We start from the raw sequence: 56187 nt of genomic DNA, 5'->3' as shown, positions 1-56187 counted from the left end.
GTCCGCCTAGACCGCCATGAAGGTCGTATTCGTCGGGGATCCGCATGGCCGGGTCCCCGATATCATCGCCGAAATCGAAGCGCACCACGCGGATGCGGATGCCGTCTGCATGGTGGGCGACTTCGACCTCCAGGCGCCGCTCGACCGCTACATCGAGCACCTGGCGATCCCCGTGCTGTATATCCCCGGCAACCACGACTATGACAGCGTCGAGTACCACGACCGCCTGCTGACGTCGCGGATCGCCACCAACATTGATGGCCAGGTCATCCGGATCGGAGGGCTGACCATCGCCGGGCTTGGCGGTCACTTCGTCGGCCGCGTATGGCGACCACCGGAGCCACCCCGGCACCCCTCGAAGGCGAGCTACGCGGCAGCCCTGAACCCGGTCCGGAAATCCGGAACGCCGCCAAACTGGCGCAACGACATGCCCCTGCGCTCCGCGGCGGCGATCTGGCCGGAAGACCTCGAGCGCCTCGCCGGGCAAACGGCCGACGTGCTGGTCACACACGAGGCCCCCACCACCCACCACCACGGCTTTGCCGAGCTGGACCGGCTGGCGCAGCAGATGGGCGTTCGCCTGGTCGTCCACGGCCACCACCACGAGCACTACAGCAAGGCCCTCGGAGACATCCGCGTGATCGGCCTCGGTGCCGCCCGGATCCACACCGAGGTCCTGTAGCGGCCGCCAGGCGGGCACAAAAAAGGGGCTGACGAGGCAGCCCCTTTCGGGAAGACGGTGGTGGCTACGCCCTGATTCGAACAGGGGACCCCATCATTATGAGTGATGTGCTCTAACCAGCTGAGCTACGTAGCCACGCGGGTTGCGAAATCTACGGAGACGGCCGCACAAAGTCAAGTTCGGCGCGCGCCGATCAGATCTGCAGCCGCTCGACAATGCGGCCGTGCTTGAGGTGCTCTTCCAGGATCTCGTCGATGTCGCGTTCGTCGTGGTAGGTGTACCAGACACCTTCGGGGTATACGACGGCGACCGGCCCCTCGTTGCAGCGGTCGAGGCAGCCAGCGGTATTCACGCGCACCTGCCCCTTGCCGTGGATGCCCATGGCCTTCGCCTGGCTCTTGGCGTAGGCACGCATCTCGGTGGCCCCGTGATCCTCGCAGCAATTACCGTCCTCGCGACAGTTAGTGCAGAAGAAGATATGGCGCTGGTAGTAGCCCATGGAAGTCTCCAGTGATCCCTGCGGCTCATGATAACGCTGCCGCCCGCAAAACGACGGGTGGCAGCGCGTGCGGCCCGGGCATTCAACGGAAGCGGTAGACCAGGGCCACGTCCGTGATGGTGTCGGTCTTGTCCACGCCCGGCTCCACGTCGGTGTTGTGCTTCACCGTGAAACTGGTGCGCAGGGACAGGCGGCTGGAGATGTCGGCGGTCAATGCGAGGATGTTCTCGACCTCGGTGTTGTCACTGCCGGTCAGGATCAGCAGTTCGTCGGTCAGACGGGCCGTGTCGCTGATATCCCAGCGGAAGTTGCCGGCGAGGCGGCCGACCGGTTCGCTGTCCGTCTCTCCGGTGGTGCGGATACGCACCTGCCGCATACCGGCACCGATCTCGCCGTCCAGCCGCACGCGCTCGCCGTCGATCAGGCGCCGGCCGTAACCGGCCGTGGCCGAGGCCTGGTAGTCGTAGTTGCTGAAGCGATCGCGCTCGTAGCGCAGCGCGCCGAACACGTAGTCGTGCTCGCCCAGCTTGCGGTCGGCCTGGTACCCGGCGACGTAGCGTTCGCCCGTGGTCTCGTCGTCCTCTTCGTGGAAGAAGGCATCCAGACGAATCCGGTTCCGCCAGTCGACCGTGGTGTGCTCGGCGCGGAAACGGGCGCTGGCATTGGTGGACTCGGTATTCCCGGTGGTCTTGGAGGCGCCCAGCTCGATGCTGGACTGCCAGCCCTCGGCCTCCCAGGCCAGCCCCTGCGAGACTGGTATGCTCGCGAGGATGAGCGAGACCAGCGACAACCGAACAGGACGGCACGAACGCACGAGCATGGAGAACCTCCAGGAAGAAAACGGAGGCAAGACCCTAGCAAAGCCGCTGGGGACATCGGACCGACCCCTGAGATTTCAGGGCCTTTCCGAAGCCGATCAGTGCGTGCATTGCGGGCTCTGCCTGCCACACTGCCCGACCTACGGCTGGCACGGTGTCGAGGGCGATTCTCCCCGCGGGCGGCTGACCTTGATGCAGGGTCTTGCCCAGGGCCACCTGGACCCGGAGGCACCCCGCCTGCGCAGCCATCTGGAGGGCTGCCTGGGCTGCCGCTCCTGCGAGGCCGTATGCCCGGCCCGCGTCCCCTTCGGCGCCCTGATCGATCGTGCCCGCGAGATCCTCGACGAGCAGCCCGGGGCAGCCCCGCACCGGGGCCGCTGGCAACGCCGGCTGCAGCAGCGGGCACTGCGGCAACCGTTCCTGCGCACGCTTGGTGGGCTGACCGCGCGCGCCGGGGCGCGTCTGGGTGCGGAGAGGCTGCTGCCGGACGGCCCCTGGAAGCGCAGCCTTGCACACACACGGGACTCCCTCGCACCGTCACCCAGGCTCGGGCCGGCCGCGCGCGACGAGGAGGCGGACCTGCTGCTGTTCACCGGCTGCATGGACCGTTTCTTCACCGGACCGGATCTGGAGGCCGCACTGGAGGTCCTGACCGCACTGGGCGCTCGCGTCGCGATCCCCCGCGGGCAGGCCTGCTGTGGAGCGCTGGATCAGCACACCGGGCGGCTCAGCGCCGCGCAGGCACTGCGCCGGCGCAACATCGAGGCCTTTGGCGCGGCGGACACGCGGCCCGTGGTTGCGCTCGACAGCGGCTGCGAGGCCACCCTGCGCGAGTACCCGGATACCGCCCTGGCCACCCGCGCCCTCAGCCTGACGCGCTTCCTCGCCGAACGCCTGAAGACCGGCGGCGCGGACATCTGGACCGATACACCGGTACGCATAGCGCTGCACCTGCCCTGTACCCAGCGCAACGTGACCCGCGAGGCCCGCGACCTGCCCGGCCTGCTGGGGCAACTGCCCGGGGTCACTCTGGTCGCGGTCGATGCCGCCCCGAACTGTTGCGGCGCGGGCGGAACCGCCATGCTGACCCAGCCGGCGATGGCCGACGCCCTGGGCCGGGCGACCCTGGACGCCCTGACCGCGGACACCCCAGAGCTGATTATCAGTCCGAACGTCGGCTGCAGCGTGCATCTGCGTGCCCTCGGGGCGGCACAGGCGGACGGGCCGCCGATCCTGTCACCGGCGCGCTTCCTCGCCTCGCGCCTGGCGCAACGCCAATCCAGGCGCTGATCCCGACGCACGCTTGCGGTACCCTTGATACTCAAACCACCGCCCGACGGCAGGATCCCATGCGCCGACTCTCTCCGCTGGACCACCTCATCAGCCAGGCCGATGCGTTCGTGAAGGTCGTCTCCGGCCATGCCCGCGCGACCGGCCGCCCATCCCCGGGCGGGGATGACATCGGCCCGCACCTGGACGATCACGAGCGTGACCTCTCCACCCGCCTGATGCGCGTTAATCACGCCGGCGAGGTCGCGGCCCAGGGGCTTTACCAGGGACAGATGCTGACCGCCCGCAACCCCGAGATCCGCGACCATCTGGACCAAGCCTCGCGCGAGGAGGGCGACCACCTGCACTGGTGCGCGCGCCGGGTGCACGACCTCGGCGGCCGCACCAGCCTGCTGGGCCCGTTCTGGTACGTGGGGTCGTTCGGGATGGGCGCCCTCGCCGGCCTGACCGGCGACGCCTACAGCCTGGGCTTTATCGACGAGACCGAACGCCAGGTCGAGCGGCACCTGGATCGGCACCTGGACCGCCTGCCGGCGCAGGACGAGGTCTCCGCGCGCATCCTCGAGCAGATGAAGCAGGACGAGGTCGAGCACGGCGCGCATGCCATGGCGCTCGGCGGCAAGGCGCCCCCCTGGCCGGTACGCAACCTGCTGATGCCGCTGACCTCCAGCGTGATGACACGCACCGCCTACTGGATCTGACCCGGCGCCCGCGCCAGCCAGCGGCCGCGCGTCAGCCGGGACGGTTCATGTTCTTGCCGTAGAAAATCTCCATCATCTCGTGCTTGAGCAGCTTGGAGATGCGCTTGGCCTCCTTGGCCGAGTAGTCGTCCTTGCCCAGCCCGAACAGATAGCTGTCTAGGTCAAAGTCCTTCAGCACCATCTTGGTGTGGAACAGGTACTCCTGGTACACGTTCACGTCCACCATCTGGTACTTCTCCTTGGTGTCGCGCGAGAGGAAGTCCTGGATGGAGTTGATCTTGTGATCGATGAAGTGCTTCTTGCCGCGCACATCGCGGGTAAAACCGCGCACGCGGTAATCCATGATCACGATGTCCGACTCGAAGCTGTGGATCAGGTAGTTCAGCGCGCGCAGCGGCGAGATGCGGCCACAGGTGGACACATCGATATCCGCGCGGAAGGTCGCGATCCCGCCCTCCGGATGCGCCTCCGGGTAGGTGTGGACCGTGATATGGCTCTTGTCGAGATGGCCGACCACCGTCTCCGGCAGCGGGCCCGGGCCCTCGGTGTAGCCGATCATCTCGGTCGCCACCGGCTCCTCGGAGATCAGCATCGTCACCGAGGCGCCCTGCGGGTCGTAGTCCTGGCGCGAGATATCCAGGATGTTGGCCCCGATCAGGTGGGCCACGTCGGAAAGGATCTGCGTCAGACGCTGGGCGTTGTACGCCTCGTCGATATACGCAATGTATTCATCGCGATGCCGCTCACCCGAGGCATAGCAGATATCGTAGATATTGAAGCTCAGGCTCTTGGTCAGGTTATTGAAACCGTGGAGCTTGATCTGCTTCTTGTGACGAGGCATGGCGTGTCCTCTTGCCCGGGCCGCAGCGAGCGGCGAATTGTAGACGTCCCGGGCCCACTAGGGAAACACCAGGCAAAGACCGCGCCGGGCCGGTGCACGACGCAGCCACGCTCGGGCCCCTTCAGCGCGGGGCCGGGCCCTCGATAATCTCGAAGTCGTGAGTCACCTTTGCAGATGCCCCCAGCATCAGCGATGCCGAGCAGTACTTCTCGGCGGAAAGCCCCACCGCGCGCCCCACCTGCTTCTCCGACAGCCCGTGGCCGTACACCCGGAAATGCACATGGATATCGGTAAACACCTTGGGGACCGTTTCCGCCCGCGTGCCGTCCACCGTCACCACGCAGTCCAGCACCTCCTGACGCGCCTTCTTGAGCATCGCGATCACATCGAAGCTGGTGCAGCCGCCCATGCCCAGCAGCAGCATCTCCATCGGCCGGGCGCCCAGATTGCGCCCGCCGGCATCCGGTGCGCCATCCATCACGACCGCGTGCCCGCTGTCGGTCTCGCCGACGAATGCCACCTGGTCCAGCCATCTCACTTTCACCTGCATCGGGCTCGTCCTTTCCTGCTGTTGGATGGAAACATCCACGCCTATACTCTGGGGCGACTGTACTGAGGCCGGACCTGCTGCACAAAATCGGAGGCCTGGAACCGGAATTTGTGACCCGCGCCAACCCGCCCCGTCTAGTGGGCGCGAATGCTGCATTACACTGGCGCCCATCCTCACCGACCTGCAACCGGACGTGAACATGGAAGCCATGCACAACCCGTTCGTCTACCGCCCGTCCCAGCCCTCGCCGGCACTGGAGCGTTTCCTTGGCTACTGCCACCGCCGCCAGTACCGCAAGCGCACCACCATCATCCATTCCGGCACAGTCCCGGACACGCTGTACTACGTGGTGAGCGGTTCGGTATCGGTGCTGGGCGAGAACAACGGTCATGAACTCGTCCTGGCCTATCTGAACAAGGGCGAATTCTTCGGCGAGCTTGGCATGTTCGAGGACGATCCGCGTTCGGCCACGGTCGTCACTCGCGAGGATACCGAGACCGCCGAGATCCCCTACACCCAGTTCCGCGAGATTGCGCAGCGCGACCCGGAGATCCTGATGCTGCTGACCAGCCAGATCGCCACCCGCCTGCGCCAGACCTCGCGCAAGGTAATGGACCTGGCCTTTGTCGACGTCACCGGCCGCATTGCCCATACCCTGCTGGACCTGGCACGCCAGCCCGACGCCATGACCCACCCGGACGGCATGCAGCTGCGCATCACCCGCCAGGAGATCGCGCGCATCGTCGGCTGCTCGCGCGAGATGGCCGGGCGCGTGCTGAAGGATCTGGAGGAACGCGGGCTGATCACCGCCCACGGCAAGACCATCGTCGTGTTCGGCACCCGCTAAGGGCATCCTGGCAAGGGCCTGCCCACCGCGATCGCGGGCAAACCGCGGACGACGGGCCCCGGGTTCAGTCCTCGCCGCGGAACAGCCGGCCCAGCGCCAGCCCCGGATCCTCGGTCCGCATGAAGGCCTCGCCCACGAGGAAGGCATTCACCCCCGCCTCCTGCATGCGCGCCACATCCTCGCGGGTATGGATGCCGCTCTCCGTGACCAGTAGCGCCGAGTCCGGCACCTGGTCCTTCAGCTCCAGCGTGGTCTCCAGGCGCGTCTCGAAGGTACGCAGGTCGCGGTTATTGATGCCGATCAGGTCCGCACCGATCTTCTTCGCGCGCTCGAGTTCCTCGGCATCGTGCACCTCGACCAGGGCATCCATGCCCAGCTCACGGGTCAGGAAATACAGTTCGTGCAGCGCGGTGTCATCCAGCGCGGCGGCGATCAACAGCACGCAGTCCGCCCCCAGCACCCGCGCCTCGTAGACCTGGTAGAGGTCGATCACGAAGTCCTTGCGCAGGATCGGCAGCTGGCAGGCCACACGCGCATCGCGCAGGTCCCCGTCACGCCCCTTGAAGAAATCCACGTCGGTCAGCACCGACAGGCAGGTGGCCCCGTGTTCCTCGTAGCTGCGGGCAAAGGCCTCGGGGTTGAAGTTCGGGCTGATCTGGCCCTGGCTGGGGCTGGCCTTCTTGATCTCCGCGATCACGGCCGCACGGCCGGCATCGATATCACGCTGCAGCGCCGCCCGGAACCCGCGCGGCTCCGGGGCCGAGCCCATCCAGCCACGCAGCTCGCGCAGGGGCCAGTAGGCCTCGCGTTCCTTCAGCTCCTCGCGCTTGCGCTCGAGGATCCGCTTGAGGATGTCCGGGACGTCGTTCATCAGGTTCCTGCTCCTTGATTGGTCAATCGTGCACTGGTCGCCTGCAGCCGCTCCAGGCGCTCGCGGGCCGCGCCAGAGTCAATGGCCTCGGCCGCGCGGCCGACGCCCGCGGCCAGCGACTCGGCGCCGCCCCCGGCGTAGATCGCGGCCCCGGCGTTCAGCAGGACGATATCGCGGGCGGCGCCGGCCTGCCCTTCCAGCACCCCGCGCAGCATCGCGGCCGAGGCCTCCACGCTGTCGACCCGGATCGCGTCGAGCCCGCTCCGTGCCAGACCGAAGTCCTCCGGCACCACGGTGTACTCCTCGATCGCGCCGTCCTTCAGCTCGGCCACACGGGTCGGGGCACCGATGCTGATCTCGTCCAGCCCGTCTTCGGCGTGCACCACCAGCACGTGCTCGCTGCCGAGGCCCTTCAGGGCCTCGGCCAGCGGCCGCACCCAGGCATCGGAGAACACGCCCAGCACCTGATTCGGCGCCCCGGCGGGGTTGGTCAGCGGGCCCAGCACATTGAACAGCGTGCGCACACCCAGCTCCTTGCGCGGGCCAATCGCGTGTTTCATCGCGCCATGATGGGCCGGGGCAAACAGGAAGCCGACGCCGACCTCCTCGATGCAGGTACCGACCGCCTCTGGCGACAGCCCGAGATGGATCCCCAGGTGCTCCAGCACATCCGCGGAGCCGGACTTCGACGACACCGAACGGTTGCCGTGCTTGGCCACCCGCACGCCCCCGGCCGCCGCGACCAGCGCCGAGGCGGTGGAGATATTGAAGGTGCCGGAGGCATCACCGCCGGTGCCGCAGGTATCGACCAGCCCGGTCCGCGGGACATCCACGCGTGTGGCCAGCTCGCGCATTACACCGGCCGCCGCGCGGATCTCCTCGATAGTCTCGCCCTTCATGCGCAGGGCCACCAGCAGCCCGCCAATCTGGGCATCGGTGGCCTCGCCGGTCATCACTGCCTGCATCACGGCGGTCATGGCCGCCGCGTCCAGGTTCTGGCGTTCGATCAGGGCCGCTATGGCTTGCTGCACGGTCACAGGGCTGCTCCTGTCGGGGAATGGGGAGCGCTAGTGTAACGCCCGCGCCGGGGTGCGACGACCGCGCACCTCCGGCCCGCTCCACCACAACAGCGCGGCGGCGACCCAGATCACCAGCGCGGCGCCGACCAGCCACGCCAGATGGTCGTCCAGGCGATCGACCAGGAACAGCGCCAGCAGCGCGCTGAAGCCCAGCTGGATAAACGCCTGCATCGCGGCGGCCATGCCCCGCGCGGCCGGATAGCAATCCAGCGCCAGCAGGGTCAGCGACGGCATCGCGGTCGCAAGGGCAAAGCTGTACAGCGCAAAGGGCAGTGTGATCGCCGCCACCGGGCCGTCACTGATCGTGGCCAGCCCCACTAACGCCAGCGCCAACCCGGACAGGCCAAGCCCGGTGACGATGGCCTGCGGCGGCCGGACCACCCCGGCCACCCGGCCGGCGACGAAACCGCCCACGACCAGCCCGGCCACCAGCGGCAGAAACAGCCACCAGAAATCGCGCTCGTCCCCGCCCAGATGTTCGTAGATCACGGTGGGCGAAGCCGCGATAAACAGGAACATGGCACCGAACATCCCGGCATGCACCCCCGCCGGCCGCAGGAAGGCCGGGTTGCGCAGGGTGCCGAGATAGCCACGGATCACCGGCGGCAGGCGTGCCGGGACACGCCCGACCGGTGGCAGGGTCTCCGGCAGCCAGGCACGAATCGCCAGCAGCAGCACCACCCCGTAAAGCGTCAGGAAGGCAAACACCGACCGCCAGCCGAATGCGGCCTGCAGCCAGCCACCGATGATCGGGGCCGCGGCCGGGCCGAGCGCGAACATCATGGTCACCAGGGCGAAGACCCGGCGCGCTTCGGTGGCATCGAAACGATCGCGGATCAGGGCGCGCCCGACCACAACCCCGGCCGCCGCAGCCAGGCCCTGCCCCATACGCAGCGCGAGCACCTGCCAGTACTCCACCGCGACCACCAGCAGGGCCGAGGTCAGGACATAGACCAGCAGGGCCCACAGCACCACCGGGCGGCGCCCGAAGGCATCCGACAAAGGCCCGGCGATCAGGGTCGCGACCGCAAACGCCACCAGATAGGCCGACAGGGTGGCCTGCATCGCGGCCCCGTCGACCGCCAGCGCCGCGGCCATCGCCGGAAACGAGGGCAGGTAGGTATCCAGCGAGAACGGCGCCAGCATCGCCAGCGGCGCGACCAGCAAGGCGAAGCGCAGCCGCGTGCGCCTCACGCCGGTTGCGGCAGCCGGCGCAGGAAGTTGCCGAGGAGCTCGTGCCCCTGTCGGGTCAGGATGGATTCGGGATGGAACTGCACACCCTCGACGTCCAGCTCGCGGTGGCGCAGGCCCATAATCTCGTCGCGGGTGCCGTCCTCGCGCTGGGTCCAGGCGGTCACCTCCAGGCAGTCCGGCAGGCTGGTCGCCTCCACCACCAGCGAGTGGTAACGCGTGGCCTCAAGCGGGTTTTCCAGACCAGTGAACACCCCCACCCCGGTGTGGTGAACGGGCGAAGTCTTGCCGTGCATGATCTCGCGCGCCCGCACCACACGACCGCCGAAGACCTGGCCAATCGCCTGATGCCCGAGGCAGACCCCGAGGATCGGGATCTCGCCCGCGAAGCGCCGGATCACCTCCAGCGACACCCCCGCCTCGTTCGGCGTGCAGGGGCCGGGCGAGATCACGATACCCTCCGGCGCCAGCTCCGCGATCTGATCCGGGGTGATGCAGTCGTTGCGGTGCACCACCACCTCGGCCCCCAGCTCGCCCAGGTACTGGACCAGGTTGAAGGTGAACGAGTCATAGTTGTCGAGCATCAGGATCATGGCGGACATTCCTGCAGGCCGGAGAAGACAGAAGGAGCGGCGGCACCTGCCACAACCACCAGGGGCGGGCACACGAACAGCATAACCCGGGCCCGGCCCGGTTGCCGCGCAACCGGAAGGGCGCTGGCGGATCGTGGCACGATCAGTGCGGCAGCAGCAACGCCGCCAGCAGCGTGCCGTCCGCGGCCTCCAGCCGGTGTCCGCCGGGGCTCGGCAGGGTCTGCGCACGCCCGCTCAGGGCCGGCAGGCGGTTCATGTCCTGGCTCGCGGCATCCACCCAGGGATCCGCCAGCCGTACGACCGACACGTAGCGTATGGGCGGGTGCTCGCGCGTGTTCAGCCACTCGAGATAGGCGCGGTCCGGCGATGCGCCGTCCGGGCCCCACAGGCCCTCGCGCCGGTGCAGGCCCTCCATCCCGATAAAGGGCGCATACAGGCCCAGCGGGGAATCGGCCAATGCGTCCGTCACCGAACGCGCCAGGGCGGACCAGCCGCCCCCCGCATGCGGAGCGGAAAACGTCACCAGGGTGGAGATTGCCGGGTGCGGCTGGCGCACCAGCAACTCACGCGCCACGACGCCGCCACTGGAATGCCCGACCAGCACCAGTTCCTGCCCCGGATGGCGCCGTGCCAGGGCCTCGACGACCAGACCGAGCGCACGCGCGCGTTGGGCCGGCACGCCTCCCGCCGGCAGGTCCACGGTGTAAAACTGGCGCGGCGCCGGATCCGGAGCACGATCAAACCAGGGGGCCTCCAGTCGGGCCCGGGCCCGACCGCCATCGGCATACCCGGCGGCGTTCAGGGCCGCGGTGACTCCGGCATGGCGAAAGCTGTCGCCGCGATCCCAGCCCCCGGGTACCAGCACCACGATCTGCGCCGCCGCGAGTGTCGGCAGCAGCCACAGGGCGAGCATCAGAAGCAGGAGCCAGGAACCCCGCCAGCGCCCGCCATCGCCGCCGGTCAACCACCGTGCCATGCCCCCGCACCATCGCACCCGAGCCATGAGCGTGTGCACGGTTCCGGGCTCCCTCAGCCCTTGTGGCGCCGGGGCCCGAGGCCGCCCAGGGCGGTCTCGGCCGCACGCACTACGGCACGCCCCTTGTTCAGGGTCTCCTGCCACTCGCTTTCGGGCACCGAGTCATGCACCACGCCGGCCCCGGCCTGGATATGCAGCTCGCCGTCGTGCAGTACGGCCGTGCGGATCGCGATCGCGGTATCCATGTTGCCGGACCAGGAGAGGTAGCCGACCGCCCCGGAATACGGCCCGCGCTTGACCGGCTCCAGCTCGTCGATGATTTCCAGCGCGCGGATCTTCGGGGCGCCGGAGACCGTGCCAGCCGGGAAGGTCGCGCGCAGCACGTCCATCGGCGAATGGCCGGGGGCCAGGCGGCCTTCCACGTTGGAGACGATGTGCATCACATGCGAGTAGCGCTCGATGGTCATGGTGTCGGTCACCTCCACCGAACCGATCTCGCAGACCCGGCCGACGTCGTTGCGGCCCAGGTCGATCAGCATCAGGTGTTCGGCGCGCTCCTTCGGGTCCGCCAGCAGCTCGGCCTCCAGCGCGCGGTCCTCCTCCTCGGTACGCCCGCGCGGGCGGGTGCCGGCGATCGGACGCACGGTCACGCGGTCGTCCTCGAGCCGCACCAGGATCTCCGGCGAGGCCCCGACCACGTGATGGTCGTCCAGGTCCAGGTAGTACATGTAGGGCGACGGGTTCAGCGCCCGCAGCGCGCGGTAGAGGTTCAGCGGGGGCGCCGAGAATGGCACGCTCATGCGCTGCGCCAGCACCACCTGCATCACGTCGCCGTCCATGATGTATTCCTGCGCCCGCGCCACGGCCGCCTGGAAGCCCTTGGCCGACCAGCCCGGCACGTACTCCGGCACCGCATGCGGATGCGGTGGATCCTCCGGGGGCACCAACGGCTCGCCGAGACGGGTCTCCAGCTCATCCAGACGCGTGGCCGCCACGGCCTGGCCATCGGCCTGGGTCGCATCGGCGTGCACCACCAGGTACAGCCGCCCGGAGAGGTTGTCGTAGACCACGACCTCCTCCGAGACCATCAGCAGGATGTCCGGCAGTCCCAGGGCATCGGGCTTTTCCGGGCCCTCCAGGCGCGGCTCGATCAGGCGCACGGTCTCGAAGCCGAAGTAGCCGACCAGACCACCGGTGAAGCGCGGCAGGCCCGGCAGTTCGGCGACCTTGAAACGCGCCTGGTAGGCCTCGATCCAGGCCAGCGGATCGGTCTCGGTGGTCTGCTCGACCACCGCGCCGCCGGTCTCCACCGTGATGTCGTGACCGTGCACCCGCACGCGGGTCCGCGCCGGCAGACCGATAAAGGAATACCGGCCCCACCGTTCCCCGCCCTGCACCGACTCGAACAGGTAGGAATACGGCCGGTTGGCCAGCTTCAGGAAGATGGACAGCGGAGTCTCGAGATCCGCCAGGACCTCGCGTACCAGCGGGATGCGGTTATAGCCCTCGCGGGCGAGCTGATCGAACTGTTCGGGGGTCATCACAACGGTTCCTGACGGGAGGAGTGGGCAGCAAACGCATCAGTCGCCGCTTCGCCATCGCCCCGCTGCCTGGCCCATTCGCTGGCCGATTGGGCGACCCGTTGCGATCATCGACTTATGCCGCCCGGGCGGGCAGCAGGCCCGGCAGCTCGTCCAGGCGATCGAGCACCGCGTCCGGCTGCTCGTCGCGGATATCGTTGCCGTGGTTGTAGCCGTAGGTCATGCAGACGATCTGGAAGCCGGCCGCGCGCGCCGCCTTCACGTCGCTCTTCGAGTCCCCGACCATCAGCGACTCGGAGGGGTCAACACCCAACTCGTTCGCCGCGTGCAGCAGCGGAGCCGGGTCGGGCTTTTTCTGCGGGAGGGCATCGCCGGCGACCACGATCTCGAAGTCGTCGAGGATGCCCTTTTCGCGCAGCAGCGGCACGGTGAAGCGCTCGGCCTTGTTGGTCACGCAGCCCAGGCGGTAACCGGCGGCCTTCAGCTGGTCCAGCCCCTCGCGCACCCCCGGGTACAGCGGAGAGCGCCCGGCGGTGTTCTCCTGGTAGATGCGCATGAATACGGGCAGTGCGCGTTCGAAGGCGTCCGGGTCCGGCTCGCCGTCGAGCGCATTGATCAGTGCCCGCTTGACCAGCCGCTCCACGCCGTTGCCGACCCAGTTGCGCACGGCCGCCTCGCCACGCTCGGGCAGACCCAGCTCCCGCATCATGGCATCCACGCTGTAGGCGAGGTCCGGCACGCTGTCGATCAGCGTGCCGTCCAGGTCGATCAGGATCATGCGGGGGCGCTTCAGGGACATCCCGGTCTCCGTTGGACGTGGCGAATCAGGCCTTGGCCAGTTCGTCGCGCATCTGCTGGATGATGCTGTTGTAGCGGTTCGCGTCGGAGTCGCTGGACGCGCCGAAGATCGCGGAACCGGCGACGAAGGTATCGGCACCCGCGGCCTTGATCTCGCGGATGTTGTCGGCCTTCACGCCACCGTCGATCTCGAGGCGGATGTCACGCCCGGAGGCATCGATCATCTTGCGTGCGGCACGCAGCTTGTCGAGCGTGGCCGGGATGAACTTCTGGCCGCCAAAGCCCGGGTTCACCGACATCAGCAGGATCATGTCGACCTTGTCCATCACATATTCCAGGTAGGACAGCGGGGTCGCCGGGTTGAACACCAGACCGGCCTTGCAGCCCTCGGCATGGATCAGCTGCAGGGTGCGGTCGATATGATCGGAGGCCTCCGGGTGGAAGGTAATGTAGCTGGCACCGGCCTGGGCAAAGTCCGGGATGATACGGTCCACCGGCTTGACCATCAGGTGCACATCGATCGGCGCGGTCACGCCATGCTTGCGCAGGGCATCGCAGACCAGCGGGCCGATGGTCAGGTTCGGCACGTAGTGGTTGTCCATCACGTCGAAGTGGACGATGTCCGCGCCGGAGGCCAGGACGTTGTCGACTTCCTCGCCCAGACGGGCAAAGTCGGCGGAGAGGATGGACGGGGCAATGAAATCGGGTTGTGCCATGGGAAGCCTCGCAGGAATCTCTGGGATAGCGGGACCGACCATCGGTCACGCTCTCGGAACCGCGGAACTTTACCGGATGCCGCCATGCCAGGCAAAAGACGGGGCCCGCGCCGGGCCCTGCAACGCAAACGGGCCGGGGAAACCCCGGCCCGTTTGCCACCTTGCCTGCCGCTGGCAGGGCGACGGGTTCAGTTGAACTCGGTCGCGATAAAGGCGGAGATGTTGGCGATATCGTCGTCGCTCAGGCCCTGTGCCTGAGGGCGCATCAGCGCGGTGTGGTCACCGACCTCCTCGCCAGCGCGGTAGCGCTCGAGCTTGTCGATCAGGTAGTCCGCATCCTTGCCCACCAACGCCGGGAAGATCGCCTGCCCCTTGCCCTCGGCGCCGTGGCAGCTCGCGCAGGAGGTCTGGTACTTGGACTGACCGGCCTGAATATCGGCGGCCTGGGCCGCGGTGGACAGCATCAGGATGCTCCCTGCAATCCCGGCCAGAACGAACAGCTTGGTTTTCATTCTTGTGGTCTCCTCGATTCTCGATACCGGACGGGTCTGCCCCGTCTTGAGGCGAACGTTAGCAGGGGCTTCCTGAATGGTGCATTAACATAGAAGGTAATGGGGGAAATGCCCGCATGACGCCAATATCGGGTCCTGCGCAGGTCAGCGACCGTGGATGTAGCGCTCGTCCGACCAGGTCGCCAGCCACTCCGGACGCACCATGACCAGGCCGGTGATCACGATCCCGTTGACCACCGCCTCCGGCAGCACCAGCAGGGCCAGGTAACGCAGGTAATCGCGGTAGATATCCTGCCAGGCGAGTTCGGTGAACAGCCCGTAGATCAGCGCCGAACCCAGTACGGCCGCCACCACCGACAGCGCCCCGCCCAGAAAACCGACCGCATACAGGTAAATGAACATGTGCGCAGGGAGGTAGACCTGGGACAGCCGCAGCAGCGCCCAGGTGACCGCAACCGGCAGGATGCCGGCCAGCAGGACCGTCAACGGAACGGCCATCAGCGGCAGCAGGCCGAACAGACCCAGGGCCACCACCACCAGAAACACCATCAGGATGGCCAGTTGCCAGCCGAACATCAGGGTCACGACGGTCATGCCGAGGAAATGCAGGGCGAGGCCATCGAGGGTCTGCGCCCGCAGGCTCCAGATCAGGAGCAGGCACAGCGTGGCAATCACGAACAGCTGGGCGCGCCCGGGTACGAAGAAGGCCTCCCAGGGCATGCGCCGCAGCATCACCAGCATGCCGATACCCAGCAGCACGGCGGAGAGCACCCGGAGCGCGACCGGCAGTTCGCCCGCCCCCTCGACCATGCTCAGTCGGGCTCGCGCACGGCGGCCGCGACGGTGTATTCGCGACCCTGCTTGACCTTGTCGTAGTTGTCGAACACGTCCTTGAACCCCTTCTCGATAAAACGCCGCAAACCGGTAATGGTTACGACATAGATGCGGCCACCGGGGTTCATCTGTTCGTGGGCGTCCAGCAGGTAGGTCTGCAGCATCTCGCGCCCCACCTTGGCCGGCAGGTTGGAGGTCACCAGGTCAAAGCGCCGGTCGCGGATGCGCGAGAAGCCGTTGCTGGTCAAACACTCCACGTTACGGATGCCGTTCGCCTCGGCATTGCGCTGGCTGTATTCCACGGCCAGGTAATTGGTATCCACGAGCGTAGTCAGGCCCTGCGGGGCCTTGCGCGCCAGGGTCAGGCCGATCGGACCATAACCGCAGCCCAGGTCCAGGCAATCGTCGTCCGCGTGCACCTCCATGCGTTCCAGCAGCATGCGGGTGCCATCGTCGATGCGACGCGGCGAGAACAGCCCCCAGGTGGTGCGAAAACGCAGGTGCTCGCCGGCCAGGGTGTCCTCGAATTCCAGGTCACGCTTGAGCTCCGCCTGGCGGGCACGGCGGGTATGGACGTCGGGAAAGGCCGCGCTCATGCCTCGGCCTCCGCGGACGGCCGAGCCGCGGCATCCGCCAGCGCCTGCCACAGCCCCTCGGCGCTGGAGGCCACGGCCGTGGCATCGCCCTCGCCGGGCAGGCCGAGGACGTTTACATGCCCCATCTTGCGCCCGCGCCGCGCGACCGCCTTGCCATACAGGTGCAGCCGGGCGCGGCCGGCCTCCAGCACCGGACTCCAGTCCGGGCAGGCGCCGTCCGGCCACAGATCACCGAGGAGGTTCACCATCGCGACCGGAGTGGTCAGCAGCGCCGGCGCCAGCGTCAGGTCACAGACGGCCCGCACCTGCTGCTGGAACTGGCTGACGGTGCAGGCATCGAGGCTGTAATGCCCCGAATTGTGGGGACGCGGCGCGATCTCGTTGACCAGCAGTTCGCCGGCCACGGTCAGGAAGAACTCGACCGCCAGCACACCCTGGTACTCCAGACGCTCGACGATCATGCGGGCGATGGCCGTCGCCCGCTCGCGCACGGCCGCGTCGACCCGGGCCGGGACCCGGCTGAGATGGAGGATGCCGTCGCAGTGGCTGTTTTCGGCCAGCGGGAAGGCCTCGACATGGCCCGCGGCTCCCCGCGCCACGATTACCGAGACCTCGCGCTCCAGCTCCACCTGCTGTTCGAGCACACAGTCCACCGACCCGAGTTCGGTGTGCGCCGCGGCCAGATCCTCGGCCCGTGCCAGACGTACCTGGCCCTTGCCGTCATAACCCATGCGCGCGGTCTTCAGGATCGCCGGGAAGGCCGGGGTAGCGCCTCCCGACGGCGTCACCGGGGTCGCGGCGCCCGCGCGCAGGGCCTGCCACGGCGCGACCGCGATGCCGATCTCGCCAAGGAAATCCTTCTCCGCCAGCCGGTCCTGCGCAATCGCGAGGGCGCGGGAGCCGGGACACAACCGTACGCGCGCCTCCAGCCAGTCGATGCTGGCGCGCGGGATGTTCTCGAATTCGGTGGTGATGACCGCGCATTCGCCAGCCAGCGCCTCCAGCGCAGCCGGGTCGTCAAACCCCTGGCACAGGTGCCGGGTCGCGATGCGGCCGGCCGGGCTGTCGGGGTCGGGGTCGAGGACCCATACGCCATAGCCCATGCTCAACGCGGCCTGCACGAAATAGCGGCCGAGCTGCCCGCCACCGAGCAGCCCGAGAGTCGCGGAGGGCTGGATCATGACGGTTCCGGCGGCAGGGTCTGTCCGAGTACGGCCTGGCTCTGGGAGTGGCGAAACGCATCCAGGCGTTCGCGCAGCGCGGCGTCGTGATTGGCCAGCATCGCGGCGGCAAACAGCGCCGCGTTGGCGGCCCCGGCCTCCCCGATCGCGAACGTCGCCACCGGGATGCCGCGCGGCATCTGCACGATGGACAGCAGCGAGTCCTGCCCCTTCAGGTGGCGCGATGCGACCGGGACGCCGAGCACCGGGACCGAGGTCTTGGAGGCGAGCATGCCCGGCAGGTGCGCGGCGCCGCCGGCACCGGCAATGATCGCCTGCAGCCCGCGGCCACGCGCCTGTTCGGCATACTCGAACAGCAGGTCTGGCGTGCGATGAGCGGAGACCACGCGCGCCTCGAACGGGACCCCGAGTTCCTCCAGCACATCCACCGCGCGCTCCATGGTCGCCCAGTCGGAGGTGCTCCCCATCACCACGCCCACGCGCGGCGCGATATTGCCTGCCGTCTCAGTCATGGCCCGAACGATAGCGACCCCGGCCCCAACCGACAAGCCACACCCCCTCCGAAGCCCCGACTCAAGTGCGAAAGGCATTCAACAGGAAGAAGGGAAGAATGGAAGAAATGATGGGTCGAGGACGCCACTTCGGACCCTGTTTTCGATCCCAAATAAAACCTTCCATTCTTCCAGTCTTCCTGTCGATCGCCTCTGACCGGGCTCTTCCCGGCGCCGTGGTGTACAGGGGCCGCGCCCGGTAGAATCGCGGCATGACCGATACCCTGCTTGAAAGCCACATCCCCGACCTGGAACTCGTCCATCGCGGCAAGGTGCGCGATCTCTACGCGGTGGATGCCGATCACTGGCTGATGGTCACCACCGACCGTCTGTCCGCGTTCGACGTGATCCTGCCCACCGCGATCCCCGACAAGGGGCGGGTGCTGACCGAGATCACCCAGTTCTGGATGCACAAGGTGGAACGCGAACTGGGGATCCCCAACCAGCTGACCGACATCCCGCTGGAACAGGTGATCCCCGACCCGGCGACGCGGGCGCCGCTGGAAGGACGCAGCCTGGTGATCCGCCGCCTGGAGGCCCTGCCGGTGGAGGCGGTCGTGCGCGGCTACCTGATCGGCTCGGGCTGGAAGGACTACCAGGCGACCGGCGCGGTATGCGGGATCCCGCTGCCGGGCGGCCTGGAGCTGGCATCGCGTCTGCCCGAGGCCATCTTCACCCCGAGCACCAAGGCCGCGGTGGGTGAGCACGACGCCAACATCGACTTCGACGCGGTAGTCGCCACCATCGGCCAGCAGCGCGCCGAACAGGTACGCAGCGCGGCCCTGGAGATCTACGCCATGGCGCGCGCGTATGCCGCCGAGCGCGGGATCATCATCGCCGATACCAAGTTCGAGTTCGGGGTGGATGCCGGTGGCCGCCTGCACCTGATCGACGAAGTGCTGACCCCCGACTCGTCGCGCTTCTGGCCGGCCGACCAGTACGCGCCGGGGCGCAGCCCCGAGTCCTTCGACAAGCAGTACGTGCGCGACTACCTGGAGACCCTGGACTGGGACAAGCAGGCGCCCGGCCCCGAGTTGCCGGCGGCGGTGGTGGAGCAGACCGCCGCGCGGTACCGCGAGGCCCTGGAGCGCCTGACCCGGGACGTATGAACGGCGCGGCACGAGGCCTGTTCGTCACCGGCACCGATACCGGCGTCGGCAAGACCTTCGTCGGCTGCGCCCTGCTGCAGTACTGGCACGAGCGGGGCCTGGCGCCGCTGCCCCGCAAGCCGGTGGAATCCGGCTGCCCGGAACGCGCGGGGGCGCTGTTCCCCGAGGATGGCGCGGCCCTGACCCGCGCCGCCGGGCTGCCCGACACGGCCCTGGCGCAGGTGACCCCCTGGCGCTTCCCCGACGCCATTGCCCCGGATCAGGCCGCGGCAAACCAGGGCGTACGCCTGACCCTGGCGGAGCTGGTCGCGGCCTGTGTCGGGGACGGGATCGCGGCGGATATCGGACCACTGCTGGTGGAGGGCGCCGGGGGCTTCTACTCGCCGCTGTGCGCGGACGGCCTGAACGCCGATCTGGCCACCCACCTGGGGCTGCCGGTGCTGCTGGTGGCCGAGGATCGCCTGGGCACGCTGAACACCTGCCTGCTGACGCTGGAGGCGCTGGAACGCCGCGGCCTGGAACTGGCCGGGATCGTACTGAACCGGCGCCGGGCGGACACGGACCCGCGTCTGGACAACCGAACCGCTCTGCGCAGGTTCACCTCGGCGCCGATCATCGAGGCCGCGGAAGGGATCTCCCGCGGATCAATGGTTCAGAAGCTCTCGACCTCGAAATTGTCCGGCCGAATCGACTCCACCGGGGCCATGTCACGCCCCTGATCGCGGGCCGGCGCCTCGCTGCCGGACGCGGCATCACTGCGAAAAGCGGCCAGGGTCTCGCGCAGCTCGCGGGTCCCCTCGCGGTCCACCCGGCGGGTCTCGATGATGTGGACCGGACGCACCGATTCCCCGTAATAGGCCTCATTAAAGTCGTCGCGCACGCTCATGCGCGAGCCCGACAGGCTCATGCCCAGATAGGCCCCTCGCGCACGCGAGTACGACAGGAAGTCGGCCGTGGGCGTGGCACTGCGCCCCGCACCCACCGGACCGGCCGCGACCGAGGCATCCCCGCCCAGGCGGATCGCGGAACCGAACATCGAGTCCACCGCGTCCTGGGTGCGCGCGACCATCACGACCTCGGCGGCATCGCCACCGAACTGCATGCCGAAGCTCACCGAGCCGAGCGAATAAAAGCCCACCGGAGAATAGTCGCCGCGCTCGTCATCCCAGGCGAGAAACACGCCGATGCCACCGGAGCCGCCGATCAGGAAGGCCCCGCGCGCGACCCGTGGAAAGATCACCACGCCACGGGCATCGCGCAGGTCCGCCTTCAGGGCCTCGTACTCGGGGTGGGTGGCCATGTTCTGGACCGTGGCCTGGGCGCGATCGATGATGTCCTGCGGATCGATCTCGCGGCTGAACGGATTGGCCTGGGCCGCGCCGGCGAACGCCAGGAACAGCATGAGGGCAAGAAGCTGGGGCATCCTGCGGTGCATCGAGGAATCCTCCATAACGGGGTTCTGATGGCGGCATCATGGCACAAAAAAAGGGGGCCGAAGCCCCCTTTTTCGTGCTGCCTTCCGCAAGATCAGTTGACCTTGGGATCCAGCTCGCCAGACAGGTAACGCTTGACCATGTCGTCCAGGGAGATCGGCTTGATCTTGGACGCCATGCCAGCGCAACCGAAGGCCTCGTAACGGGCCTGGCAGATGTCCTTCATGGCCGCGGTGGAGGCCTTCAGGAACTTGCGCGGGTCGAATTCCTTCGGGTTTTCCGCGAGGAACTTGCGCACCGCACCGGTGGAGGCCATGCGCAGGTCGGTGTCGATGTTGACCTTGCGTACGCCGTGCTTGATGCCTTCCTGGATCTCTTCAACCGGCACGCCATAGGTCTCGCCCATGTCGCCGCCGTACTTGTTGATGATTTCCAGCCACTCCTGCGGCACCGAGGAGGAACCGTGCATCACCAGATGGGTATCCGGGATGCGGTTGTGGATTTCCTTGATGCGCTGGATGGCGAGGATGTCACCGGTCGGCGGACGGGTGAACTTGTAGGCGCCGTGAGAGGTACCAATGGCGATCGCCAGGGCGTCGCACTTGGTGTTCTTCACGAAGTCGGCGGCCTCGTCCGGGTCGGTCAGCAGCTGGTCGTGGGACAGCTTGCCTTCGGCGCCGGAGCCGTCTTCTTCGCCGGCCATGCCGGTTTCCAGGGAACCCAGGCAGCCCAGCTCGCCTTCCACGGACACGCCGCAGGCGTGCGCGATCTCGGAGACCTTGGCGGTCACGTCACGGTTGTAGTCGTAGGTGGCCGGGGTCTTCATGTCGGGCATCAGGGAGCCGTCCATCATCACCGAGCTGAAGCCGGACTGGATGGAGCGCAGGCAGACCGCCGGCTCGGAACCATGATCCTGGTGCAGCACGACCGGGATGTCCGGGTACTGCTCGATCGCGGCGATGATGTTGTGGCGCAGGAAGGGCTCGCCGGCGTACTTGCGGGCGCCGGCCGAGGCCTGAATGATCACCGGGGAGTCGACCGCGGCGGCCGCTTCCATGATCGCGTGGACCTGTTCCATGTTGTTGGCGTTGTAGGCCGGCATGCCATAGCCATGCTCGGCGGCATGGTCCAGAAGCTGGCGAAGTGAGATCAGTGCCATGGATTCCTCCTTAACGGGATTCGGACTGAGGTAGAAGAAAGTCTGTAAGTGGTTGCGTGCCGGGCGCGCGCTGCGCGATCAGGCCATCTCGCCGACGCGCACGATCTTCATGGCATTGGTGCCGCCATGTTCGCCCTGCAGATCACCCTTGGTAATGATAACCAGCCCGCCATCCTGCACGACGCCCTCGGCCTCGAGCAAGTTCACCGCCTCACGGTTCAGGCTCTCGTGACTTTCGGGGATGGGGCTGATGATCACCGGATAGACCCCGCGGTACAGCGTCATGCGACGACTGGTGGACTCGTGCTGGGTCAGCGCGTAGATCGGGATGCCGGAGCTGATCCGCGACATCCACAGGGCAGTGGCGCCGGATTCGGTCAGCGCGGCGATCGCGGCCACATCCAGGTGGTTGGCGGTATACATCGTGGCCATCGCGATGGCCTCGTCCACCCGCCCGAAGGTCGAATCCATGCGGTGATCCGACTGGCGCGCTGCGCGCTGGCGTTCCGCCGCCTCGCAGATCCGGTCCATGCTGGTGACCACCCGCGCCGGATAGCGACCCGTCGCGGTCTCGCCGGAGAGCATCACCGCGTCGGTGCCGTCGAGCACCGCGTTGGCGACGTCAAAGACCTCGGCCCGCGTCGGGATCGGATTCTGGATCATGGTCTCCATCATCTGGGTCGCGGTGATGACCAGACGATTGAGCGTGCGCGCCCGGGTGATCAGGGTCTTCTGCACGCCCGGCAGCTCGGCATCGCCGATCTCCACGCCGAGGTCGCCGCGGGCGATCATGATCACCTCCGAGGCCGAAATGATCTCGTCGATCACCTCCAGTGCCTCGGAACGCTCGATCTTCGCGCAGATCCCGGCCTCCCAGCCGGCATCCTTCAGCAGGCTGCGCGCGAGGTGCAAATCCTGCGCGGAGCGCGGGAAGGAGACGGCCAGGTAGTCCACCTGCAGCTCGGCGGCCAGGCGGATGTCCTCGCGGTCCTTGTCCGTGATCGCCGGGGCGGACAGACCGCCGCCCTGACGGTTGATGCCCTTGTTGTTGGACAGCTCGCCACCGACCTCCACCGTGGTCTCGATCCGGCTGCCGTTGACCGCCGTGACCTTGAGCACGATCCGGCCGTCATCCAGCAGGAGAATGTCTTCCGGATGCACGTCGGCCGGCAGCTCCTTGTAGGTCAGGCCGACCTGGGTCTGGTCGCCGGCGTCGCGGTCGAGCTCGGCGTCCAGCGCGAACGGCGCACCCTCTTCCAGATGCACCTTGCCCTGCTGGAAGCGGTCAATGCGAATCTTCGGGCCCTGGAGGTCACCGAGGACCCCGACGCAGCGGCCCACACGCCCAGCGGCGGCACGCAGGCGCGCGAGCCGCTGGCGATGGTCATCCGGGTCGCCGTGCGAAAAGTTCAGCCGGACCACATCCACGCCGGCGCGGATGATGGCCTCCATGCCCTCGTCGGTATCCGTGGCCGGCCCGAGGGTGGCAACGATCTTGGTACGTCTCATCCGCGCGTCTCTCCGTAAGGGGCGCGGGCAGCAGGCATTAGCCCTTTGCCCGTTCTTCCAGCATGGCCACGGCCGGCAGGGTCTTGCCTTCGAGGAACTCGAGGAAGGCGCCACCGCCGGTGGAGATGTAGCTGATGCGATCGGCCAGATTGTACTTGTCGATCGCGGCCAGGGTATCGCCGCCACCGGCGATGGAGAACGCATTGCTCTCGGCAATGGCCTCGCCCAGGGCCTTGGTGCCGCCGGCGAACTGATCGAACTCGAACACGCCGACCGGGCCGTTCCAGACGATGGTGCCGGCATTGCGCAGGGCCTCGGCATAGGTGGCGGCGGTCTCGGGGCCGACATCGAAGATCATGTCGTCATCGGCCACGGCATCCACCGACTTGGTCTCGGCCGGGGTGGACTCGGAGAATTCCTTGCCCACGGTCACATCGGTCGGCACCGGGATCTCGCCGCCCTTGGCGCGGGCCGCCTCCATCAGGCGCTTGGACTCGTCGACCAGATCGGCCTCGTACAGCGACTTGCCGACACCGTGGCCCTGGGCCGCGATGAAGGTGTTGGCGATGCCACCACCGACGATCAGCTGATCGACGACCTGGGACAGCGACTCCAGCACGGTCAGCTTGGTCGAGACCTTGGAACCACCCACGATGGCCACCAGCGGGCGCTTCGGGGTCTCCAGGGCCTTGCCGAGGGCCTCGAGTTCCTTGGCCAGCAGCGGGCCGGCGCAGGCCTGCGGGGCAAACTTCGCCACACCGTGGGTCGAGGCCTGAGCGCGGTGGGCGGTGCCGAAGGCATCCATCACGAACACGTCGCAGAGGGCGGCGTACTTCTTCGCCAGCGCCTCGTCGTCCTTCTTCTCGCCCGCGTTGAAGCGGACGTTCTCGAGCAGGATGACTTCACCCGGCTTGGCGTCCACGCCATCGAGGTAATCCCGCACCAGGCGCACCTCGCGGCCCAGCAGGCCACCCATGTGCTCGGCGACCGGGGCCAGCGAGTTCTCTTCGGAGAACTCGCCCTCGGTCGGGCGGCCCAGGTGCGACATCAGCATCACCGCGGCACCGGCGTCCAGCGCCTTCTGCACGGTCTCGAGGCTCGCACGGATGCGGGCATCGGACGTGACCTTGCCGTCCTTGACGGGGACGTTCAGATCCTGACGCACCAGCACGCGGCGACCCTGCAGGTCGAGATCGGTCATCTTGATGACGGACATGGGAGTACCTCTCGAAATACGTTTGGAAAGAAAAAGGCTTCGGGCCAGCCCCGTTCGGGGCTCGCCCCAGGCCTCTGCCCGGGAAGGGAAACGGCCGGGCCCCGCAAGGGACCCGGCCGTTCGGCCTTACTTGGCGACGTGCTCCACCATGCGCAGCATGTTGCAGGTGTAGCCGTACTCGTTGTCATACCAGGCAACGATCTTCACGAAGGTCGGGTCCAGCTGGATGCCGGCGCCGGCATCGAACACGGACGGGGCGGTGTAGCCACGGAAGTCCGTGGAAACGACCAGCTCGTCGGTGTAACCCAGCACGCCCTTCAGCTCGCCTTCGGAGGCCTTCTTCATGGCCGCGCAGACGTCGTCGTACTTGGCGTCGCCGTTCAGCTCCACGGTCAGATCGACCACGGAGACGTCGGAGGTCGGCACACGGAAGGCCATACCGGTCAGCTTGCCGTTCAGTTCCGGCAGCACCTTGCCCACGGCCTTGGCCGCACCGGTGGAGGACGGGATGATGTTCTCCAGGATGCCGCGGCCGCCGCGCCAGTCCTTCATGGACGGCCCGTCAACGGTCTTCTGGGTCGCGGTGGCGGCGTGCACGGTGGTCATCAGGCCACGCTTGATGCCCCAGGTGTCGTTCAGCACCTTGGCCACCGGGGCCAGGGCGTTGGTGGTGCAGGAGGCGGCGGAGACCATGTTCTGGCCGGCGTAGGTGGCGTGGTTCACGCCGTAGACGAACATCGGGGTGTCGTCCTTGGACGGCGCGGACATCACCACCTTCTTGGCGCCGGCGTCCAGGTGCTTCTGGGCGGTCTCGGCGGTCAGGAACAGGCCGGTGGACTCGATCACGATGTCGGCATCGATGTCGCCCCACTTCAGTGCGGCCGGGTCTTTCTCGGCGGTCAGGCGGATGCGGTTGCCGTTCACCACCAGGTGGTCACCGTCGACGCTGATATCGCCTTCGAAGCGACCGTGCACGGAATCGTAGCGCAGCATATAAGCCAGGTATTCCGGATCCAGCAGATCGTTGATGCCGACCACCTGCAGGTTCGGGAAGTCCTTGGCGATGGCACGGAAGGCCATGCGACCGATACGACCGAAGCCGTTAATACCAACCTTGATAGACATGGAAGTCTCCTCTCTATTGCTTAAGCGAAATCGTTGCGGACTCAGCCCTTCAGCACGTCACGCGCAACCTGGGCGACGTTCTCCGGCTTGAAGCCGAAGTAGTCGAGCAGGGCGCCACCCGGGGCGGACTCGCCGAAGCGATCCAGACCGAACACCGCGCCGTCGAGGCCGGTGTACTTGTGCCAGGTGGTCGTCGCGCCGGCCTCTATGGCCACGCGGGCACGCACGGCACCGGGCAGCACGGCCTCGCGGTAGGCCGGGTCCTGCTTGTCGAACAGCTCGACACAGGGCATGGAGACGACGCGCGCCTTTTTGCCTTCGCCGTTCAGCACGTCGGCGGCCTGCACGGCCAGCTCGACCTCGGAACCGGTGGCGATGAAGATCACGTCCGGGGTGCCATCGCAGTCCTTCAGCACGTAGCCACCGCGGGCGATGTTGGCCAGCTGCTCGCCGTCACGCTCCATGTGCGGCAGGCCCTGGCGCGACAGAATGAACGCGGACGGGCCGTCGGTGCGCTCGATGCCGGCCTTCCAGGCCACGGCGGTCTCGACCGCGTCACAGGGACGCCAGACATCCAGGTTCGGGATCAGGCGCAGGCTCGGGGTCTGCTCGATCGGCTGGTGGGTCGGGCCGTCTTCACCCAAACCGATGGAGTCATGGGTCAGCACGTACATCACCCGCTGCTTCATCAGCGCGGACATGCGGATGCCGTTACGGGCGTAGTCGGAGAAGATCAGGAAGGTGCCGCCATACGGGATGAAGCCGCCGTGCAGCGCGATGCCGTTCATGATCGCGGCCATGCCGAACTCGCGCACGCCGTAGTAGACGTAGTTACCGGCGGCATCGTCCTTGCTGACACCCTTGGAGCCGGAATACATCGTCAGGTTGGAACCGGCCAGGTCGGCGGAGCCGCCCAGCAGCTCCGGCAGGGCCGGGGCGTAGCCGCCGATCGCGTTCTGCGAAGCCTTGCGCGAGGCGACTTTCTCGGCCTTCTCGATGGTCTGCTTGATGTAGGCGTTGGCCTTTTCGGTCCAGTCGGCGGGCAGTTCGCCGGACAGGCGGCGCTCGAACTCGGCGGCCAGTTCCGGATGCGCCTTCTGGTAGGCGGCAAAGCGCTCCTTCCACTCAGCCTCGGCCTTGGCACCCTTGTCCTTCGCGCTCCAGCCGGCGTAGATGTCGTTCGGGATCTCGAACGGGGCGTGCTCCCAGCCCAGCTCCTTGCGGGTCAGCGCGATTTCGTCGTCACCCAGGGCGGCACCGTGGCACTCTTCCTTGCCGGACTTGTTCGGGGAGCCGAAGCCGATCACGGTCTTGCAGCAGATCAGGCTCGGCTTGCCGGTTTCCTTGCGCGCCTCTTCGATTGCGGCCTTGACCGCATCGGCGTCGTGGCCGTCCACGCCGCGCACCACGTGCCAGCCGTAGGCCTCGAAGCGACCCGGGGTGTCGTCGGTGAACCAGCCCTCGACCTCGCCATCGATGGAGATGCCGTTGTCATCCCAGAAGGCGACCAGCTTGCCCAGACCCAGGGTCCCGGCCAGCGCGCAGGTCTCGTGGGAGATCCCTTCCATCATGCAGCCGTCGCCAAGGAAGGCGTAGGTGTTGTGGTCGACGATGTTGTGCCCGGGCTGGTTGAAGTGCGCGGCCATCATCTTCTCGGCCAGCGCCATGCCGACCGCATTGGAGATCCCCTGACCCAGCGGGCCGGTGGTGGTCTCGACACCAGCGGTGTAGCCGTATTCCGGGTGACCCGGGGTCTTGGAATGCAGCTGACGGAACTGCTTGATCTCGTCCATCGGCAGGTCGTAGCCGGTCAGGTGCAGCAGCGAATAGACCAGCATGGAACCGTGGCCGTTGGACATCACGAAGCGGTCGCGATCCGGCCAGTGCGGGTTCGCCGGGTTGTGCTGCATGTAATCGTTCCACAGCACCTCGGCGATGTCTGCCATGCCCATGGGCGCCCCCGGATGACCGGAATTGGCCTTCTGGACCGCGTCCATCGACAGGGCGCGGATGGCGTTGGCAAGCTCTCTACGGGTCGGCATGCTGATCTCCTGCTCTAAGTAGTATTGGGTTCGGCTGATGGCGGGCAGCGGCGCGAGGCGCCAGCGGCGGCCGACCCGGACGAGTCGGCCGATCGAGGTTTACCGGTACCGGCCGGCGCTCCGAGGGCACAACATGGCCCGAGCAGCCTGCGGGAGCGTCGCCCCTTTTCCGGCCACGCGAACGCGCGGCGGACGGCGCTCCCCATCAAAGGCGGTGCATTTTGGCCACTTTCGCGCGGCGGGGCAAGTCGCCCGCAGACCGCGTCACGCCGCGCCCTGGCCGCCCGCCGGCACGCGGATCGCCCGTCCACTGGCGGGTAGGGGCTTAGAAAAATCCGGCGAGTTGCGTTACAGTACTGGTCGTTTTGCGCAAAACTAAATCGAAACGACCCACAAAGGAACGCCTAATGTCCAACGATTACATCTTCACCTCGGAATCCGTTTCCGCGGGCCATCCCGACAAGATGGCCGACCTGGTCTCCGACACCATCGTCGACGCCATCATCGCGCAGGACCCGCATGCCCGTATCGCCTGCGAGACCGCCACCAAGACCGGCATGGTCATGCTGCTGGGCGAGATCACCACCGGCGCGCAGATCGACTACGAGCGCCTGGTGCGCGAGACGGTCTGCGAGATCGGCTACAACGATTCCGACGTCGGCTTCGACGGCAAGACCTGCGCCGTGCTGAACGTGCTGGGTGAACAGTCCCAGGACATCGCCATGGGTGTGGACCGCGACGTCTCCGACCGCGCCACCCAGGGTGCCGGTGACCAGGGCCTGATGTTCGGCTACGCCGCGCGCGAAACCGATACGCTGATGCCCGCCCCGATCTTCTACGCCCACAAGATGGTGCGTATCCAGTCCGAACTGATGAAGAGCGGCAAGCTGCCGTGGCTGCGCCCGGACGCCAAGTCCCAGGTCTCGCTGCGCTACGAAGACGGCAAGCCGGCCGGCCTGGATGCGGTGGTCCTGTCCACCCAGCACAGCCCGGACATCTCGCAGAAGGACCTGAAGGAAGCGATCTACGAAGAGATCTTCAAGCAGGTGCTGCCGAACGAGTGGCTCAGCCAGGTCTCCGATGACAAGATCCACATCAACCCGACCGGCAAGTTCGAGATCGGTGGCCCCGTGGGCGACGCCGGCCTGACCGGCCGCAAGATCATCGTCGACACCTACGGCGGCATGGCCCGTCACGGTGGTGGCGCGTTCTCCGGCAAGGACCCGTCCAAGGTGGACCGTTCCGCTGCCTACGCCGGCCGCTACGTGGCCAAGAACATCGTCGCCGCCGGCCTGGCCGACAAGTGCGAGATCCAGGTCTCCTACGCCATCGGCGTGGCCGAGCCGACCTCGATCACCGTCGATACCTTTGGCACCGGCAAGGTCGACGACCGCAAGATCGAAGGCTTCGTCCGCGAAGTGTTTGATCTGCGCCCGTGGGGCCTGATCCAGATGATGGACCTGCTGCGCCCGATCTACAAGGCGACCGCCGCCTACGGTCACTTCGGCCGCGAAGACGTCGACCTCCCCTGGGAGCGCACCGACAAGGCCGAGGAACTTAAGAAGATGGCGGGCCTCTAAGAGCGCCCGACATTTTGTAAGCGAAATACCCATCCGGCTGAGGAGCGCTGCAGCGGTTTTACCGTCAGGCTCAGCCGGATGCCCCCTGAAATATGAACACGGCGCTCATCCAGATAAACGGAGAAGTTAATCCATGAATGCTGTGATGAACGACAAGAAAACGACCGATTACGTCGTCAAGGACATCAACCTTGCCGAGTTCGGCCGCAAGGAAATTGCGATCGCCGAGACCGAGATGCCCGGTCTGATCCAGACCCGCGAAGAGTTCGCGGCCTCCAAGCCGCTGAAGGGCGCCAAGATTGCCGGCTCCCTGCACATGACCATCCAGACCGCGGTGCTGATCCAGACCCTGGAAGCCCTGGGTGCCGACGTGCGCTGGGCCTCCTGCAACATCTACTCCACCCAGGACCACGCCGCGGCCGCGATTGCCGACAACGGCACCCCGGTCTTCGCCGTGAAGGGCGAGACCCTGGAAGAGTACTGGGACTACTGCCACCGCATCTTCGAATTCGACGGCGGCGCCAACATGATCCTGGACGACGGCGGTGACGCCACGCTGCTCCTGCACATCGGCGCCAAGGCCGAGAAGGACCCGTCCGTCATCTCCAACCCGGAGAACGAAGAAGAAGTCGCCCTGTTCGCCTCGATCAAGGATCGTCTGGCCAAGCAGCCGACCTGGTACTCCGAGCAGCTCGCCAAGATCAAGGGCGTGACCGAAGAGACCACCACCGGTGTCCATCGCCTGTACCAGATGGCGAAGGACGGCGAGCTGGCCTTCCCGGCGATCAACGTCAACGACTCGGTCACCAAGTCCAAGTTCGACAACCTGTACGGCTGCCGCGAGTCCACCGTGGACTCCATCAAGCGCGCCACCGACGTGATGATCGCGGGCAAGATCGCCGTGGTCGCCGGTTACGGTGACGTCGGCAAGGGTGCCGCCCAGTCGCTGGCCGGCCTCGGTGCCACCGTGTGGATCACCGAGATCGACCCGATCTGCGCCCTGCAGGCCTCCATGGAAGGCTTCCGCGTGGTTACGATGGACGAGGCCGCCGACAAGGCCGAGATCTTCGTTACCGCCACCGGTAACAAGGACGTGATCACCGAAGATCACATGACCCGCATGAAGGACCAGGCCATCGTCTGCAACATCGGTCACTTCGACTCCGAGATTGCCGTGGCCGCGATGCGCAAGTACGAGTGGGAGAACATCAAGCCGCAGGTTGACCACATCATCCTGCCGAACGGCAACCGGATCATCATGCTGGCCGAAGGCCGTCTGGTGAACCTGGGCTGCGGCACCGGTCATCCGAGCTTCGTGATGTCCAACTCCTTCACCAACCAGACCCTGGCCCAAATCGAGCTGTGGACGAAGGGTGACCAGTACGACAAGAACGTCTTCGTGCTGCCGAAGCACCTGGACGAGAAGGTCGCGCAGCTGCACCTGAAGAAGCTGGGTGCCAACCTGACCCGCCTGACTGACGAACAGGCCAAGTACCTGGGTCTGCCGGTGGATGGCCCGTTCAAGCCGGAACACTACCGCTACTGATCGGCCAGCCTCACATTTCAATTCGTTGTTAATGTGAACGCCGGGGCGGGCCGCATGTTCGTGCGGTCCGCCTTCTTTTTGTCTGGAGGACAAACATGCCTGCACAAGAACGCGTCTACAGCGTTGAATTCTTCCCGCCCAAGGACGAGGCCGGGGCCGAACGACTGGCCAAGGCCCGCAAGCGTCTGGGCGCCCTGAATCCCGAGTTCTATTCGGTCACATTCGGGGCCGGCGGCTCCACCCGCGACCGCACTCTCGAGACGGTTCGGGACATCATCAACAAGGACGGCATCCCGGCCGCTCCGCACGTCTCCTGCATCTCCTCGACCAAGGGCGAGCTGCACGAGCTGCTGTCGAGCTACCGCGACATCGGAGTGAACCGCATCGTCGCGCTGCGCGGTGACCTGCCGTCCGGCACCCGAAACTCCGGCGGCGACTTCCGCTACGCCTCCGAACTCGTCGAGTTCGTGCGCGCCGAGTTCGGCGACCAGTTCAAGATCGAGGTCGCGGCCTATCCGGAGTTCCATCCGCAGGCTCCGAACGCCGAGAAGGACCTGCAGAACTTCAAGACCAAGGTGGATGCCGGCGCCGACGCCGCGATCACCCAGTACTTCTACAACGTGGACGCCTACGAGGCCTTCATGGAGCGGGTGGAAAAGATGGGCATCACCATCCCGATCATCGTCGGGATCATGCCGATCACCAACTACACCCAGATCGTACGCTTCTCCGAGATGTGCGGCGCCGAAATCCCGCGCTACATCCGCAAGCGGATGGAGGCCTACGGCGACGACAAGGAGTCGATCCGCAAATTCGGCATCGAGGTTGCCACGCGTCTGACCGATGACGTGCTGAACAAGGGCGCTCCCGGGATCCACTTCTATTCGATGAACCAGGCCGGTCCGACCGAACAGATCTGGAAGGCCCTGGACCTCGCCAACCGGAAATAACGCCGCATGCGCTGCCCCCGGCTACTGCTGGATTCCGAGCCACTGGCCGCGGGGCAGTCCCTCCCCGCCCCGCAGGATCGCCTGCATTACGCGACCACGGTCCTGCGGCTCAAGAGCGGCGCCTCCTGCCGCGTGTTCGACGGCTGCGGCAACGAATTCCACGCCACCCTCGAACTCACTGATCGCCGCCACGGCAGCTTTCATCTGGGCGAGCGGGCCGCCGCGCCGACCTGGCCCGCATTCCCGATCCACCTCCTCCAGGGAGTCGCCCGTGGCGACCACATGGACCTGGCGGTCCAGAAGGCCGTGGAACTGGGTGTGGCCTCCATCCGGCCGGTACTCTGCGAACGCTCGCGCTCGGCGGCGGCGCACAAGGGCCTGGAAAAGCGCCAGCGCCACTGGCAGGGCATCCTGCAGGCGGCCGCGGAGCAGTGCGGGCGCAATGAACTGCCCGCATTGCACGACGCCCTGCCCCCGGACCAGGTCCTGAGCGACCTCCCCGAGGGACTGCGACTGCTGGCAGATGGCGACGGTTCCGGGCTGGATCAATGCCTGCAGGCCCAGCCAGGCCCGCTGCCGGCCGTCGTGCTCTATGTCGGCCCCGAGGGTGGGCTGACGCCCGAGGAGAGGGATCAGGCGCATGCCAGCGGGTTTACCGGCATCCGCATGGGGCCACGCACCTTGCGCACGGAAACCGCGACGATTGCCCTGCTGACCCTGCTGCAGGCGCGCCTTGGCGACCTGCGCGGCTAACTGCCGCAGCAGTAGCCAGCCGGGCGGAGCCAGCCGTGTCGGCCTCAGGCCGAGGCGCTGGCCTCCGCGATCTCCAGCAACCGGCGCTCAATCGAGTCCAGCCGCAGCAGGTGGGTCGTCACCCCGGAGGCCTTCACGCGCCACGACCACGGCGTCGCCTCCGCATCCTCCAGGGCGTAGATGTTTTGTGGCGTGATCTGCACCGGGTGCGGAGTCCCGCGGACCTCGAGGGCGTAGAACGGCAGGTGTTCCGGCTTCATGACTGCCTGCATCACCAGCAGGCGGCGGAAACGACGCCGGTCCTGGCCACTGTCCCGACTCGGATCCAGCAACTGGCTGACGTTGATGACCGGGACCTGGACGTCCTGCCAGATCAGGCTCGGTTCCAGCCACGGGACCTCCGGATGCTCCGAATCCTGCTCCACCGCCCCGGCCCGTGTCGTGACCTCCAGAAAGGCGCTGCGCGGCAGCAGGATCGAGCCCTGGTCCAGCTGCACGATCACGGCCTCGAGGGCGGTATCCGTTGCCTGTTCGCTCATGCCGGCACCTCCTGCAACTGCTCGCGGATGGCAGCCAGCAGGTCATTCTCCAGATAGGGCTTGCCGAGATAGGCGTTGACCCCAAGACGGTCGGCTCGTTCGCGGTGCTTGGTACCGCTGCGCGAGGTAATCATGATGATCGGCACCTGGGCAAAGTCCGGGTGATCGCGCACGTGGGCGGCGAACTCGAAGCCGTCCATGCGCGGCATCTCCACATCCAGCAGGATCAGCTGCGGGCGCCGCTCGTCGAGCAGACCCACCGCATCCAGGCCGTCGCGGGCCGTAACCACATCGTAGCCGTGGCGCGCGAGCAGGCGCGCAGTGACCTTGCGGATGGTGATCGAGTCGTCCACCACCATAATGCGGCGCGCAGTTGCCGGCTCGTGCGCCGGCTGGACCGCATCCGGCAGCGCCGCCGCGGCTGCGGCGAAACGGACCAGCATGCTCAGGTCGAGAATCAGCATCACCGAGCCGTCGCCCTGCAGGGTGGCGCCAGCCACGCCCGGGATACGGCTCAGGACCGGGCCCACCGATTTCACGACCACTTCCTGGCTGCCGAGCAGACCGTCGATGCGCAACGCGACGCGCTGATCGTCGGCGCGCACCAGCAACAGCGGGAACGGGTGCTCCGGGAAGTGATCCACCCCAGCCTGGCTCTCGACGCCCATCAGGTCGCCCAGACCACGAACCTGATAGTCCTGACCGATGTAGTTGTAGAAGGCCGCATCGTCGCGCGCGTCGATCTCCTCGGCGCGTGCCCGAACCACCCCCTCCACCGAGGCCATCGGCACGGCGAAGGTCTCCTCGCCCACCTGCACCAGCAGGGCCTGGGAGATCGCAAGGGTAAACGGCAAACGCATGGTGAAGCGCGAGCCGCGACCCGGTGTGGACTGGATGTCCAGGGTGCCACCCAGCTGCTTCACGTCACTGTTCACCACATCCAGCCCAACCCCGCGCCCCGCAACCTGCGAGACCTCCGAGGCGGTGGAGAACCCGGACTGCAGGATGAGCTGCAGGGCCTGGGCATCGCTGACCTCGGCGTCCGCGGCGATCAGGCCGCGCTCGACGGCGCGGGCACGGATCGCCTCTGCATCGATGCCCTTGCCATCGTCGGTCACCTGCAGGCGGATCTCGCTGCCGGACTGTTCGAGGCTGACATCGATCTGGCCCTGCGCCGGCTTGCGCGCCCGCTCGCGCTCTTCCGGGCTCTCGATACCGTGCGCGATCGCGTTGCGCAGCAGGTGCTCCAGTGGCGCGACCAGGCGCTCGAGCAAGGCCCGGTCGAGCTCGGCACCCTGGCCGGTGAACTCCACGCGCACCGGCTTGCCAAGGTCCTCGCCCGCCTGGCGCACGACCCGGCGCAGACGCGGGGCCATTCGCGCGAAGCGCACCATGCGCTGCCGCATCAGCTGGTCCTGCAGGTCCGTCCCGACGCGGCGCTGCTGCAGCAGAATGCCGCCGGCATTCTGCAGCTCGTCGTAGACCTCCTGTTTCAGAGCTTCAAGGTCACTGACACTCTCCGCGAGCGCGCGCGAGAGCTGCTGGATACCGGAATAGCGGTCCATCTCCAGCGGGTCGAAGTCGAGGGCCTCCTCGCCACTCTCCTCCTCGACCCGGAACAGGATCTGGGCCTCGGTCTCGATCTCCAGCTTGCGCAGCTGGTCGCGCAGACGCGAGATGGTACGTTCGAGTTCGTCAACCTGACCCTCGACGCGCCCGACCGTCTGTTCGAAGCGGCGATGGAAGGTCGCCAGTTCGCCCGCGTTGTTGACCAGGCTGTCCAGAACATCGGCATCCATACGGACCTGGTCCTGAATGCGACGCCCTTCGGATTCCGGCGGTTCGTGGCTGCGCTGGTCTGCCTCCGGGGCTGCCGGCGCCGTCTCTTCGGGACCGGACCCCGGTGCGTCCCCCGCCTCTTCGGCATCGACCGCAAGCAACGGCTCGTCCGCCGCGGGCGACTCGTCACTGTCGCCCGCAGCCCAGTTGCGCAGGGCCGGCAACGATTCGCTGGCCGATTCGTCCATCTGCCAGGCGCCCACACCGCGCTCGACCAGGCGCTGAACGTCGGTGAGCGCGCGCTCGGCAAGCTGGAAAAACCCATCGCGCGGCTCGAGCCCGGTCTCGGTCTCCACGCTCAGCGCACTCTCCAGCGCATGTGCGATGGCACCGACCACCGTGAAGCCGGCCATGCGCGCACTGCCTTTCAACGTGTGCAGCTCGCGCTGGAAAGTGTTCTGGTCAGGCCCCGGCCGCCCCCCGGCTTCGCGCCAGCCATGCAGCGCGGCGAATGCCGCTTCGAGGATGTCCCGCGCCTCTTCGATGAAGACCTCGGCAAACTCCCAGTCGATTTCGTCCGTCGCCGCTTCCGCGGGTTCGGGCTCCACCGGTGCCTCGACCACCGCGGCAGGCGCGGCCGGTTCTTCGGCATCCGGAAATTCCGGCTCCGCGGCTTCCTCCTCGTGCTGATCTTCCGCGGCACGCAGCAACTGCTCGGCGGTGGCCTGATCCAGCAGCGCATACACCTCGGGGGCCCAGGGCGGCGGGTCCAGCAGCTTGGCTGGATCCGGCTCGTCATCGCCTACAGCACTCGCGACGTAGACCTCGATCTGCCGCAGCAACGCCACGGCCTCCGCCGGCAGCGCCCACTCCATGTCGCGATGAATCCGGATCAGACGCTCGAACGGGCCGCAGACCGAGTAAATTCCGCGAATATCGGCCGTTCGCGCACTCCCGTTCAGGGTGTGCAGAGCGCGTTCCAGGTCGTGGTTCGGGATCCGGTCCGGACGCCACTGGGACTCCTCCAGCCAGCCGCGCAACGTCAGCAGATGCACCTGCGCCTCGGCGGCGAATACCTGCCAAAGCTGCGGGTCGATCTCCATGCGGGCGGCCGCCGCGGGCTCTACCTCCTCCGCTGCCTCGGGCAGGTCGGATTCCACCTCCTCGGCTTCCTCCGGTAGCGCAAGGTCGGCGTTGATCTCCGCGAAATCCGGAACCTGCTCGAACTCGGTGACCTCGGGCGGCTCGTCGGCCTTGGGGGCGTCTTCCTCTGCGGCCGGTTCCAGCGCCGTCTCCGCCACCTCCAGGGCATCGGCGGGCAGCTCCAGGGCATCCAGATCCAGCGGCTCCGGCTCATCCGGCGCCGTCCCGGGCTCCAGCGCCGCAGCCGGCGGGGGAGTGCCCCCCGCGTCCGCGGTGAATTCCAGCCCGGACTCGGGCTCGCCCGGTTCCGGCACTGCATCCGGCTCCATGGCCTCGGGGGGCAGGTCCGGAACGAAGGCGCCGGGCTCCTGCAGCATCTCGCCGGTCAGGTCCTCGTGATCCGCGGAGACCGGCTCGTCTTCCGGCGCCGCGACATCGTCCACCACGTCGAGTTCGTCCAGGGTGCGCGCCAGGGCCTCGAGTTCTTCCGTGGCACCCTCCGGCACCTCGGCTTCCTCTTCGGGTTCTGGCTCGGCCTCGCCTCCGGCGAGGGCGCGCAGGCGCAGGGCGATATCCAGCACCGGCGTCTCGGCGGCGGTGTCGTCGCGCACCTCGGCCACCAGCCCCGGGAGCACCGCAATGGCGTCCTCGATCACCTGCAGCGTGGCGTGATCGGCCTCGTAGCCCGAATCCAGCAGACCATTGAGGAAGGATTCCACGGCCCAGGAAAACTCGCCCAGGCGCAGGGCACCGGCCAGTCGCCCGGAACCCTTCAGGGTGTGGAAGGAGCGGCGGATGACCGTCAGGGTATCCAGATCGCCCGGATTGGCCTGCCAGCGCGGGAAATGCTCGCCCAGACTGGCGACCTCCTCGTCGGCCTCCTCCAGGAAGATCTCCAGGATCTCCGGATCGACGTCCGGCCCGCGTACCTGCTCCGCCAGCACCTGGTCGTCGAAGGGCAGGGAATCGCGGCCGCGCGCGGGCAGCGGGCCCGCCGCACGAGCAGGCGTCACTGGCGTGCCCGCGGGTGCATCCGACTCGGGCTCCGGCACGTACGCGGCACCCGGCTCAGCGTCTGTGGTGGCGTGCGCCAACTCGGGCAGGTCCGGCTCGGCCTCGGGTTCGGCCCTGTCGGCTGCGGCGCCCGCGTCGACGTCGTCACGCTCGCCACCCGAGATTGCGCCGATGCGCTGCAGCGCGGCAATCCCGCGCTCGTGCACGCTGTCGAGCTCGCGCCACGGCTGACCGGAGGACTCGAGAGCGACCTCGATACTGCTGAGGACCTCGGCCAGGGCCTCGACCTCGCCCTCGTCGAGCTCGCCGGCCTGCATGCCGGCACGGGAATCGAGATGCCGGATCAGCGGGCCCAGCAACGCATGCAGGGCCTCGAACCCGGACATCGCCATCGCACCCTCGATGCGGCGCAGCCCGGCACGGGCCTCGTCCATGCCGTCACCGGTCGCCTCGGCGGAGGGGTCGAGAAAGCCAAGGAAGGTATCGCGGACCCGGCGCACATCGACCAGGGCCTCCTTGTAGACCGCAGCCGCCAGAGCGCGGTCGAACTCGGCCTGCGGTGTCGGGCTGCTGCTGCGACGGCGCAGCCCGGATTCCAGCAGCGACTCCAGGGCCAGCAGGTGTTCGGCCAGCACCATGTCAACCTGCTCGTCCGCGGCGCCCGCACGCTCCGGGGTCAGCGAGGCGGCGAGCGCGTCGGTATGGTCCTGCCCGGCGTCCAGCCCGAGCAGGCTGAGCGTGGAACCGATGCGCTCGACCTGCTCGCGCAGCGTGGCGAGCCCCTCGGGGTCGCGCACGGGCGATCGCATGATCACATCCAGGCGCTCGCGCACCTCCGCAAGATCGTCCTCCAGGGCCTGGCGCAGGTTGTCGTAGACCGAGCGCCCCACGCTGCCGCTGTCATCCTCGAGATTCAGACGGTCGAGCCCGAACACCTCGCGTACGGCCCGGGTCTGTTCACCCTCGGAGGTCGCGCAGGCGACGTGGAACAGCAGGGTCTTGACCAGTTCTTCCGGTGCCGCGTACTCGGGCTCGGAGCCATCCCCGGCGGTCTCGACGTGGGCGGCCAGCAGATTCAGGTATCGCCCCAGCTCGCGGTCGACGCGGCCAATCAGGCGGCGCACGTCGGTATCCGCCTCGACCCCGCCCTCGGCAACCGCCTCGAGCACGGCACCGGCCACCCAGAACAGCCGCCGCGCATCACCCGCCGGCACCGCCTCGCCGACTGTGCGTGCGGTGGCCTGCATGCGGGCGGCCGCGGTCGCCGGGTCATCGCTGCGGACCAGCTCCAGCAGGTCGCGCTGGAAGCCCCTGCGCGCCTGTTGCAGCGCGGCAACCCGTGCCGCCGGCTCCAGGACCTCGCCGCCGGAACCGACGCGCGCATCGTCCACATCCTGCGGGTCGGGCATCAGCGCCGCCACATCCAGCAGCAGAGAGGCACCGCGACTGCTGCGCAGCTCGTTCAGCAGCGGCACCAGGATCATCGGCGACGGCAGCTCGCCGTCCCCTTCGTTTTCGAGATAGTCGGGTAGCTGCAGCGCGGCGCGCAGCAGCGGCTCCGCGGCGGACGGGCTAGGATCCTCGGCCTGTTCAAGCTGCCCGAGGACCTGGAGCATTTCGTCCAGGATCAGGACCACGCTCTCGACCTGCACCATGACCAGCGTATTGCGGATCTGTTGGATCCGGCTGCGGGCCTCGGCCAGGCAGTCGTGGCAGGACGAATCTTCCGAATACCGTCGCAATGCGTCCTGGACCTCGACAAAGAGCTTGTCGAGTTCGTCGCGGACCCAGTTCAGTGCGCTGGATGCCATCGGCCGCGTCCGCCGTCAGGCCCGCTGTTCGTCGGAAGGCGTCGTTTCGGATTCGGGGTCCGTGCCGCCCTCTTCGGAAACCGTGCCCAGGGCATCGGTCGCGGCACCAGGATCCGGGAGCTTGAAGTCCGACACCGAGGACTGCAGCTGCGCAGACAGCTGTGCCAGATCGCCGATCGCGGCCGCGGTGGACTGCGTGCCCTGTGTCGTCTCGGAGGTGATGTCGCGGATCTGCGCCATGATGGAGGTCACGTCCTGCGCCATCTCGGACTGCTTGCGAGCGGAGGAGGAGATCCCGTCGATCAGGTCGGCCAGGTCCGCGGAGACCTGCTCGATCTCGGACAGCGCCTCGCCCGCGGCCTGGGCCAGCTCGGCCCCCTGAACCACGTTGGCGGTACTCTGCTCCATCGAGCTGACGGCCTCGCTGGTATCCGCCTGGATCGCCTTGACCAGGCCCTCGACCTGACGGGTCGCGGAGGACGAACGTTCCGCGAGGCGCTGGACTTCGTCGGCCACGACCGCGAAGCCACGTCCCGCCTCGCCTGCGGCGGATGCCTGGATCGCCGCGTTCAGAGCGAGCACGTTGGTCTGTTCGGCGATGTCGTTGATCAGGCCGATGATGTCGCCGATCTCCTGCGAGGACTCGCCCAGGCGCTTGATCCGCTTCGCGGTCTCCTGGATCTGCTCGCGGATGCTGTCCATGCCCTCGATCGAGCGGCGCACGGTGCCGGCCCCGCGGGACGCGATCTCCACCGAGTTACGTGCCACGGAGGCCGACTGTTCGGCGTCCCTGGCGACCGTATCCACCGAGCGCGACACTTCGTCGATCGCGTCGTCCGCACGCTGGATCTCGCGCGCCTGCTCCTCGGATTTCTCGGCCAGGCCCAGCACCTGCGAGCGGGTGGTAGCCGAGGATTCGCTGATGTCGGCAGACACCGTGTTGATAGTGGCGACCAGGGTGCGCAGGTTCTCGATCGCGTAGTTCATGGAGTCCGCGATCGCGCCGGTGAAGTCCTCGGTCACGGTCGCGTTCACGGTGAGGTCCCCGTCGGCGAGATTCATCATCTCGTCGAGCAGGCGCAGGATCGCTTGCTGGTTACGCTCGTTCTGGGCCTCGGTCTCCGCCAGTTCGCGCTTGGTATCGCGGTAGAGGAACAGACCCATCGCGAACAGCAGCAGCAGGGCCAGACCGGCAAAGCCGAAGCCAATCAGCGCGATGGCGCCGGCACGCTCGGCCTTCTGGGTGATCGCGTTCTCGAATTCGCTGGTGGTATCGAGCATCGCACCACTGCTGGCCTCGACACTGGCGGCCGCCGCGTTCACCTCGAACACCTGCGTGGAGGTATCCAGCACGCCCTCGACCGCCTCGCTGAATGCCACGAACAAGGTGGCGATCTCCTGCAGCAGGGCCCGGGCCTGGGGATCATCCACTGGCTCGATACCCAGCGGCGCAAAGCCCTCGATCAGGCCATCCAGCACCCGGCCGTAGAGAGTCGCATCGCGCTCGAACCGTTCGATGGCGGCGGCCGCCTCGGCACCGCCCTGCAGCACGCGCCCGAGGTTGTTGGCGATCCGCTGGATCAGCATGGTCTGCCGTGCCGCCACGTAGATCTGCTCGGCCGGTTCGCCGGTCTGGGTCATGCGCCGTACGACATCATCGGACAGCCGCGACAGCTCCGGCGAGAACGCCGCCACCGCATCCGAGAACTCGGTAATCAGCTGGATATCCGAGCGCCCGAGGATGACGGTGTTCACGTGATCGCGGTAGGCCGACCACTCGCGATCGACCTCGGCGATATCGTCCTGCAGACCCTCCGGCAGCGGCTGCAGCCCGTCGCCCCCGTCACGGATACGATCCAGGCGGGTCTCGAAGTCATCACGCAGGGCCTGCAGGTTGCGGAATGCCTGCTCGGACCCGGCAGCCGCCTCGAGCGAACTGGTTGCGATCCGCTGCGACAGCAGTCGCAGGTCATTGGCGAGGGCGATACGGTCACGGTACTGGCCCTGCTCGTACTCATGATAGGTGAAGGCCCCGCCGGTCGCGATCAGGGCGAGCACGAGCAGGCCCCCGAGGACGAAATTACGTGCGCGACGACTCGATCCCATCAGTTAATACCCCCTGTTACAGGCCCGCGCCCCGCACTATCCGGCGGCGGCTGCGGTCTGTTCGCTATTGGTTGCCCCGGCCAAGCCTGTGCCGGTGAAGCGATTGTTGTCATTCAGCAGCAGATCCAGATCCAGCACCGGGTGCAACCGGTGGCCAAGATCGAACCCGCCAGTAATAAATGGTCGCACCGTCTCCGGGACCGAGACCTCGAGCCGCCGCTGTGACGGGATGCAGCGACGCATGCCCTCGACCTGGCTGACCAGCAGCCCAGCGACGCCCTGGCCCTGGGCCGCGACCACGACCCGCTGACCGGTGGCCTCGTCGGCCAGCGGCCGGTCCAGCAGCAGCTTGCCCATGTCGAACACCGGCAGCACCAGTCCGCGCAGGTTGCCAACGCCCAGCACTGCGGAATCGGCCAGCGGCACCCGGGTCAGCGCCATGGGATCGGTGACCTCGGCGATCGAGTCCATGTCGACCAAAAAGCGGAAATCCCCGACCCGGAGCAGCACCCCGCGCCAGCCGGTGCCGATGTCCCGCCGCAGTTCGCGATTGACGCGTCGCCCTTCGCGATCAAGGCTCGCGAGCAGGGCATACGGCGAGGACAGATCGGTGTTCATGCCGACAGGTATTTTCCGATGGTTTCCAGCAGGTTCTTCTCCGCCACGGGCTTGGTGATGTAGTCCCGCGCGCCCTGACGCATCGCCCAGACGCGGTCCGTGGCCTGATCCTTGGTGCTGACCACCACCACCGGCACGTGCGAGGTCTCCTCCGCCTGCGACAGCTGGCGGGTGGCCTGGAATCCGTTCAGCCCGGGCATCACGACGTCCATCAGGATCAGGTCCGGGACCTGCGACTTCGCGGCCGCCACACCGTCCTCGCCGCTCTCCGCGGTCGTCACCGAATGCCCGTGCTTCTCGAGCATCGTTCGCAGGACGTGGATCTCGGTCGGCGAATCGTCAACGATCAGAATGCGGGCCATGGGCTTGGTCTTTCCTTGGTAGTAGTCACTTGGCGCGTCATGCCGACGGGTGGGCGTACTGACGCATGGCACCCAGGAGGTCGTCCCTGGTGAAAGGCTTGGTGAGGTAATCCTCCGACCCTACGACGCGTCCCTTCGCCTTGTCGAACACGCTGTCCTTGCTCGACAGCATGATGATCGGGGTGGCGCGGAACTGCTTGTTGTTCTTGATCAGCGCACAGGTCTGGTAACCATCCAGGCGCGGCATCATGACGTCAATGAAGATAATGTCCGGACGCGACTCGGCGACCTTGGACAGCGCCTCGAAGCCGTCCACGGCGGTGATGACCTCGGCCCCGTGCTTTTGCAGCAAGGACTCGGCCGTGCGCCGAATCGTCTTGCTGTCATCGATCACCATGACCTTGAGCCCCTGAAACTCGGTGGCCGAGTCCGCTTCGGCAAGCGCGTTAGACACGTTCTCCCCCTGAGGTCATTTCGCACCGAATCTAGCGGAAGCGGGCCCGCGTGACAAACAGCGCCCCATGATATTGCAGGCCGGCAGCGGCAACACGCGGTGCCCGGGGGTGCCGCCCCGAGGCCGCGCCACCCCCGGGCGGCGTGGCATACTCGCGGCACACCCTGCTTGGACGAGGCAACGTGACCCGCAACATTGCCATCCTGATGGACCCGATCCAGGGCATCAAACCGGCGAAGGACACCACCTTCGCGATGATGCTGGCGGCCCAGGCCCGCGGCCACCGGCTGCACTATCTCGAACCCGGCGACCTGTGGATCGAGGAGGGTCGCGCCATGGCCCGCAGCCGCCCGGTCAGCGTGCTCGACGACAGCGGCGACTTCTACCGCCTGGGCGAGCCCGAGGCCGGGCCCGCGCAGCGCTTCGACCTGCTGCTGATGCGCAAGGACCCGCCGTTCGACCTGGAATACATCTACGCGACATACGCCCTCGACCTGGCCGAGCGCGACGGCGTGCGCGTCTCGAACCGTCCGGGCGCGCTGCGCGACGTGAATGAAAAGGCCTTCACCGCGCATTTCCCGCAATGCTGCCCGCCGACCCTGATCACGCGCGATCGCCAGCGCATTCGCGGCTTTCTGGAGGCGCAGGGCGACATCGTCGTGAAACCCCTGGACGGCATGGGCGGCGCCTCGGTCTTTCGCGTCCGCCAGGGCGACCCGAATACCTCGGTGATCCTCGAGACCATCACCGAATTCGACTGCCGCAGCGTAGTCGCGCAGCGCTTTCTGCCGGAGTTTACCGCTGGCGACAAGCGCATCATCCTGATCGGCGGCGAGCCCTACGGCCACGCCCTGGCGCGCATTCCGGCAGCCGGTGAAAGCCGCGCCAACCTCGCCGCCGGGGGCCGCGGCGAGGCGGTAATGCTGACCGCGCGCGATCGCTGGATCTGCGAGCAGATCGCCCCGGAGCTGCAGGCCCGCGGGCTGGATTTCGTCGGTATCGACGTGATCGGGGACTTCCTCACCGAGATCAACGTGACCAGCCCGACTGGCGTGCGCGAACTGGACGCGGCCGGCGGGCAGGACCTGGCCGGGCAGTACATCGACTACCTCACTGGCCCCAGCGCACCGAACCCGAGATGAGCACCGAGTCCCGCATGCTGATACGCGCCCTGACCCTGCTGCTCGCCGCCAGCCTGCTGACGGCCTGCGGCCGAGACGAGCCCGACACCGAGCAGCTGAGTTTCTACGCCTTCGGCACCCTGGTGGAACTCACCTTGCACCCCCCGGGGGCCTATGACATCGAACAGATCGAGTCCGCGGTACAGGATGAGCTCGAGGTCCTGCACCGCTCCTGGCACGCCTGGGAGCCGGGCTCCCTTGGCCGGACCAACGAACTGCTCGCCCTGCAGGGCGAGTTCAGCGCCCCGCCGTCGGTACTGCCGCTGATCGAGCGGGGCCGCGAGATGGAAGACCTCAGCGGCGGCCTGTTCAACCCGGCGCTGGGCAAGCTGGTGGCGGCCTGGGGCTTCCACCAGGACGAACCCGCCGGACCGCCACCGGACGCCGCGACCCTGGACGCACTGCTGGACAACCCGCCCGGCATGGGGGACATCGAACGCAACGGCGTGCGGCTGCGCGGCACCCACCCGGACCTGCAGCTCGACTTCGGCGGCCTCGCCAAGGGACTGGCCGTGGAACGCGTGCTGGAGCTGCTGGGCGAACTCGGGGTCGAGGCGGCCATCTTCAACGCGGGCGGCGACCTGATGACCCTGGGGCGACCACAGGAGCGCGCGTGGCGCGTCCGCATCCGCCACCCGCGGGGCGGAACGCTCGGCAGCATCGAACTGGGGGCGGGCGAGGCGCTGTTCACCTCGGGCGATTACGAACGCGGCTACGACTGGGAAGGGGAATACATCCATCACGTCATCGACCCGCGCAGCGGGCGCCCGAGCCAGGGGGTGGCGAGCGCCACCGTACTGCACCACGACCCGGCCCTGGCCGACGGCGCCGCCACGACACTGATGATCGCCGGCCCCGAAGCCTGGCCCGAATACGCCCGCAGGATGGGGGTCGAGTACGCCCTGCTGGTACTGGATGACCGCATCGAAGCAACCGCCGGCCTGGCCGAACGCGTCGCGCTCGACCCCGACCACGAGCCCCTCGTGGTACGCGAACTGCCGTGAATCCGATCGGCCTGCGGTGGGGCGACGCCGTGATCGGCGCCCTGGCCTCCGCGCTCGTCATCGCGGCCTTCGCGCTGGCCTATTTCCCGGCCGGCGGGGCCCGGGTGCTGGTGATCAGCCAGGCCGGGGCCGCCCCCCAGCACGAACCCCTGGACCGGCGCCGGACACTGGAAGTGACCGGTCCCGCCGGTATCACCCGGATCGAGATCGAACCCGGCCGGGCACGCTGCGCCGAGTCGCCCGGATATCGCAACATCTGCGAGGGCAGTGGCTGGCTGCAGGCGCACGGCGACATCGCCGTAAGCCTGCCCAATCGCCTGACGCTGCAAGTCCTGGGGTCGGAACCCGGCTTCGACAGCCTGCACTACTGATCCGCCCCGATGCCCGGGAATCCACCCCCCGACCCCGCACAGCGCGACCGCGCCATCGCCGCCCTGGCCGCCATCGCCATCGGGATCCAGATCCTCGAGGCCGCGATCCCCAGCCCCGTCCCCGGCATCAAGCCGGGCCTTGCCAATATCGTCACGCTGGTGGCGCTGCTCGTGCTTGGCTGGCGCGCCGCTGCCGCCGTCACCCTGATCCGGGTGCTCGGCAGCAGCCTGCTGCTGGGCACGCTTCTCAGCCCCGCGTTCTGGCTGTCGCTCGCGGGCGCAATCGCCAGCCTCGCCATGCTCGCCGTCCTGCGGCCGCTGGCGCCGCGCCACCTGGGCCCGGTCGGACTGGCCATCGCCGCCGCCCTGGCACACACCAGCGGCCAGTTCCTGCTGGCCTGGGCGGTCATCATCCCGCACCCCAACCTGCCGCTGCTGCTGCCCCCGCTGCTGCTGGCCGCGCTGATCACCGGCGGCCTGACCGGTATACTGGCAGCCCATGTCCTCGGCGATCCGCGAATCCAGCGCCATGTCCGCACCCGCAAATCCGACCCCTAGGGAAACACGGACCCGTGCACGCGCTCGCGTGCACGGCGCTGCGGCGTGCGTCCGGGGCCGGCGGGTGCCGGCGTGAACGCGAACCCCGCCGCCAGCGTGCCCGGCTCGCCCCCGCCGGGGCCGCCCCGCGCACAGGACCACCTGGGGACGATGATCTTCCTCGCGGTGATGGCCCATGCCCTGATCATCCTGGGGATCGGTTTTGCCGTGGATGCGATCGACCCGCCCGCGCGCGAGCCGCTGGACATCACCTGGGTCACCGATCCCGACGCCCCGCCCCCGGAACTCGACGACAGCGTGGAACACATTGCTACCCAGGATCAGGCCGCCAGCGGTGAGGGCGACGAGGCCCGCGAGGCGCAGGCCCCGGATGCCGACGACGCCGGGGTAGGCGAGCCCGAGCCCGAAGGCCTCGAAGCCCCGCTACCGGAAGCCGCCCAGCCGCTCCTGGAGCCGACCCCGGCGGCACCCGAACCGGAGCCGGAACAGGTCACCGCCGAGACCCGGGACGAGGCCGCGGTCGCCCCCGAGCTCGCCGAACCCGAACCACTGGAGGCCCCCGAGGCCGAGGACGCGCCTTCCGCCGCGGCCCTGATGAACCGTGGCCTGGAGAGTGCCCGCGCGGCCCCGGCCGAGGAACGCCAGACCTTCTCCACCCGCGCCACCCGCACCCGCTACCTGGACAGCCTGGCCGCGCGCAGCGCCCCCGAGGCCGCCTATCTGCAGGCCTGGATCAACAAGGTGGAACGGCTGGGCAACCTCAATTACCCGGACGAGGCACGCCGGCGCGGGCTGTCCGGCACCCTGGTGCTGTCGGTACGCCTGAACCCCGAGGGCGAACTGATCGATATCCAGGTCGCGCGCAGCTCCGGGGAACCGGTGCTCGATCAGGCCGCGATCCGCATCGTGGAGCTGGCCGCCCCGTATGCCCCTTTCACCGACGCGATGCGGGAGCAGTACGACGAACTGGTGATCACCCGCACCTGGGCCTTCCGCCGCGACCAGATGGAACAGGTCCGGTAACGAGACGCGGATGCGTGCGAACCGTTTCTTGCGGCCCGCCGGGACAGGGTCGATACTGAGGGCATGATGTCCAGCGGCGCCCGCCATGAACCCGACAGCCTGCGCGATCACTTCCTGATCGCCATGCCCAGTCTCAACGATGGCTATTTCGGCCATGCGGTCACCTATGTCTGCGACCATGACGAGGAGGGCGCGCTGGGCCTGGTCATCAACCAGCCCACGGAATTCTCCCTGCGCGAACTCCTGCAGCACGTGGAACTGGAGCCCGGCGAAGACCTGCCGGAGATCCCCGTCTTCCGCGGTGGCCCGGTACAGCCGGAACACGGCTTCGTGCTGCACTCCGCGGAACAGACCTGGCGCGGCAGCCAGCCCATCACCGACTCCATCGTGCTGACCACGTCGCGCGACGTCCTCGAGGCCATCAACGCCGGGCAGGGCCCGCGCCGGGTCCTGATCGCGCTGGGCCATGCCGGCTGGGGCCCCGGCCAGCTGGAAAGCGAGCTGGCCGAGAACGCCTGGCTCACGACCCGCGCCGACCCCGACATCCTGTTCGACCGCCCGAGTGCCGAACGCTGGCGCGCCGCCGCCGAACTGATCGGCATCGACGTCAACCTGATCAGCCCGGCCTCCGGCCACGCCTGAGCGTGGGACTGCTGGCGTTCGACTACGGCCGGCGCCGCATCGGCATCGCGGTCGGCGAAGAGCTGACCGGCGCGGCGCGCGGACTGCGCACCCTGGCCACCGACGCACCCGACCTGTGGCCGACCCTGGACCGCCTGATCGCCGAGTGGGGCCCCGAGGGCTTCGTGGTCGGCTGGCCGACCCAGGCGGACGGCAAGCCGACCCCGCTGGCGCGACGCATCCGGGCCTTTGCCCGCGCGCTCGAAGAGCGCTACCGCCTGCCGGTATACTGGTGCGACGAGCATCTGACATCCCACCTGGCCCGCGAGCGCAGCCGGCCGGGGCGCAACGACCCGGGGCTGGATGCCCACGCCGCCGCGGTCATCCTCGAAGGCTGGTTTCTGGAGAACGCATCATGACGCCGGACGTCCCGACCCTGCTCGACGACATGGCCGAACAGGCCCGCCACTACTTCAAGGTCCGCGGGATCGAGAACCCCGTTGTAGTGGGCATCCACTCCGGCGGGGTATGGATCGCCGAACACCTGCGCAATCGCCTGGGCGTGGAGCGCCCGCTGGGGCGGCTGGACATCAGCTTCTACCGCGACGACTTTTCGCGCATCGGCATGCACCCCCAGGTGCGGCCCTCGGAGCTCCCGGAGGATCTCGACGGCGAACATGTCCTGCTGGTCGACGATGTGCTGTTTACCGGACGCACGATCCGCGCGGCGCTGAACGAGCTGTTCGACTACGGCCGGCCGGCATCGGTGGCCCTGGCCGTGCTGGTGGAGCGCGACGGCCGCGAACTGCCCATCGAGGCCGCGATCGTGGGGGCCCACATGGAGCTCGGCGGCAGCGAACAGATCAAGCTGCGCGGCCCCGAACCGCTGCGCCTGGAGCGGGTGGCCATCGACCCCGAGGAGCCGGAAGCCTGAGCGGCCGGACACAGCAGGATGAATGACTCCCAGATCGCCCACCCGGGCGCGCGGCTCCCGCAGCCGGGCCCGCTGCCGAATCGCCTGCAGCTGACCGACGACGGTCAGCTGCGCCACATGCTGACCATCGAAGGGCTGAACCGCGACCTCCTGAACGAGATCCTGGACACCGCCGAGTCGTTCGCGAATATGAACGAGAAGGCGGTGAAGAAGGTTCCGCTGCTGCGCGGCAAGACCATCGTCAACCTGTTCTTCGAGGCCAGCACCCGTACCCGCACCACCTTCGAGCTGGCCGCGAAGCGCCTGTCCGCCGACGTGCTGAACGTGAACATCAGCACCTCCTCCGCGGTGAAGGGCGAAAGCCTGCTGGATACCCTGCGCAACATCGAGGCCATGAACGTCGACATGTTCGTCGTTCGCCACGAAGAGAGCGGAGCCGCACATTTCATCGCCCGCCACGTGGCCCCCGGGATCAGCGTGCTGAATGCCGGCGACGGCCGCCACGCGCACCCCACCCAGGCCCTGCTGGACATGTTCACTATCCGCCGCCACAAGGGCGACTTCACCAAGCTGAAGGTCGCGATCGTCGGCGACATCCTGCATTCGCGCGTCGCGCGCTCGCAGATCCACGCGCTCAACATCCTGCAGACCGGCGAGGTGCGCGTGGTCGCGCCCTGTTCGCTGCTGCCGGCGGATGTCGACCAGCTCGGCGTGCACGTCTACAACGACCTCGACGCGGGGCTCAAGGACGTCGACGTGATCATCATGCTGCGCCTGCAGCGCGAGCGCATGGAGCATGCTCACCTGCCCTCCGAACACGAGTACTACCAGCTGTTCGGCCTGACCTCGCGCCGCCTGCAGCTGGCCCATCCCACCTGCCTGGTGATGCACCCGGGCCCGGCCAACCGCGGCGTGGAGATCGAATCCGCCGTGGCCGATGGACCCCACTCGGTGATCCTGGAACAGGTCACCTACGGGATCTCCGTACGCATGGCCGTGATGTCCATGGTCATGGGGGCGCATCAGGCATGAGCGTACTGATCGAGAACGCCCGCATCCTCGACCCGGTGGACGGTTTCGACACCATCGGCTCCCTCTGCGTGCAGGGCAGCGAGATCCTCGCGCGCGGCCAGATCCCCGAAGGCTTCGAGCCCCGCCGGCGGATCGACGCGCGCGGGCTCTGGCTGATGCCCGGCCTGATCGATCTCGCGGCACGCCTGCGCGAACCAGGCCAGGAGCACAAGGCCACCATCGCCAGCGAGACCCTTGCGGCCGCCCGCGGCGGCATCACCAGCGTGGTCGTGCCGCCGGATACCGAGCCACCCATCGATTCGCCCGCCGAGGTGGAACTGATCAACCGGCGGGCGCGCCAGGCCTGCGGCGTCCGCGTGTACGTACTCGGCGCGCTGACCCACCAGCTCGAAGGGCAGCAGCTTGCGGAGATGGCCGCCCTGGTACAGGCCGGGGCACGTGGCGTCAGCAACGCCAGCCGACCCTTGGCCAGCCTGCTGGTCCTGCGGCGCGCCCTGGAGTACGCGAACACCTTTGGTCTGACCACCGTGCTCGCGGCCCAGGACCCGTCACTGACCGGTTCCGGGTGCATGCACGAGGGTGCGGTATCCACCCGTCTCGGCCTGGCCGGCATCCCCGAGGCCGCCGAGACTGCCGCACTGGGCGCGATCCTGGCACTGGTGGAACAGACCGGCGCGCGGGTCCACGTGGCACGGCTGTCGACCCGGCGCGGCGCGGAGATGATCGCCAAGGCCCGCGCCGAAGGCCTGCCCGTCAGCGCGGACGTGGCCGCCCACCAGCTGTTCCTGACCGAGGTCGATGTCGCCGAATACGACCCGAACGGTCACGTGATCCCGCCGCTGCGCGGCCAGCGCGACCGCGACGGGCTGCGTGCCGCGGTCGCGCGCGGCGACATCAGCGCGATCTGCTCCGATCACCAGCCACACGAGCCGGACAGCAAGCTGGGCCCGTTCGCCAGCACCGAACCCGGCATCTCCGCCCTGGAGACCTTGCTCCCGCTGACCCTGCGCCTGGTCGAGGACGGCCTGATGGGCCTGCACGAGGCCCTGGCCCGGGTGACCACCGGACCGGCGGACATCCTAGGTTTCGCCCAGGGCCGGCTGACCCCCGGGGCGCGCGCCGACTTCGTGCTCTGGGACCCGGAAGCGATGCACGAGGTACGCCACGCGGACTGGCTCAGCGCAGGCCACAACTCCCCCTTCTTCGACTGGACCTTCGCCGGCCAGGTCCGCGAGACCTGGGTGGCCGGTCGGCCGGTCTGGACCCTGCCCACCGAGGACACCGCATGACTGTGCCCGAGACCGCCTCACGCCCCCACCGCGGCACGATCTTCCAGGAAAACGGCCGTATCCTGGACCATCACGACGCCGGCGCCGACCAGTGGATCCTGCGCGTGCATGCGCCCGAATGCGCCCGGGCGGCGCAGCCCGGACAGTTCGCCCACCTCCAGTGCGCGCCACGCCTGCTGATGCGACGCCCGCTGTCGATCCAGCGCGTGGACCGCGAGGCCGGCTGGGTGGAGTTTCTCTACAAGGTGGTCGGCGACGGCACCCTCGCGCTGTCACAGCAGGCGCAGGGCGACACCCTGAGCGTGCTCGGCCCGATCGGGCAGCCGTTCCGGCTGCACCCGGAGCGTCCGAAACGGCTGCTGCTGGGCGGTGGCGTCGGCATCCCGCCGATGATCTTTCTGGCCCACCACCTGCACCTGCGGGGCGAGGCCGGCCAGACCCACGCGGTCCTCGGCTCGGAAGTGCCATTTCCGTTTCATCCGCGCCCGTCCGAGATCCTCTGGCCCGGCCTGCCGCACGGCGCGATCGCGACCCTGCCGCTGCTGGAGGACTGGGGTGTCGCCTGCCGCCTGACCTCGAAGGCCGGCATCCCCGGCGCCCACGACGGCTTCGTGACCGATCTCGCCCGGGCCTGGCTCAAGACGCTCGCACCGGCAGAACGGGATCAGGTCGAGCTCTTTGCCTGCGGCCCGCATCCGATGCTCGCGGCCTGCGCGGAGCTGGCGGCGGAGTTCGACCTGCCCTGCCAGGTCTCGCTGGAGGAGTTCATGGCCTGCGCAGTGGGCGGCTGTGCCGGCTGCACGGTACCGGTTCGAACCCCCGAGGGCGTGGCCATGAAACGGGTCTGCGTGGACGGGCCGGTGTTTGCGGCCGCCGACGTCTTTCCGGAGCCGGAACGCGCCTAGGCCCGACATTGGCAGGGGCTTCGCCGGCCAGCCGGCGCCTACTTGTCCGGAAGCTTCAGCTCCTCCTCGGTCTCGTCGGCGGTGGACACACCGCCGCCGAAATTCAGGCGCCATTCGAGATCGGCGCGCGAGTCGGCCTTGTTCAGGGCCTCGTCCAGCATCACGTCCCCGGCCTTGAACAGCTTCACGATTGCCTGGTCGAAAGTCTGCATGCCCACGGATGCACCCTTCGCCATGACTTCCTTGATCTCGTTGACCTTTTCGTCTCGGATCAGCTCGCTGATATAGGGCGTATTGATCAGGATCTCCAGCGCGGCGACGCGCCGTCCGTCCTTGGTCTGTAGAAGGCGCTGGGCGACGATGGCCCGCAGGTTCAGCGACAGGTCCGACAGGATCTGCGGGCGGTTGTCCTCGGGGAACAGGTTGATTACCCGATCCAGCGCCTGGGTGGCGTTGGTCGCGTGCAGGGTCGTCAGCACCAGGTGGCCGGTGTCGGCATAGGTCAGGGCCGCGCGCATGGTCTCGCGTGAACGCACCTCGCCGACCATGATCACGTCCGGCGCCTCGCGCATGCCCTCCTGCAGGGCATGGTCGTAGCTGGGGGTATCAATCCCCACCTCGCGCTGGCCCACGATGGAGCGCTTGTGGCTGAACAGGAACTCGATCGGGTCCTCGACCGTAAGGATATGCCCGCTCTTGTTCGTGCTGCGGTAGTCGATCATCGACGCCAGGGTGGTCGATTTCCCGGTGCCCGTCGCCCCGACGATCAGCACCAGCCCGTCGTTATACGAGACAAGATCCTTCAGCACGGGGGGCAGACCCAGCTGCTCGATAGTCGGGATCGCCACGCGGATGAAGCGGATGACCATCGCCACCTCGCCACGCTGACGATAGACGTTCACACGGAAGCGCCCCAGCCCTTCGCGCGACAGACCGAAGTTCACCGCCGTCTCGCGCTCGAAAATCTCCGCCTGACGCTCCGTCATCATCTCGCGGGCGATGGTCTCCGCCTGGCCCGGAGTCAGTGCCTTGCGCGAGATGGGCTGGAGCTGGCCGTCGACCTTGATGCTGGCCGGCGCGCCGGTCAGGAAGAACAGGTCCGACGCGGCCTTCTGCGCCATCAGTTTCAGGTAGGGCTCGATCTGCAACTGGCTCATATGTCTGCTTCCCTGACCCGACGCGCTAGCGCAGGTTGAAGTCCTCGGGGTGCTCGTCCACCGCCAGGCCCTTGCCTTCATCCTTCACCGCCGGCGCCCCGTCGTCCTGGGCACGCTGGCTGTCGAGCTTGATGCGCAGGCGCAGATCGTTCACCGAGTCGGCGTTGCGCAGCGCCTCGTCGTAGCTGATCTGGCGCTTCTCGTAGAGATCGAACAGGGCCTGGTCGAAGGTCTGCATCCCCTGCTCGCGGGAACGCGACATCAGCTCCTTCATCTCGTGCACCTCGCCCTTCAGGATCAGGTCCGACATCAGCGGGGTGTTGATCATGATCTCCACCGCCGGCACCCGGCCTTCGCCACTTTCCTTGCGCACCAGGCGCTGCGAGATCACCGCCTTCAGGTTCAGCGACAGGTCCATCAGCAGCTGTTCGCGCCGGTCCTCGGGGAAGAAGTTGATGATGCGATCCAGCGCCTGATTGGTGCTGTTGGCGTGCAGCGTGGACAGACACAGGTGCCCGGTCTCGGCAAAGGCAATCCCGTAATCCATGGTCTCGCGGTCGCGGATCTCGCCGATCAGGATCACGTCCGGCGCCTGGCGCAGGGTGTTCTTCAGCGCGATCTCGTAGCCCTCGGTGTCCACCCCGACCTCGCGCTGGGTGATGATGCTCTTGTCGTGCTCGTGCACAAACTCGATCGGGTCCTCGATGGTGACGATGTGATCGGCCGCAGTGCGGTTACGGTAGCCGATCATCGCTGCCAGCGAGGTGGACTTGCCCGACCCGGTGCCACCGACAAAGATCACCAGCCCGCGCCGCTCCTGGGTGATCTTCTCCAGCTGCGGCGGCATCTGGATATCCTCGAATCTCGGGATCACCGAATTGATGGTGCGCAGCACCATGCCCGGGCTGCCACGCTGGGTGAAGACGTTCACGCGAAAGCGCGAGACCCCGGTCAACCCGATCGCGAAGTTGCACTCCTGGTGGCGCTCGAACTCCGCCGACTGCTTGTCGTTCATCAGCGAGCGCACCAGCGCCTGGGTGTGCGAAGGCGTCAGCTTCTGCTCGGTCATCGGCACCACGCGGCCGTCGATCTTGGCCGCCGGCGGCATCCCCACGGTAATGAACAGATCCGACCCGCCCCGGTCCACCAGGGCCCGCAGCAGGTCATGCATGTACTTGATCGCCTTGTCACGATCCATGGCGCTCTCCCCTGATACCCGGTGCGGCGTTCACGCCAAGCGGGCCGTATCGATCAAATGGAATCCGGGTTGGCCGCCTTGCGGCGGGCATCCTCGCGACTGATCACGCCCTGCGCCAGCATGTCCTTCAGGCACTGGTCGAGCGTCTGCATGCCGGTGCCGGCACTGGTCTGGATGGTCGAGTACATCTGCGCGATCTTGTTCTCGCGGATCAGGTTCCGGATCGCCGGCGTGCCGAGCATGATCTCGTGCGCCGCGATGCGCCCGCCACCGATCTTCTTCATCAGGGTCTGCGCGATGACCGCGCGCAGCGATTCGGACAACATCGCGCGGACCATGTCCTTCTCCGCCGCCGGGAAGACATCGACGATACGGTCGATGGTCTTGGCCGCCGAACTGGTATGCAGGGTGCCGAAGACCAGGTGGCCGGTCTCAGCCGCGGTCAGCGCCAGGCGGATCGTCTCGAGGTCACGCAGCTCGCCGACCAGGATGGTGTCCGGGTCCTCGCGCAGGGCCGAGCGCAGGGCCTCGGAAAAGCCGTGGGTATCGCGGTGCACCTCGCGCTGGTTGACCAGCGACTTCTTCGATTCGTGCACGAACTCGATCGGGTCCTCGATGGTGAGGATATGGCCGTAGTCATTCTCGTTGCGGTGGTTGACCATGCCCGCCAGCGTGGTGGACTTGCCCGAGCCGGTGGGGCCGGTGACCAGTACGATGCCGCGCGGGTAGTTCGAGATCTCCTCGAAGATGCGCGGGGCGCCCAGCTCCTCCAGCGTCAGGACCTTGGAGGGGATGGTCCGGAACACCGCGGCCGCGCCACGGTCCTGGTTGAAGGCATTGACACGGAAACGCGCCAGCCCCGAGACCTCGAACGAGAAGTCCGTCTCCAGGAACTCCTCGTAGTCCTTGCGCTGGCGGTCGTTCATGATGTCGTAGATCAGGCCCTGGACCTCCTTGTGGTCCATGACCGGCACATTCACCCGGCGCATATCGCCGTCGATGCGCACCATCGGCGGCATCCCCGCGGAGATGTGCAGGTCGGAGGCCCCGTTCTTGACCGAAAACGCCAGCAGCTGCGTGATATCCATGCATCCCCCTGTGGTCGGGCTTGGCGCCCGGCCGCGCCGAACACCCGGCGGCAGCCGCAACCGCTACCCCCTGTCGCCTGGCAGCCCCGTGAAAACCACGGTGCCGTTGAGTTCTTCCGGACTATATCATAGGGAAATGACCGCACCAGACCATGCCCTGAAGGCCGTTCGCGGCCGCATCAAGAGCGCCTGCCGCGAGGCCGGGCGCGACCCTGCCTCGGTCCGCCTGCTGGCCGTCAGCAAGACGCGCGACAGCGACGAGATCCGTGCCCTGCACGCACTGGGCCAGACGGCCTTCGGCGAGAACTACGTGCCGGAACTGGTCGCCAAGTACGATGGCCTCGAGGCACCCCCGGAGCCGCTCGGACTGGAATGGCATTTCGTCGGGGCCCTGCAGGGGAACAAGACCCGCGCGGTGGCCGAACGCGCGGCCTGGGTACACACCATCGACCGCGAACGCATCGCCCGGCGACTGTCCGAACAGCGCCCGGCCGACATGCCGCCGCTGCAGGTGTGCCTGCAGGTCAACATCAGCGAGGAACCGCAGAAGGCCGGTGTCACTCCGGAGGCATGCGCGGCCCTCGCCGCCTGCGTCGCCGAACTGCCGCGGCTGCAACTGCGCGGCCTGATGACGCTGCCGGCCGCGGAGGAAGACCGGCAGCGCCAGCGCGAACCGTTTGCACGCCTGCGCGCCCTGCGCGATACCCTGAACGAACGTGGCCATACGCTGGACACCCTGTCGATGGGGATGTCCGGCGATCTTGAGGCCGCCATCCTCGAGGGCGCCACTCTGATCCGCATCGGCACGGCCCTGTTCGGCCCCCGCCCGGGACACAAGGAGTCCAAATGACCGAGCATCGATACGAGGTCGGCTTCATCGGAGCCGGCAACATGGGCGAGGCCCTGATCCAGGGGCTGATCCAGTCCGGCCATGCCGCCAGCGGCATCGCCATCGCGGACAAGAACGCAGAGCGCGTACGTGACCTGCAGGGGCGCTATCCGGGCCTGGCCAGCGCCGAGGCCGAGGACCTTGCCGCCGACTGCGCCACCCTGGTGCTGGCGGTCAAGCCGCAGACGCTGCCCGACCTGGCCCCTGCGCTGCGTGCCGCGACCGACCGCGGGCAGCCGCTGGTGATCTCGGTGGCGGCGGGCATCACCACGGGCCAGCTGTCCGGCTGGCTCGGCGCGTCCACGCGGCTGGTACGCGCGATGCCGAACACCCCCGCGCTGGTGGGCGCCGGGGTTACCGGCCTGTATGCCGCCGCCACGGCCAGCCACGAGGATCGGGCCACGGCCACCCGGCTGCTGGAAGCTGCCGGGCGCGCCATCTGGGTGGACGACGAGGAGCAGATGCACGCAGTCACCGCGACCTCCGGCAGCGGCCCCGCCTACGTGTTCCTGATGATCGAGGCCATGCAGGAGGCGGCGCAGGCGCTGGGCCTGCCGGCAGACACCGCCCTGGAGCTGACCCTCGGCACCCTGGCCGGCGCCACCCGACTGGCGGCGGAAAGCGATGAGAGCGCCGCCGAGTTGCGCCACCGCGTAACGTCCCCCGGAGGCACCACCGAACGCGCCGTGCAGGTGCTGGAGGAAGGCGACCTGCGTGGGCTGATGCGCCGCGCGATGGCCGCCGCCGCCGAGCGCTCGCGCGAACTCGGCCGCTGAAACCCTGATTCACCACGAAGCCCGCGAAGAAGCGCCAGGTCAAAAGCGATTCACAGGAAGGTTGGAAGATCGGAAGGAGAAAATGGGCTGGAGGGCTAGGGCCGCCGCCAGCCGCAACCGCACGCAAAGACGACAGCACGGGGCCGCACCCCGCAGCCGCACCACAAGACCGCTTCCTGACTTCCCTTCTTCCTGTAAAACCGCCCTTGACCTTCTTCGTGAGCCTCGGGCCAAGCAATCAGCGCA

General features: G+C 67.7%; 57 protein-coding genes, 1 tRNA gene and 1 riboswitch (2 of these 59 only partly in view). Of the genes, 24 read left to right on the top strand and 34 right to left on the bottom strand.

All coding sequences use genetic code 11. The annotated features are described in order from the left end of the window. Together D000_RS0101695 and D000_RS0101690 are read left to right on the top strand one after the other, a co-directional pair. Nucleotides 1-10: the 3' end of an SPFH domain-containing protein gene (locus D000_RS0101695; protein WP_018871821.1), read on the top strand. 977 nt of this gene lie to the left of the window's left edge; the window shows 10 of its 987 coding nt (coding positions 978-987); its start codon lies off the left edge, out of view; the stop codon is at nt 8-10. Nucleotides 11-16: 6 nt separating this feature from the next. Continuing rightward, nucleotides 17-682 carry a metallophosphoesterase gene (locus D000_RS0101690; RefSeq protein WP_018871820.1) on the top strand — a complete coding sequence of 222 codons (666 nt, stop codon included), beginning with the start codon at nt 17-19 and terminating at the stop codon, nt 680-682. A 58-nt stretch (nt 683-740) separates the two neighbouring features. On the opposite strand, the gene D000_RS0101685 is transcribed toward D000_RS0101690, so the two are convergent. From D000_RS0101685 to D000_RS0101675, 3 genes are all read right to left on the bottom strand, one after another. Beyond that, nucleotides 741-817: transfer RNA gene (locus D000_RS0101685), tRNA-Met, on the bottom strand. Nucleotides 818-875: 58 nt separating this feature from the next. Continuing rightward, complete coding sequence (locus D000_RS0101680) at nt 876-1181, bottom strand: ferredoxin (protein WP_018871819.1); 306 nt, start codon at nt 1179-1181, stop codon at nt 876-878. 82 nt (nt 1182-1263) lie between these two features. Next, complete coding sequence (locus tag D000_RS0101675) at nt 1264-2001, bottom strand: YdiY family protein (RefSeq protein WP_026279681.1); 738 nt, start codon at nt 1999-2001, stop codon at nt 1264-1266. Between D000_RS0101675 and D000_RS0101670 the strand changes: the two genes are divergently transcribed. Further along, nucleotides 2000-3289 carry a (Fe-S)-binding protein gene (locus tag D000_RS0101670; protein ID WP_081616620.1) on the top strand — a complete coding sequence of 430 codons (1290 nt, stop codon included), beginning with the start codon at nt 2000-2002 and terminating at the stop codon, nt 3287-3289. The genes D000_RS0101675 and D000_RS0101670 overlap by 2 nt on opposite strands. A 59-nt stretch (nt 3290-3348) precedes the next feature. Continuing rightward, complete coding sequence (gene coq7 / locus D000_RS0101665; RefSeq protein WP_018871816.1) at nt 3349-3990, top strand: 2-polyprenyl-3-methyl-6-methoxy-1,4-benzoquinone monooxygenase; 642 nt, start codon at nt 3349-3351, stop codon at nt 3988-3990. 31 nt (nt 3991-4021) lie between these two features. Here the strand turns inward: coq7 and speD are convergent, their stop codons facing one another. Both speD and D000_RS0101655 read right to left on the bottom strand, forming a co-directional pair. Continuing rightward, nucleotides 4022-4831 (bottom strand): adenosylmethionine decarboxylase, encoded by an 810-nt coding sequence (gene speD / locus D000_RS0101660; protein WP_018871815.1) that lies wholly within the window; start codon nt 4829-4831, stop codon nt 4022-4024. A gap of 121 nt (nt 4832-4952) precedes the next feature. Then, nucleotides 4953-5381: an OsmC family protein gene (locus D000_RS0101655; RefSeq protein ID WP_018871814.1), complete on the bottom strand. Its 429-nt coding sequence runs from the start codon at nt 5379-5381 to the stop codon at nt 4953-4955. Nucleotides 5382-5580: 199 nt separating this feature from the next. On the opposite strand from D000_RS0101655, the gene crp reads away from it, so the two are divergent. Beyond that, a complete protein-coding gene (crp, locus tag D000_RS0101650; protein WP_018871813.1) occupies nt 5581-6228 on the top strand; it encodes a cAMP-activated global transcriptional regulator CRP in 648 nt (215 codons plus the stop codon). 64 nt (nt 6229-6292) lie between these two features. Here crp and trpC read toward each other — a convergent pair whose 3' ends face one another. The 13 genes from trpC to purE form a co-directional block, all read right to left on the bottom strand. After that, a complete protein-coding gene (gene trpC / locus D000_RS0101645) occupies nt 6293-7099 on the bottom strand; it encodes an indole-3-glycerol phosphate synthase TrpC (protein ID WP_018871812.1) in 807 nt (268 codons plus the stop codon). After that, entirely contained in the window at nt 7099-8136 is a 1038-nt protein-coding gene (gene trpD / locus D000_RS0101640) for an anthranilate phosphoribosyltransferase (protein ID WP_018871811.1), read from the bottom strand. Before trpD ends, trpC begins: the two co-directional genes overlap by 1 nt. A 30-nt stretch (nt 8137-8166) precedes the next feature. Beyond that, complete coding sequence (locus tag D000_RS0101635; protein WP_018871810.1) at nt 8167-9372, bottom strand: multidrug effflux MFS transporter; 1206 nt, start codon at nt 9370-9372, stop codon at nt 8167-8169. Then, the gene (locus tag D000_RS0101630; protein WP_018871809.1) at nt 9369-9962 is read right to left on the bottom strand and encodes an aminodeoxychorismate/anthranilate synthase component II; all 594 of its coding nucleotides are present in this window, start codon (nt 9960-9962) and stop codon (nt 9369-9371) included. Before D000_RS0101630 ends, D000_RS0101635 begins: the two co-directional genes overlap by 4 nt. A gap of 142 nt (nt 9963-10104) precedes the next feature. Then, nucleotides 10105-10938, bottom strand: a complete 834-nt coding sequence (locus tag D000_RS0101625; RefSeq protein ID WP_051074926.1) for a triacylglycerol lipase — start codon at nt 10936-10938, stop codon at nt 10105-10107. A gap of 53 nt (nt 10939-10991) precedes the next feature. Further along, nucleotides 10992-12479, bottom strand: a complete 1488-nt coding sequence (gene trpE / locus D000_RS0101620; protein WP_018871807.1) for an anthranilate synthase component I — start codon at nt 12477-12479, stop codon at nt 10992-10994. Between the two features lie 115 nt (nt 12480-12594). Then, the gene (locus D000_RS0101615; protein ID WP_018871806.1) at nt 12595-13278 is read right to left on the bottom strand and encodes a phosphoglycolate phosphatase; all 684 of its coding nucleotides are present in this window, start codon (nt 13276-13278) and stop codon (nt 12595-12597) included. A gap of 25 nt (nt 13279-13303) precedes the next feature. Then, nucleotides 13304-13993, bottom strand: a complete 690-nt coding sequence (rpe, locus tag D000_RS0101610; RefSeq protein WP_018871805.1) for a ribulose-phosphate 3-epimerase — start codon at nt 13991-13993, stop codon at nt 13304-13306. A 188-nt stretch (nt 13994-14181) separates the two neighbouring features. Continuing rightward, complete coding sequence (locus tag D000_RS0101605) at nt 14182-14505, bottom strand: cytochrome c (RefSeq protein ID WP_018871804.1); 324 nt, start codon at nt 14503-14505, stop codon at nt 14182-14184. Nucleotides 14506-14649: 144 nt separating this feature from the next. Continuing rightward, the gene (locus D000_RS0101600) at nt 14650-15315 is read right to left on the bottom strand and encodes an energy-coupling factor ABC transporter permease (protein ID WP_018871803.1); all 666 of its coding nucleotides are present in this window, start codon (nt 15313-15315) and stop codon (nt 14650-14652) included. A gap of 2 nt (nt 15316-15317) precedes the next feature. Beyond that, nucleotides 15318-15935 (bottom strand): class I SAM-dependent methyltransferase, encoded by a 618-nt coding sequence (locus D000_RS0101595; protein ID WP_018871802.1) that lies wholly within the window; start codon nt 15933-15935, stop codon nt 15318-15320. Beyond that, complete coding sequence (locus tag D000_RS0101590) at nt 15932-17116, bottom strand: 5-(carboxyamino)imidazole ribonucleotide synthase (protein ID WP_018871801.1); 1185 nt, start codon at nt 17114-17116, stop codon at nt 15932-15934. The genes D000_RS0101595 and D000_RS0101590 overlap by 4 nt, the downstream gene beginning before the upstream one ends. After that, nucleotides 17113-17628 carry a 5-(carboxyamino)imidazole ribonucleotide mutase gene (purE, locus tag D000_RS0101585; RefSeq protein ID WP_018871800.1) on the bottom strand — a complete coding sequence of 172 codons (516 nt, stop codon included), beginning with the start codon at nt 17626-17628 and terminating at the stop codon, nt 17113-17115. Before purE ends, D000_RS0101590 begins: the two co-directional genes overlap by 4 nt. 251 nt (nt 17629-17879) lie before the next feature. Between purE and D000_RS0101580 the strand changes: the two genes are divergently transcribed. Both D000_RS0101580 and bioD read left to right on the top strand, forming a co-directional pair. Then, on the top strand, nt 17880-18776 hold the full coding sequence (locus D000_RS0101580) for a phosphoribosylaminoimidazolesuccinocarboxamide synthase (protein WP_018871799.1): 897 nt from the start codon (nt 17880-17882) through the stop codon (nt 18774-18776). Continuing rightward, nucleotides 18773-19495 carry a dethiobiotin synthase gene (gene bioD / locus D000_RS0101575; protein ID WP_018871798.1) on the top strand — a complete coding sequence of 241 codons (723 nt, stop codon included), beginning with the start codon at nt 18773-18775 and terminating at the stop codon, nt 19493-19495. The genes D000_RS0101580 and bioD overlap by 4 nt, the downstream gene beginning before the upstream one ends. Here bioD and D000_RS0101570 read toward each other — a convergent pair. From D000_RS0101570 to tkt, 6 genes are all read right to left on the bottom strand, one after another. After that, entirely contained in the window at nt 19429-20199 is a 771-nt protein-coding gene (locus D000_RS0101570) for a lipid-binding SYLF domain-containing protein (RefSeq protein WP_155999192.1), read from the bottom strand. The genes bioD and D000_RS0101570 overlap by 67 nt on opposite strands. A gap of 104 nt (nt 20200-20303) precedes the next feature. Beyond that, complete coding sequence (gene fba, locus D000_RS0101565; RefSeq protein WP_018871796.1) at nt 20304-21368, bottom strand: class II fructose-bisphosphate aldolase; 1065 nt, start codon at nt 21366-21368, stop codon at nt 20304-20306. Between the two features lie 78 nt (nt 21369-21446). Next, entirely contained in the window at nt 21447-22877 is a 1431-nt protein-coding gene (pyk, locus tag D000_RS0101560; RefSeq protein ID WP_018871795.1) for a pyruvate kinase, read from the bottom strand. A 37-nt stretch (nt 22878-22914) separates the two neighbouring features. Further along, on the bottom strand, nt 22915-24093 hold the full coding sequence (locus D000_RS0101555) for a phosphoglycerate kinase (RefSeq protein WP_018871794.1): 1179 nt from the start codon (nt 24091-24093) through the stop codon (nt 22915-22917). 126 nt (nt 24094-24219) lie between these two features. Next, nucleotides 24220-25218, bottom strand: a complete 999-nt coding sequence (gene gap / locus D000_RS0101550) for a type I glyceraldehyde-3-phosphate dehydrogenase (protein WP_018871793.1) — start codon at nt 25216-25218, stop codon at nt 24220-24222. 41 nt (nt 25219-25259) lie between these two features. Beyond that, nucleotides 25260-27260, bottom strand: a complete 2001-nt coding sequence (gene tkt, locus D000_RS0101545) for a transketolase (RefSeq protein ID WP_018871792.1) — start codon at nt 27258-27260, stop codon at nt 25260-25262. A gap of 407 nt (nt 27261-27667) precedes the next feature. On the opposite strand from tkt, the gene metK reads away from it, so the two are divergent. From metK to D000_RS0101525, 4 genes are all read left to right on the top strand, one after another. Then, a complete protein-coding gene (gene metK / locus D000_RS0101540) occupies nt 27668-28840 on the top strand; it encodes a methionine adenosyltransferase (protein ID WP_018871791.1) in 1173 nt (390 codons plus the stop codon). A 33-nt stretch (nt 28841-28873) separates the two neighbouring features. After that, a riboswitch (S-adenosyl-L-homocysteine riboswitch) is annotated at nt 28874-28954 on the top strand. A gap of 19 nt (nt 28955-28973) precedes the next feature. Next, entirely contained in the window at nt 28974-30386 is a 1413-nt protein-coding gene (gene ahcY / locus D000_RS0101535) for an adenosylhomocysteinase (protein ID WP_018871790.1), read from the top strand. A 95-nt stretch (nt 30387-30481) separates the two neighbouring features. Next, nucleotides 30482-31336, top strand: coding sequence for a methylenetetrahydrofolate reductase [NAD(P)H] (gene metF / locus D000_RS0101530; RefSeq protein WP_018871789.1), 855 nt, complete (start codon nt 30482-30484; stop codon nt 31334-31336). Between the two features lie 6 nt (nt 31337-31342). Further along, nucleotides 31343-32089: a 16S rRNA (uracil(1498)-N(3))-methyltransferase gene (locus tag D000_RS0101525; protein ID WP_018871788.1), complete on the top strand. Its 747-nt coding sequence runs from the start codon at nt 31343-31345 to the stop codon at nt 32087-32089. 44 nt (nt 32090-32133) lie between these two features. On the opposite strand, the gene D000_RS0101520 is transcribed toward D000_RS0101525, so the two are convergent. From D000_RS0101520 to D000_RS0101495, 6 genes are read right to left on the bottom strand one after another with little or no spacing between them, the layout of a single operon-like run. Continuing rightward, the gene (locus tag D000_RS0101520; protein WP_018871787.1) at nt 32134-32628 is read right to left on the bottom strand and encodes a hypothetical protein; all 495 of its coding nucleotides are present in this window, start codon (nt 32626-32628) and stop codon (nt 32134-32136) included. Then, on the bottom strand, nt 32625-38375 hold the full coding sequence (locus D000_RS0101515) for an Hpt domain-containing protein (protein WP_018871786.1): 5751 nt from the start codon (nt 38373-38375) through the stop codon (nt 32625-32627). The genes D000_RS0101520 and D000_RS0101515 overlap by 4 nt, the downstream gene beginning before the upstream one ends. A gap of 15 nt (nt 38376-38390) precedes the next feature. Then, entirely contained in the window at nt 38391-40481 is a 2091-nt protein-coding gene (locus tag D000_RS0101510) for a methyl-accepting chemotaxis protein (RefSeq protein WP_018871785.1), read from the bottom strand. 36 nt (nt 40482-40517) lie between these two features. Then, nucleotides 40518-41099, bottom strand: coding sequence for a chemotaxis protein CheW (locus D000_RS0101505; protein ID WP_018871784.1), 582 nt, complete (start codon nt 41097-41099; stop codon nt 40518-40520). Continuing rightward, on the bottom strand, nt 41096-41461 hold the full coding sequence (locus D000_RS0101500; RefSeq protein ID WP_018871783.1) for a PleD family two-component system response regulator: 366 nt from the start codon (nt 41459-41461) through the stop codon (nt 41096-41098). Before D000_RS0101500 ends, D000_RS0101505 begins: the two co-directional genes overlap by 4 nt. A gap of 37 nt (nt 41462-41498) precedes the next feature. Further along, nucleotides 41499-41915: a PleD family two-component system response regulator gene (locus tag D000_RS0101495; protein WP_018871782.1), complete on the bottom strand. Its 417-nt coding sequence runs from the start codon at nt 41913-41915 to the stop codon at nt 41499-41501. Nucleotides 41916-42097: 182 nt separating this feature from the next. Here D000_RS0101495 and gshB point away from each other — a divergent pair, with 182 nt between their 5' ends. The 11 genes from gshB (at nt 42098) to D000_RS0101440 (ending at nt 50833) form a co-directional block, all read left to right on the top strand. After that, entirely contained in the window at nt 42098-43057 is a 960-nt protein-coding gene (gene gshB / locus D000_RS0101490) for a glutathione synthase (protein WP_018871781.1), read from the top strand. After that, nucleotides 43054-44100 carry an FAD:protein FMN transferase gene (locus D000_RS0101485; protein WP_018871780.1) on the top strand — a complete coding sequence of 349 codons (1047 nt, stop codon included), beginning with the start codon at nt 43054-43056 and terminating at the stop codon, nt 44098-44100. Before gshB ends, D000_RS0101485 begins: the two co-directional genes overlap by 4 nt. Beyond that, a complete protein-coding gene (locus D000_RS0101480) occupies nt 44097-44471 on the top strand; it encodes a NusG domain II-containing protein (RefSeq protein ID WP_018871779.1) in 375 nt (124 codons plus the stop codon). The genes D000_RS0101485 and D000_RS0101480 overlap by 4 nt, the downstream gene beginning before the upstream one ends. 9 nt (nt 44472-44480) lie before the next feature. Next, nucleotides 44481-45029: a Gx transporter family protein gene (locus D000_RS0101475; protein WP_018871778.1), complete on the top strand. Its 549-nt coding sequence runs from the start codon at nt 44481-44483 to the stop codon at nt 45027-45029. 150 nt (nt 45030-45179) lie between these two features. Continuing rightward, on the top strand, nt 45180-46052 hold the full coding sequence (locus D000_RS0101470; protein ID WP_018871777.1) for an energy transducer TonB: 873 nt from the start codon (nt 45180-45182) through the stop codon (nt 46050-46052). Nucleotides 46053-46115: 63 nt separating this feature from the next. Then, nucleotides 46116-46694 (top strand): YqgE/AlgH family protein, encoded by a 579-nt coding sequence (locus D000_RS0101465; protein ID WP_026279676.1) that lies wholly within the window; start codon nt 46116-46118, stop codon nt 46692-46694. 2 nt (nt 46695-46696) lie between these two features. Further along, complete coding sequence (gene ruvX / locus D000_RS0101460) at nt 46697-47092, top strand: Holliday junction resolvase RuvX (RefSeq protein ID WP_018871775.1); 396 nt, start codon at nt 46697-46699, stop codon at nt 47090-47092. Further along, nucleotides 47089-47607 carry a bifunctional pyr operon transcriptional regulator/uracil phosphoribosyltransferase PyrR gene (gene pyrR, locus D000_RS0101455; protein WP_018871774.1) on the top strand — a complete coding sequence of 173 codons (519 nt, stop codon included), beginning with the start codon at nt 47089-47091 and terminating at the stop codon, nt 47605-47607. The genes ruvX and pyrR overlap by 4 nt, the downstream gene beginning before the upstream one ends. Before the next feature lie 18 nt (nt 47608-47625). Beyond that, a complete protein-coding gene (locus D000_RS0101450) occupies nt 47626-48639 on the top strand; it encodes an aspartate carbamoyltransferase catalytic subunit (protein WP_018871773.1) in 1014 nt (337 codons plus the stop codon). Then, nucleotides 48636-49928: a dihydroorotase gene (locus D000_RS0101445; protein WP_018871772.1), complete on the top strand. Its 1293-nt coding sequence runs from the start codon at nt 48636-48638 to the stop codon at nt 49926-49928. Before D000_RS0101450 ends, D000_RS0101445 begins: the two co-directional genes overlap by 4 nt. Then, nucleotides 49925-50833 (top strand): dihydroorotate dehydrogenase electron transfer subunit, encoded by a 909-nt coding sequence (locus tag D000_RS0101440; RefSeq protein WP_018871771.1) that lies wholly within the window; start codon nt 49925-49927, stop codon nt 50831-50833. Before D000_RS0101445 ends, D000_RS0101440 begins: the two co-directional genes overlap by 4 nt. Nucleotides 50834-50871: 38 nt before the next feature. Here D000_RS0101440 and D000_RS0101435 read toward each other — a convergent pair whose 3' ends face one another. Genes D000_RS0101435 through D000_RS0101425 form a run of 3 tightly spaced genes read right to left on the bottom strand, consistent with a single transcriptional unit; the run spans nt 50872 to nt 54276 of the window. Then, nucleotides 50872-51990 carry a PilT/PilU family type 4a pilus ATPase gene (locus tag D000_RS0101435; RefSeq protein ID WP_018871770.1) on the bottom strand — a complete coding sequence of 373 codons (1119 nt, stop codon included), beginning with the start codon at nt 51988-51990 and terminating at the stop codon, nt 50872-50874. Between the two features lie 25 nt (nt 51991-52015). Next, nucleotides 52016-53188 (bottom strand): PilT/PilU family type 4a pilus ATPase, encoded by a 1173-nt coding sequence (locus tag D000_RS0101430; RefSeq protein ID WP_018871769.1) that lies wholly within the window; start codon nt 53186-53188, stop codon nt 52016-52018. Nucleotides 53189-53241: 53 nt separating this feature from the next. After that, nucleotides 53242-54276, bottom strand: coding sequence for a type IV pilus twitching motility protein PilT (locus tag D000_RS0101425; RefSeq protein WP_018871768.1), 1035 nt, complete (start codon nt 54274-54276; stop codon nt 53242-53244). Nucleotides 54277-54412: 136 nt separating this feature from the next. Between D000_RS0101425 and D000_RS0101420 the strand changes: the two genes are divergently transcribed. Together D000_RS0101420 and proC are read left to right on the top strand one after the other, a co-directional pair. Then, complete coding sequence (locus D000_RS0101420; protein WP_018871767.1) at nt 54413-55126, top strand: YggS family pyridoxal phosphate-dependent enzyme; 714 nt, start codon at nt 54413-54415, stop codon at nt 55124-55126. Continuing rightward, nucleotides 55123-55941 (top strand): pyrroline-5-carboxylate reductase, encoded by an 819-nt coding sequence (proC, locus tag D000_RS0101415; protein ID WP_018871766.1) that lies wholly within the window; start codon nt 55123-55125, stop codon nt 55939-55941. The genes D000_RS0101420 and proC overlap by 4 nt, the downstream gene beginning before the upstream one ends. A gap of 238 nt (nt 55942-56179) precedes the next feature. Here proC and D000_RS0101410 read toward each other — a convergent pair whose 3' ends face one another. Beyond that, nucleotides 56180-56187 carry the final stretch of a fructosamine kinase family protein gene (locus tag D000_RS0101410; RefSeq protein WP_018871765.1) on the bottom strand. 901 nt of this gene lie beyond the right edge of the window, so only the last 8 of its 909 coding nucleotides appear in the window; the start codon falls outside the window, past its right edge; the stop codon is at nt 56180-56182.

The sequence above is a fragment of the Thioalkalivibrio sp. ALJ16 genome, from assembly GCF_000377345.1.
Lineage (GTDB): Bacteria > Pseudomonadota > Gammaproteobacteria > Ectothiorhodospirales > Ectothiorhodospiraceae > Thioalkalivibrio.
Note: the sequence above shows the minus strand (reverse complement) of the source record. Positions and strands in the feature narration are given on the sequence as shown.

Excerpts from the sequence above, each read along its gene's own strand:
- D000_RS0101690 (WP_018871820.1), top strand. The coding sequence starts at position 17 with ATGAAGGTCGTATTCGTCGGGGATCCGCATGGCCGGGTCCCCGATATC.
- D000_RS0101680 (WP_018871819.1), bottom strand. The coding sequence starts at position 1,181 with ATGGGCTACTACCAGCGCCATATCTTCTTCTGCACTAACTGTCGCGAG.
- D000_RS0101670 (WP_081616620.1), top strand. The coding sequence starts at position 2,000 with ATGGAGAACCTCCAGGAAGAAAACGGAGGCAAGACCCTAGCAAAGCCG.
- D000_RS0101675 (WP_026279681.1), bottom strand. The coding sequence starts at position 2,001 with ATGCTCGTGCGTTCGTGCCGTCCTGTTCGGTTGTCGCTGGTCTCGCTC.
- coq7 (WP_018871816.1), top strand. The coding sequence starts at position 3,349 with ATGCGCCGACTCTCTCCGCTGGACCACCTCATCAGCCAGGCCGATGCG.
- speD (WP_018871815.1), bottom strand. The coding sequence starts at position 4,831 with ATGCCTCGTCACAAGAAGCAGATCAAGCTCCACGGTTTCAATAACCTG.
- D000_RS0101655 (WP_018871814.1), bottom strand. The coding sequence starts at position 5,381 with ATGCAGGTGAAAGTGAGATGGCTGGACCAGGTGGCATTCGTCGGCGAG.
- crp (WP_018871813.1), top strand. The coding sequence starts at position 5,581 with ATGGAAGCCATGCACAACCCGTTCGTCTACCGCCCGTCCCAGCCCTCG.
- trpC (WP_018871812.1), bottom strand. The coding sequence starts at position 7,099 with ATGAACGACGTCCCGGACATCCTCAAGCGGATCCTCGAGCGCAAGCGC.
- D000_RS0101630 (WP_018871809.1), bottom strand. The coding sequence starts at position 9,962 with ATGATCCTGATGCTCGACAACTATGACTCGTTCACCTTCAACCTGGTC.
- D000_RS0101625 (WP_051074926.1), bottom strand. The coding sequence starts at position 10,938 with ATGGCACGGTGGTTGACCGGCGGCGATGGCGGGCGCTGGCGGGGTTCC.
- trpE (WP_018871807.1), bottom strand. The coding sequence starts at position 12,479 with ATGACCCCCGAACAGTTCGATCAGCTCGCCCGCGAGGGCTATAACCGC.
- D000_RS0101615 (WP_018871806.1), bottom strand. The coding sequence starts at position 13,278 with ATGTCCCTGAAGCGCCCCCGCATGATCCTGATCGACCTGGACGGCACG.
- rpe (WP_018871805.1), bottom strand. The coding sequence starts at position 13,993 with ATGGCACAACCCGATTTCATTGCCCCGTCCATCCTCTCCGCCGACTTT.
- D000_RS0101605 (WP_018871804.1), bottom strand. The coding sequence starts at position 14,505 with ATGAAAACCAAGCTGTTCGTTCTGGCCGGGATTGCAGGGAGCATCCTG.
- D000_RS0101600 (WP_018871803.1), bottom strand. The coding sequence starts at position 15,315 with ATGGTCGAGGGGGCGGGCGAACTGCCGGTCGCGCTCCGGGTGCTCTCC.
- D000_RS0101595 (WP_018871802.1), bottom strand. The coding sequence starts at position 15,935 with ATGAGCGCGGCCTTTCCCGACGTCCATACCCGCCGTGCCCGCCAGGCG.
- D000_RS0101590 (WP_018871801.1), bottom strand. The coding sequence starts at position 17,116 with ATGATCCAGCCCTCCGCGACTCTCGGGCTGCTCGGTGGCGGGCAGCTC.
- purE (WP_018871800.1), bottom strand. The coding sequence starts at position 17,628 with ATGACTGAGACGGCAGGCAATATCGCGCCGCGCGTGGGCGTGGTGATG.
- D000_RS0101580 (WP_018871799.1), top strand. The coding sequence starts at position 17,880 with ATGACCGATACCCTGCTTGAAAGCCACATCCCCGACCTGGAACTCGTC.
- bioD (WP_018871798.1), top strand. The coding sequence starts at position 18,773 with ATGAACGGCGCGGCACGAGGCCTGTTCGTCACCGGCACCGATACCGGC.
- D000_RS0101570 (WP_155999192.1), bottom strand. The coding sequence starts at position 20,199 with ATGCCCCAGCTTCTTGCCCTCATGCTGTTCCTGGCGTTCGCCGGCGCG.
- fba (WP_018871796.1), bottom strand. The coding sequence starts at position 21,368 with ATGGCACTGATCTCACTTCGCCAGCTTCTGGACCATGCCGCCGAGCAT.
- pyk (WP_018871795.1), bottom strand. The coding sequence starts at position 22,877 with ATGAGACGTACCAAGATCGTTGCCACCCTCGGGCCGGCCACGGATACC.
- D000_RS0101555 (WP_018871794.1), bottom strand. The coding sequence starts at position 24,093 with ATGTCCGTCATCAAGATGACCGATCTCGACCTGCAGGGTCGCCGCGTG.
- gap (WP_018871793.1), bottom strand. The coding sequence starts at position 25,218 with ATGTCTATCAAGGTTGGTATTAACGGCTTCGGTCGTATCGGTCGCATG.
- tkt (WP_018871792.1), bottom strand. The coding sequence starts at position 27,260 with ATGCCGACCCGTAGAGAGCTTGCCAACGCCATCCGCGCCCTGTCGATG.
- metK (WP_018871791.1), top strand. The coding sequence starts at position 27,668 with ATGTCCAACGATTACATCTTCACCTCGGAATCCGTTTCCGCGGGCCAT.
- ahcY (WP_018871790.1), top strand. The coding sequence starts at position 28,974 with ATGAATGCTGTGATGAACGACAAGAAAACGACCGATTACGTCGTCAAG.
- metF (WP_018871789.1), top strand. The coding sequence starts at position 30,482 with ATGCCTGCACAAGAACGCGTCTACAGCGTTGAATTCTTCCCGCCCAAG.
- D000_RS0101525 (WP_018871788.1), top strand. The coding sequence starts at position 31,343 with ATGCGCTGCCCCCGGCTACTGCTGGATTCCGAGCCACTGGCCGCGGGG.
- D000_RS0101520 (WP_018871787.1), bottom strand. The coding sequence starts at position 32,628 with ATGAGCGAACAGGCAACGGATACCGCCCTCGAGGCCGTGATCGTGCAG.
- D000_RS0101515 (WP_018871786.1), bottom strand. The coding sequence starts at position 38,375 with ATGGCATCCAGCGCACTGAACTGGGTCCGCGACGAACTCGACAAGCTC.
- D000_RS0101510 (WP_018871785.1), bottom strand. The coding sequence starts at position 40,481 with ATGGGATCGAGTCGTCGCGCACGTAATTTCGTCCTCGGGGGCCTGCTC.
- D000_RS0101505 (WP_018871784.1), bottom strand. The coding sequence starts at position 41,099 with ATGAACACCGATCTGTCCTCGCCGTATGCCCTGCTCGCGAGCCTTGAT.
- D000_RS0101500 (WP_018871783.1), bottom strand. The coding sequence starts at position 41,461 with ATGGCCCGCATTCTGATCGTTGACGATTCGCCGACCGAGATCCACGTC.
- D000_RS0101485 (WP_018871780.1), top strand. The coding sequence starts at position 43,054 with ATGAGCACCGAGTCCCGCATGCTGATACGCGCCCTGACCCTGCTGCTC.
- D000_RS0101475 (WP_018871778.1), top strand. The coding sequence starts at position 44,481 with ATGCCCGGGAATCCACCCCCCGACCCCGCACAGCGCGACCGCGCCATC.
- D000_RS0101470 (WP_018871777.1), top strand. The coding sequence starts at position 45,180 with ATGATCTTCCTCGCGGTGATGGCCCATGCCCTGATCATCCTGGGGATC.
- D000_RS0101465 (WP_026279676.1), top strand. The coding sequence starts at position 46,116 with ATGATGTCCAGCGGCGCCCGCCATGAACCCGACAGCCTGCGCGATCAC.
- pyrR (WP_018871774.1), top strand. The coding sequence starts at position 47,089 with ATGACGCCGGACGTCCCGACCCTGCTCGACGACATGGCCGAACAGGCC.
- D000_RS0101450 (WP_018871773.1), top strand. The coding sequence starts at position 47,626 with ATGAATGACTCCCAGATCGCCCACCCGGGCGCGCGGCTCCCGCAGCCG.
- D000_RS0101445 (WP_018871772.1), top strand. The coding sequence starts at position 48,636 with ATGAGCGTACTGATCGAGAACGCCCGCATCCTCGACCCGGTGGACGGT.
- D000_RS0101440 (WP_018871771.1), top strand. The coding sequence starts at position 49,925 with ATGACTGTGCCCGAGACCGCCTCACGCCCCCACCGCGGCACGATCTTC.
- D000_RS0101435 (WP_018871770.1), bottom strand. The coding sequence starts at position 51,990 with ATGAGCCAGTTGCAGATCGAGCCCTACCTGAAACTGATGGCGCAGAAG.
- D000_RS0101430 (WP_018871769.1), bottom strand. The coding sequence starts at position 53,188 with ATGGATCGTGACAAGGCGATCAAGTACATGCATGACCTGCTGCGGGCC.
- D000_RS0101425 (WP_018871768.1), bottom strand. The coding sequence starts at position 54,276 with ATGGATATCACGCAGCTGCTGGCGTTTTCGGTCAAGAACGGGGCCTCC.
- D000_RS0101420 (WP_018871767.1), top strand. The coding sequence starts at position 54,413 with ATGACCGCACCAGACCATGCCCTGAAGGCCGTTCGCGGCCGCATCAAG.
- proC (WP_018871766.1), top strand. The coding sequence starts at position 55,123 with ATGACCGAGCATCGATACGAGGTCGGCTTCATCGGAGCCGGCAACATG.